Raw genomic sequence first — 57,671 nt, forward strand, 5'->3', positions numbered from 1 at the left:
TCTTGGCGACCTTGGTGTGCGTGCGGTTGTACAGCTTGTCCTTGACCGTGCCGGTGGCGGCGGCCTTCGCCTTGGCCGAGGAGCTGTCACCGAGGTAGTTGAGCTCGCCGACGCCGTCGATGAACCACAGGTCGCCGTTGACGTCCGAGGTGACCTTGTTGGTGTTCCCGGCCTGGGTCAGGTACTTGAAGTCGTCGTGCGAGGCGACGACGACGTACTGCGCGCCACCGTCGAAGGTCTCCCAGTACGAGCCCGACCAGATGTAGCCGCGGACCTCACCGGTCGGCAGGATCAGGTAGAAGATGCCGTACGGGCCCGCCACGACGGTGCCCGCGTTCCAGCCGGAGCCGATGTAGCGCTTGCTGCCCCAGCTGAAGCCGCCGTTCTCCGGCTCGTTGTGCGGGTAGACGAACAGGCGCCCGTCCTGCTCGACCCCGTACACCTCGGCGCTCGGTGCGCAGGTGGGCACCGGGGAGGCGGCGGCGGTCTGGGCCGCGACGACCGGCAGGGTCGCCGCGACCGCCACCGCGGCGATCAGGGTGGTGACGCGCTTTGCGAACTTCATCAGGTTGTTCCCCAAGGTTTGTCTTGCGTGTGTGAGGACGCCGCCGCCACCCCCGATGCGGTTGTGGTCAACCGCTGGGCGTTGCCGTCCCTGTGGTGCGCACCGGAGCAGACGCCGCCACAGAATCGCGATCACGAAGGCCCCAAGCCCCCGCCATCGCGTGCCATTCCCCAGAAGTACCGCCCCAGTGATCACGATTGTAGCGGGATCAGCCGGGCTGTCCAGTTCGATTCGCCCCATTCCCGGTGTGTCGTGGTGATCGCGGCGAGTGCGGGAAATCCTGTAACACCACCGGGTTCACCGGAGATGTACTTGTCCCGCATTCGCCGCGCCGGTCGCCGATTGTCGATCAAGCGCCCGGCTGGAACCGCACGAGCTTGCCGACGCCTGCCGCGTCGACCAGCAGCACCGCGTGGTCCGAGGTGCCGGAGGCCGCGACCGGGTCGAGCACCGAGGTGCCGAGCGGGGCGCTCCACGGGTTCCAGGTGGCCGAACCCGGTGCGGTCTCACCGGAGCGCACCACAGAACCGCCGGTGGTCCTGGCCACGACCTGCACGCCCTGGCCCCAGTCCAGCACCGCGTCGGGGGAGCCCGTGAAGGTGTTGCCGCCACTGATATCGGTCCACGCGGTAAAGCCGGTCGCGGTTTCCCGCGCCGTGCGCAGTGAACCGTCGACCCCGCGCGCGACTATCTGCACGGTGCCGTCCCCGCGCTTGACGACGATCGGCAGGCCCGCCGTGGCGAAGCCGGGGCGACCTTCGGCGCGCTGATTCGGTCGTTGTCGAATGTGCGGAACTCGACCTCACCGGCGGCGTTCCGGTAGGTGATCAGCGGGGTGCCGTAGTTCGGTCGGAGGAAAACGTCGGTGCCCACCACGACCCCGGTGTTGCGCCACGGCAGGAAACCGGTGTTCGACGACAGTTGTACAGCGTTGTAGAGCCTGCCGGAGGCGTCGACGGCAAACGCTTGCACGAGGTCCGATCCGGTTCCGACCACGAATGGCCCGGCGGCGAAGACACCCGCCGTCTGGTCGGGGTCGCGGAAGGTGTCCCAGGTCGATTGGGTGTAGATGCGGCCATTGGCGTCGTCGCCGGCGGCCGCGACGTAGGTGAAGGCCACCTGCCCCCGCTGCGCCAGCGTCGCCCGGCCGGTGGGGCCCTGGTAGTCGGCGGCCCGCGACCGCTCGACGAGGGTCCGGTCGTCCGCGCGCTGGCGGCCGAACAACAGCAGCAGCCGTCGCTCTGGCCGAACACCGACGGCAGCGCCGACCAGCCCGAGCCGACGACCCGGCCGATCCCGTTGTTGGCCCAGGAACCGGTGGTCTCGTCGTAGCGGTACCAGATCAGGTTCCCGCCGAGCGAGGCGTTGGCGGCGCCGCCGCAGCCGGACCGGCCATGATCGGCAACCCGGCGACGGCAACCACGCCTGCCGCGAAAACGACGGCGAGTTTCCTGCTGTTCATCTGGTGTTCCCCAGGCAGATCGGGGCGCGGCCCCAGACCGCGCGGCGTGGTCATCTTAGTCGCCGCGCGGTCCGGAGTGGAGGATCAGGACCGGTAGGGGATCCACGGCTGCTGGACCTACCAGTCGATGATCTGCCGCCGCACGACCGTGCCGTCACGTTGTGCCTGCCGAGCAGCAGCCGTGTGACCTCCGCCGGCGTGGCCCACCTGCGTTCCCCAGGAGCGGGCGGTTATCCGTTGAACGGGAAGGGGACCAGCGTGCCCTTGCCGGACGCATCGATGAGCAGGACCACCTTCCCCTTCTGATAGGTGCCCGAGGAGATCACGGGGTCCACCGTCGAGGTGCCGACCGGGATCCACGGCTGCTGGGCCGCCCAGTCGGTGACCACCCTGCGTACCACCGTGCCATCGGTGGTGCGGGCCACCAGGTCGATCCGGCTCGGGTTCCACGGCAGTGTGTCGACAGCACCGGTGAAGGTGAGGCCGCCGCTGATGTCGGTCCACGGGTCGAAGCCGGTGGCGTTCGACTGAGCGGTCCACAGCTTTCCGGCGCCGTCAACGGCTATCAGCCGCTCGTGCCCGCCCACCGCACCGTTGCCCGTGGTCCAGGTGGGCACGCCCATTCCAGGCAGCACCTCGGTGGTCTTCGGTGCCGAGAGTTGGCGGCCCCGCATGCCCTCGCGGTACTCCGCCTGCCCCACCGAGTTGCGGGTGATGGCGACGACCGCGGAGTACGGCTTGGTGAGTGTGGTGTCCGGTCCGAGCCTCTCCGCCATGGTGTACCAGCCCCCGAAGCTGTCGACCCCGCGGGTGGACTCGGAGAGGGTGCCGACGTTGTCGAGGCCGTAGGCGTACACGCCTTCGCTGCCGATCATGAACAGTGCTGGTCCGGTGCGGAACGACTTGCCCACGTTGGTCGCGGTGCTGAACCCGCCGTCCGGCTGTTGGACGTGGAACCGGCCGATGCCGTCCTGGCTGCTGGCCGACACGAACGCGCGGCCCTTGGCGCCGTACTCCCGTGCCACCGACGCGGTGCCGGTGTACCCCTGGTAGCCGGACATGGCGGTCCAGTTGACCTTGGTGGGGTCCTGCGGGTCTTCCGCGCCGAACAGCAGTTGGCCGTTGTTGTTCACCCACGCCGCTTCGTACGTGCGGGTGTTCTCGTTGAACCTCAGCGCGGGCCGCTCATCGTGTGCCGCGGGCAGCGGTGGTTCCGGTACCGGGGGCACCGGCGGCACGGGGGGCTCGGGCTGTGGTGGCACCGCCACCGGCGTCGTGCAGCCCGCCGCGGAAGTGCCCGCGAGGGTGTTCCACCCGGAGCCGACGACCTTGCCGATGCCGTTGTTCGCCCAGGTGCCCGCCGCGTCGTCGTACCGGTACCAGAGCAGGGTGCCCGCGGCGTCGTTGGCGACGCCGTAGAGCACGCCGCCCCCGCCCCCGAAGAGGCGCTTGAAGGAACTGAAGCCGCGCCCCACGACCTGGCCGGTCACCGCCCAGTGCAGGGAGTCGAACTCGAACCGGTACCGGAGCAGGAGATCGCCCGAGCGCAGGAAGAACCCGCCGTCGCCGGAGGCGATCATGTCCCCCGTCGCGCCCGGGAACCCCAATTGCAGCCCCTTGGACAGGAACCGCCCCTGGTCGTCCCAGCTCGACGCGGTGAAGCCGGTGGTGCCGTTGGTGAGCAGCCGCCCCCGCTCGTCCACGGTGATCTTCTCGGACGTGGCCGGGTCGAGGCGGCCGAGGTCCTGGTACTGGCGGCCGCCGAAGGTGGCCCAGGACGAGCCGGTCCACTGGTAGCGGCGGTGCTGCAGATCGCCCTTGGTGACGTAGTGGATCCACCCGCCGGGCCCGGCCATGACGGTGCCGCCGTTCCAGCCGGAGCCGATGTAGCGCTTGGCGCCCCAGCTCGCCGCACCCGTCTCGGGCTCGTTGTGCGGGTAGACGAAGAGGCGGCCGTCCGGCTCCACCCCGAACACGTCTACAGCGGGAGAGCACACCGGCGGACCGGCGGCGGGCGCCGCGCTCGCGCTGGTCGCGGACAGGCAGGTGGCGGCGAGGACAGCGGCCACGAGCACACCCGCACGTCTGATGTCGTGCATGTCAGTTCAACCCCAGGAACCGTGTGAATCGGAGGCCAGAGACTAAACGCTCCCGGTTCCTTTGTGGACTGCCCTTGCTCACCCCGAGTGGGCGGTCCGTGCTCAGAGCACTGTTGATCAAGGACTCTGTAAGCAGTCTCACAAGCTCTGCGGACGGTGCGTGTCGGCGCCGTCACACCCCCGCCACGGCGGGCTTGACCTCCAGCGACTCCAGGAACTTCACGCACCAGTCCAGCAGGTCGAGGTCGCGCAGCACCGGCGCCCCGATGCGCCCACCAGCCCCACCCTCCGTGGGTCGGGGCGTGGTGACCGTGTTCGTGACCGCCTTGTGCACGGCCTTCGGGTGCAGCCGCTTGAGCCGAACCAGCTGGGAATCGCGCAACGGCAGCGGCGCGAACCGGATGTTGTTGCCCTGCGCGATCACCTCGGTGACCCCGTGCTCCCGGCACTGCTGCCGGAACCGGGCCACCGCGAGCAGGTTGACCACCGGCGTCGGCGGCTCCCCGTACCGGTCGACCAGCTCCTCGCGCACCGCGTCCAGGGCGGCCGTGTCCGGCGCGGCGGCCAGCTTGCGGTACGCCTCCAGCCGTAGTCGTTCACCGGGGACGTAGTCGTGCGGGATGTGCGCGTCGACCGGCAGGTCGACCCGGACCTCGGCCAACTCCTCCTCGTCCTCGGCCCCGGGTGCCCCGGCGTGCTTGCGGAAGGCCTCCACCGCCTCGCCGACCAGGCGCACGTAGAGGTCGAAACCGACGCCCGCGATGTGGCCGGACTGCTCGGCGCCGAGGATGTTGCCAGCGCCGCGGATCTCCAGGTCCTTCATGGCCACGGCCATGCCCGCGCCGAGTTCGGTGTTCTGGGCGATGGTGGCCAGCCGGTCGTGCGCGGTCTCGGTGAGCGGGGACTCCGGCGGGTACAGGAAGTACGCGTAGCCGCGCTCGCGGCCACGGCCGACCCGGCCGCGCAGCTGGTGCAGCTGGGCCAGGCCCAGCATGTCGCCGCGCTCGACGATGAGGGTGTTGGCGTTGGAGATGTCCAGACCGGTCTCGACGATCGTGGTGCAGACCAGCACGTCGTGCTCGCGCTCCCAGAAGCCCTGGATGATCTTCTCCAGGCGCTCCTCGTTCATCTGGCCGTGCGCGGTGACCACCCTGGCCTCGGGGATCAGCTCGCGCAGCCTGCGGGCGGCCTTCTCGATCGACGACACCCGGTTGTGCACGTAGAAGACCTGGCCGTCGCGCAGGAGCTCGCGCCGGATCGCGGCGCCGACCTGCTTGTCGTCGTAGCCGCCGACGTAGGTGAGGATGGGGTGGCGGTCCTCCGGCGGGGTCAGGATGGTCGACATCTCCCGGATGCCCGCCAACGACATCTCCAGGGTGCGCGGGATCGGCGTCGCCGACATCGTCAGGACGTCGACGTGCGTGCGCAGCGCCTTGATGTGCTCCTTGTGCTCGACGCCGAAGCGCTGCTCCTCGTCGACGATCACCAGGCCGAGGTCCTTGTAGCGCAGCCCGGTCTGCAGCAGCCGGTGCGTGCCGATGACGATGTCGACCGACCCGTCGGCCAGGCCCTCGACGGTGCGCTCGGACTCCTGCGGGTCGGTGAACCGCGACAGCCCCCGCACGGTGACCGGGAACGAGTGCATGCGGCCGGAGAAGGTGTTCAGGTGCTGCTGCGCCAGCAGCGTGGTCGGCACCAGCACCGCCACCTGCTTGCCGTCCTGCACCGCCTTGAACGCCGCCCGCACCGCGATCTCGGTCTTGCCGTACCCGACGTCGCCGCAGATGACCCGGTCCATCGGGACGCCGCGCATCATGTCGGCCTTGACCTCGTCGATCGCGGCGAGCTGGTCGATGGTCTCGGTGAACGGGAAGGCGTCCTCGAGTTCGCGCTGCCACGGCGTGTCCGGCCCGAACGCGTGCCCAGGCGCGGCCTGGCGGGCCGCGTAGAGCTGCACCAGCTCCGCGGCGATCTGCTTGACCGCCTTCTTGGCCTTGGCCTTCGTGTTCTTCCAGTCGGACCCGCCGAGCTTGTTGAGCGTGGGCAGCTCACCGCCGACGTAGCGCGACACCTCGTCGAGCTGGTCGGTCGGCACGAACAGCCGGTCGCCCGGCTGGCCGCGCTTGGAGCTCGCGTACTCCAGCACCAGGTACTCGCGGGTGGCCCCCGCGACCGTGCGCTGCACCATCTCGATGTAGCGGCCGATGCCGTGCTGCTCGTGCACGACGTAGTCGCCCGCCTTGAGCGCCAACGGGTCCACCGCGTTGCGGCGCCGCGACGGCATCTTGGTCGACATGTCCTTTGTGGACGTGCCGTGCCTGCCGCCGGTCAGGTCGGCCTCGGTCACCAGGACCAGGTTCGAACCGGGGGCGATGAGACCGTCTTCGATGGCGCCGCAGACGACGGTGACCACGCCCGCGCGAGGGGGCTGCGAGAGGCCCTCCTCGGCGAAGACGGCAGACACCTCGGCCTCGGCCAACTGCTCCACCGCGCGCTTGGCGGTACCGGCCCCCGGCACGACCAAGACCGCGATGCCGTCGGTGGACGTGTGCGCGCGCAGGTCCGCGAACGCCCGCTCGATCTCACCGCGGTAGCCCTCGACCGGGCGCACGTCGAGGGTGATCGAGTCCTCGTCCGGCGTGGTCAGCTGCGACAGCGTCCACCAGGGGTGCTCGTGGTCGCGGGCGTGCGCGGCGACGTCACCGAGGTCGCGGTAGGCCGACGCGCCCAGGTCGATCGGGGCCTTGCCGCCGCCCGCGGCCGCCATCCAGGAGGCCTCCAGGAACTCCTGGCCGGTGCGCACCAGGTCGTGCGCCCGGGTGCGGATCTTCTCCGGGTCGTTGAGCAGCACGTGCGTGCCCGGCGGGACGACGTCGGTGAGCAGCTGCATCTGCCCGGGCACCAGCGCCGGGATCAGCGCCTCCATGCCCTCCGACGGGATCCCCTCGGCGAGCTTGGTCAGCATCTCGTGCAGGTGCGCGTCGGCCTGGTGCAGCTCGGCCAGCCCGGCCGCCCTGGTCCGCACGTCCTCGGTCAGCAGCAACTCCCGGCACGGCGGGGCGGTGACCTCGGCGACCTCCCCCGGCAGCGACCGCTGGTCGGCCACCGCGAACGGGCGGATCTCACTGACCTCGTCGCCCCAGAACTCCACCCGGACCGGGTGCTCCGCGGTCGGCGGGAACAGGTCGAGGATGCCGCCGCGCACGGCGAACTCGCCGCGCTTCTCCACCATGTCCACCCTGGCGTAGGCCAGGTCGGCGAGCCGAGCCACCACCGCGTCGAAGTCCTGCTCCACCCCGGTCCGCAGGTGCACCGGGGCGAGCTCGCCCAGGCCGGGGGCCATCGGCTGGATCAGGCTGCGGACCGTGGCCACGACCACCTTCAGGGCCCCGGCCGGGTGCTCCTCCGGGTGAGCCAGCCTGCGCAGGATCGCCAACCGGGCACCGACCGTGTCCGCCCGGGGGGAGAGGCGCTCATGCGGGAGCGTCTCCCAACTGGGGAAATCCGCCACGGCATCGCGCCCGAGCAGGTCGCGGAGCACAGCGACGAGGTCGTCGGACTCGCGACCGGTGGCCGTGATCGCCAGCACCGGGGTTTTGGCGGCCAGCGCGGCCACGACCAGCGGCCGGGCGGCAACCGGCCCGGAGAGCGTCTTGGTGGGAGAACCCGCCGCGTCGGTGATGGCGACGGCGGCGGGATCGGCGAGCAGGGTGGTCAGCAGGCCGTGCAGCTTCGACACGAGCGGGGTGTCCTTCATGCGGGGTGAGGTCCGCCGTCCAGCCTACGGGTCGAGACCGACAGCCGTCGCGTCGCGATCCGGACCGTGGTGGTGGGGTGGGCTCGGGACCCGGGTCTGTGGTGGTGGGGTGGGGTGGATGGGGCTGGGTCGGCTCGCCTGCGGCATTGCGCTGGATCGTGGTGGGGCGGTGGGCTCGGTGGGGCTCGCGCCCCGGACCCGTGGTGGTGCGGTGGGCTCGGTGGGGCGGGTTCGGCTCGCCTGCGGCATCGCGACCTGGATCCGTCGTGGTCGGGTGTGCTCGATGGGGCGAACTTGGTTTGCGCGGGGCCCCTGCGCTACCCGTGGCAGGACCGCAAAGCTGGGGCCGAAAAGCATGGCCCTGCAGCGCACAACGCTACGGATACCGCCACCCCACGCAAACCAAGTCCGCCCCATCGAGCAATTTGGGTGGGCGGCTTCCGGGGAGCGGTGATCGGGCTGGCGGGGTTGGCCCGGTGGGCTGGGTTGGCGGGGCCGGTTCGTGGTGACTGGGTTGAGTGGGCGGCTTCCGGGAGCGGTGGTCGGCTTGGGTGGGCTGGCTCGGGGGGTTGTTCTGGCACCACCGCTCCCGGAAGCAGCCCACCCAACCCAGCCCCCCGACCCAGCCCCGCCAGCCCAACCACCCGACTCCGACAGCATCACCGACCACTGGACACTCGGAGTCGCTGCTGCCAACCCAACCCACCGAGCCAACCCCGCCAGCCCAACCACTGGACACTCGGAGCTTCGGTGCCATCCCAGCCGCCCTACCCCGACGCCAGAAGCAACCACTGGACACTCGGAAGTCGCTGGTGCCAACTGCTCGATGGGGTGGACCTGTTTTGTGTGGGGTGGCGGCAGTCGTAGCGTTCCTGCGCGGACAGGGCCATGCTTTTCGGCCCCTGCTTTGCGGTCCTGCCACGGCTGTCGTAGGGGCCCCACGCAAAACAGGTCCACCACATCGAGCCTGCAGTTAAATCGCGGATCCCCGCCAAGGTCGCCGCCAGGCGACGAGGCGATCCATCAGACGGCCTCGCGCTACCGTGCGGCATGCTGCTGAGCAGATGGGCCAGCCTGGGACTAGACGAGGCCCTAGGGCAGGCCCTAGTAGCCAGGTGGTCGGAGCCGCACCGGAGGTACCACGACCTCGCGCACCTCGAAGCCGTCCTGTCCGGTGTGGATCTTCTAGCCGAGCACGCCACCGATCCCAACCTGGTCCGACTGGCCGCCTGGTACCACGATGCCGTCTACCAGGGCGCTCCCGACGACGAGGAGCAGAGCGCGCTCCTGGCCGAGGCGGAGCTGCCCGGGGTTGGCCTCGGTGCCAGGGAGGTGGCCGAGGTCGCCCGGTTGGTCCGCCTCACGGCCGGGCACCGAACAGCGTCGGGGGATCGGAACGGGGAGGTCTTGTGCGACGCCGATCTAGCGATTCTGGGGTCGGCGAGGTACTGGGCGTATGTCGACGCGGTGCGGGAGGAGTATCGGCATGTGCCGGACGACGCCTTCCGGGTTGGTCGGGCTGCTGTGTTGCGGAACCTGCTCGCATTGCCCAGCCTCTACAGGACCCCCTTGGCGCAAGAGCGCTGGGAAGTCTTGGCGCGTAAGAACTTGGTTGCTGAACTAGAAGCGCGGGTGACGCTTCTCTAGGAAGGCTGAGACGCCTTCTGCGTAGTCGGGGCTGTTTACTGAGGCGGAGTACATGAAGTGGACTTCTTCGTCCTCTTCGTAGCGGCCGTCGACGATGCGGCCGACGATGTCCTTGGCGCCACGGATGGTGACCTGGGAGCGGGAGGCCATGGTTGTGGCCAGTTCCACGGCCCTCTTGACCGGTTCCGCGTGCACCTCGTTGACCAGGCCGATCCGCAGGGCGGTGTCGGCGTCGATGATGTCGCCGGTGAAGAGGATCTGCTTGGCCCAGGCGGGCCCGACCGCGTCCACCAGCTGTTTGGTCGACGGCAGGTTGAACACGATGCCGAGCTTGGACGGGGTCACCCCGAAGCGGGCGTCCGTTGCCGCGATCCGCAGGTCGCAGGCGAGGGCTAGTTCGCAGCCGCCGCCGATGCAGAAGCCGGTGATGGCGGCGATGGTGGGCTTGGCCAGGCCGGTCAGCGCCTTGGTGGCTGCCTCGATGGCGTCGGCGTAGCGGCGGGCGCCCGCCGGGTCGCGGCGCAGGGTGGAGAACTCGCTGATGTCCGCGCCTGCCGAGAAGGTGCCCTCGGTGCCCTTGATGACCAGGACCCTGGCCTCGTCGTCGGCGCGGACGCGGGCGGCGATGCCGGGGATCGCCGCCCACATCTCGTAGCTGATCGCGTTCTTCTTCGCGGGCCGGTCCACCGTGAGGGTGGCGACCGGGCCGTCGCAGGTCAGGATGAGGTGCTCGCTCACGCGGGCCACGGTAGCCGTGGGGGAAGTTCCCAAGGTGGTGTTTGGCTAGTTAGGCCGGGGTGAGATGGGGCATTCTTCCTGTATGCGCCGTACCCCCGTGGTCGTGATGTCAGCCATGTTGGTGCTCAGCTCGTGCGGTTCGAGCGGAGCGGCGGTACCCCCGCCACCGGCTGGCGGGTTAACGGTCGAGACGGTCGCCGCGGGTCTGAGTCACGGCTGGGACATCGGGTTCCTGCCGGACGGCAAGATCCTGGTGACCCAGCGCAACGGCGAGTTCGCGTTGATCTCCGGTACCACCGTGACCCGGTTGAAGGCCGTGACCTACACGGTCCAGGTCCGCGGTGAGGGCGGCCTGATGGGCATGGTCGTGCACCCCGACTTCGCCACTTCCCGCGAGTTCACCACGTGCCAGACCCACATGGAGAACGGCCAGCCCGTCGACATCCGGCTCGTGACCTGGCGGCTCACCGAGGACGAACAGATGGCCACGCGGGTCCGCGAGCTGCTGACGGGCCTGCCGCTCGCCTCCAGCGGTAGGCACTCCGGCTGCCGCCCCACCATCGCGGCTGACGGTGCCCTCTTGGTCGGTACCGGTGACACTGCGCGCGGTGACGCTTCGCAGGACAAAAGGTCCCTGGGGGGCAAGGTTCTCCGCATAGACCTGAAGACGGGCGCCCCGCTGCCGGACAACCCCATCCCAGGATCTCCCGTCTACACCTACGGTCACCGCAACGTCCAAGGCGTGGCGCTTCGGCCTAACGGTCAGGTCTTCGTCGCGGAGCACGGTCCAGATAAGAACGACGAAGTCAACCTCTTGAAGGCAGGCGCCAACTACGGCTGGGATCCGTCCCAGGGCGGCACTGTGCCCGGGTATGACGAGAGCGTCCCCATGACGGACCTGACGCGGTTCCCAGATGCGATTCCGGCCAAGTGGCAATCCGGTGAGACGACCGAAGCCATCTGCGCGGCCGCGTTCCTCACCGGGTCCCGGTGGGGTTCCTTGGACGGCACCCTCGTCATCACCGCCCTCAAGGGAGCCAAGGCGCTCTTCCTGACCCTCAACGCCAACGGTGACGTCACTTCCACTGCCATTCCGGCTGAACTGCAGGGCTACGGCCGTCTTAGGGCCGCGCGAACGGCGCCTGACGGCTCGCTCTACATCAGTACCTCGAATGGGACTGACGACAAGCTCCTACGCATAACCCCTGCTGCATAAAGGCGATCAGGTAACACAGGTCGCGTACTTGGCGACTCCACTGGCGAGTGGCCTGAAAAGGCGGCTGACCAGGGGAGGAGCGGCCATGGCGGGGCAGTTCTCGATCAGTCCCGATGAGGCGCGCCGGGCTCACGAGCAGTGCATGGCCCAGATCAGCAGGTTGGACTCGCTGGTCGCGGCGGCCACCGTGCACGAGTACATCGACTACGGCGACCGCGTGCCCGCTGCCGTGATGGGTTTCGCCTTCGCCGACAAAGCCATCGCCTACCAGGGTTTCGACCACCGGGTGGCGCAGGTGCGGGCCGAGTTGTGGGACATGGCCGACCGGTTCCGCGCGATCGCCGACGGGGGCGCCGAGGCCGACCTGGAGAGCGTCCGGTGGATCGGCGGGGGTCGGTGACCGGATCCACCGCCGTCCGCTGTGGACAGCGGTGCGGAGTTCGATATGCGGACCGGTGCATGTGTTGCCATCAGGTCGGGTCGACCACTCCGTCCCATCGAGACACCCGGCCGAAAACCTCGCCGCGGGCCCGCCCGGGCCGGACCTGACGACCCCGGCGAGCGGACTGCGGTCCGCCTCGGTGCGACCAGGGCAGTTCGGCCCTACCGGAGCGCCGCCGTCGGCGACAGGGTCCGCTTGAGCACCCGCCCCGGCCCGGCGGGAGTGCCCGGCCGCAGGCCGCGCACGGCTCCTCGCGCGGGGGCGAGGACACCGGCCGCCGACCGGCGGAGACGGAGAGGACCAGGTGTTCGGCGCAGGCCGCCAGGCGGCGCCGCCCGTGATCGTGGAGCAGCAGTGACCTTGACGACCCAGCTCGGCTGGACGCTCACCCCCGACGAGTTCGGCAACGTGTGGGACCGGCTCGGCATGGACGAGTTCCCCTACCCCTTGCAGGTGGCCCGCGCGGGCATCACCCAGCGGGAGCAGGCCGAGGTCAACGAGCGGGTCCGGGCCAAGCTGCGCGCGGCCAACATCCTCGGCAGGGGCGACCGGGTGGACCCCGAGCTCGACGCCGCGCTGCGCATGCTGCACGCCCCCGAGGTCTCGGTCGACTCCGTGTGGATGGCCGAGGACGGCTCCGACTCGCCGCACCGGGTGCTGGCCGCCAGGGTCGGCGGGCGCGCGGTGATCGCCACCCAGGAACCCGGCCCCAGCGAGCACGCGGGCGGCGACGTGCTGGTCCGCGACGTCGGGATCACCGCGCTCGCCTCGGCCGTGGTCGCCGAGCTGCCCGCCGACCGGGCGGGCCGGGTCGCGGGCGGCAGCTGGCGGGCCGAGCACGCAGAGCAGGTCCCGGTGCTCACCGAGCTGCTCGCCGCGCGCCGGTTGCGCGCCGGTCAACTCGGCGTGACCGCGCACGCCGAACGCGGCCCCTCGCTGTTCTGGTTCGACGTCGCCGACGACGGCCGGTACGCGCTGGTGCGGACCGTGCGCGCCGATGGCCGCCAGTGGGTCGACCTCGCCCCCGCCGACTCGGCCGTGCTGCGCGACCAGCTCGCCCACCTGCTGCGCCTGGGCGGCGCCGCTCACGGCCCGTAACACGAGCGGGTACTCGTCGCCGCGCCAGGGCCGCTGTGAGAGGCTTGGGCACTGTGACCACCGTCATCCGCCGCCGCAGCCCCCTCATCGCGTCGTTGATCGCGCTCGGGCTGGTGCTCGGCGCCTGCGCCAGCGGGCCGAACCAGGTGAACACCGCCGCGATCGTGGGCGGCAAGACCATCGGGGTCAACGAGGTGCAAGACCTCGTCGACCGGGCGGTCAAGGTCGAACCCGCGGTCCGCGTGCTCGCCGACCAGCGCAAGCTGAACCTGGTCTCGCGCGCCGTGCTGCGCCAGCTGGTGCTGCACGAGCTGATCGCGGACTACTCGGCCAAGCAGAAGGTCACCGTCGAGCCCGCCCAGGTCACCGAGCTCGCCGAGCAGATCACCGCCTCGCTGCAGGAGTTCCCCGACGACGGCAGCGCCGCGCCGGACGCCATCGTGCAGCAGGCGGTCAACCGGGCCTTCGACGCCGAGTACCTCGCCCGCGACTACCTGCTGCTGGCCAAGTTCGGCACCGAGCAGCTCTCGAAGCTCTCGGTGACCTTCGACTTCACCCTGGTCGCCGCCGGTGAGCAGGACAAGGCCGGGTCGCTGCGCGGTCAGGCCGTCGACAAGGCCAAGCAGATCGCGCAGAGCCCCGAGGCGGCCGCGAAGGTCATCGACGACGACGTCGCCGCCGGGGCGCAGGCCGCCAAGGGCGAGACGCTCACCCCCGCGCTGGCCCCCGAGATCGCGGGCACGGTCATCTTCGGCGCCCCCGCGGGCTCGGTGATCGCCTTCCAGCCCAACCCCGAGCAGGGCAACTGGGTGGTCGCGGTGATCCACAAGCGCGCCTTCGACGGCAAGCCAGCCGCCCAGCAGGAGAACGACGCCAGGGTGGCCACCTCGCTGGGCCGCAGGCTGCTGCAGTCCACCGGCGACGAGCTGGGCATCAAGATCAGCCCGAGGTACGGCGTCTGGGACGCCTCCGACATGAACGTCGCCGCGGACGAGTCGGTCACCGTCGGCGTGGTCTTCCCGATCAAGAACGCCAAGCAGCAGTGACCCCGCACCCGGGTACCGCCGTGGTGGTCCTCACCGCGGACACGGTGCCCGCGGCCGCGCTCCCCCTGCTCCGCACCGCCACCCGCGTCTACGTGGGTGGCGGTGTCGATGTCGCCCTCGGTGACGGCCCGCTCCCGGTGGACCTGGCCGACGAGGTCGCTGATCACCCGGTCGTGATCCTCACCGACGACCCGGCGTACACGCTGCCGGGCGCGCCCGTGTACCGCACCGAGGGCGCCGGGTTGGTGCGCGCCGTGCGGGTCATGGACACCCTCCGCTCTCCGGGCGGCTGCCCGTGGGACGCCGACCAGACGCACGAGTCCCTCCGCCAGTACCTGGTCGAAGAGGCCTACGAACTCCTCGACGCCATCGACGACGGCGACCGCACCGCCCTCCGCGAGGAACTGGGCGACGTGCTCCTGCAGGTCCTCTTCCACGCCCGAGTCGCCGCCGACGCCGCGGACGACCCCTTCGACATCGACGACGTGGCCACCGCCCTGGTGGACAAACTGGTCTCCCGCCACCCCCACGTCTTCGCCAACGGCCCCGCGGTCTGGGACGCCCAGACCCAGCAGACCCGCTGGGACGAACTGAAGCAGCAAGAAAAACAACGCACCTCCAGCGTCGACGGGGTGGCCATGGGCCAACCCGCGGTCGCCCTGGCGGCCAAGCTGGTGCACCGCGCGGGCAAAGCCGGATTCCCAGCCGACCTGGTCCCGGAGGGCGACTCGATCGGCGAGCAGCTGTTCACCCTGGCGGCACGTGCCCGGCTCACCGGGCGTGATCCCGAGCATGACCTGCGCGAGGTAGCCCGGCGGTTCGCCGATCAGGTGCGCGCGGCGGAGAAGTCCGCCAAGGCGGCCGGGGTGGAGCTGACGGCTGAGGCCTGGCGGGCGCACTGGCCTTCAGCCTGAGCGGTTCGGGCTACGCGGCGCGGGTACGGCTTGCCGGGAGTGATCTGGGGTAGGACCTGCGCAAGGTGGCCGGGGTGGTTCGCCGATCGGGTGCGTGCGCCAAGAGCAGGCCGAGGCGGTCGGGCGGAGTTGACGGCGGTCGTGCGGCTGTTCGGCCAGGCGCCGGTGCGGGCGACGAGGTGTTTGCCGACGCGGTCGGGTGGGATTGACGGCTGTCGTGCCGCGGGTGCACTGGCCTTCGGCCTGAGCGGTTCGGGGCTACCTGGTTCGGCTTGTCCCGATCAACTCGTCCCGATCAACGGCGCGGGCATCCACTGTGGCCGATTCCGGCTCGTGCCCGGCGAAACCGGCGCTGCGGTTGGGAAGTGGCTGACCGGGGCGGGTGCCGCTGCTCGGCGGCGCGGCGCTACGGCAGTCGGTGGACGGTGCACGGCTACGCGGTGAAAGTGGCACCGCCGGATCGCCAGTGTGGCTAACTTGGCAGGGTGACCGACGCCTACCTGAGATTCCCCCACCTGCACGCGGACCTGATCACCTTCGTCGCCGAGGACGACGTGTGGTTGGCCCCGGTCGACGGCGGGCGGGCGTGGCGCCTGTCGGCTGACCAGGTGCCGGTGAGCAACCCGAGGTTCTCCCCGGACGGGACGAGGATCGCCTGGAGCAGCACCCGCGACGTCGAGCCCGAGGTGCACGTGGCGCCGGTCGCGGGTGGGCCCAGCGAGCGGCTGACCTTCTGGGGGGACGTCAACACGGCTGTCACCGGGTGGACCCGCGACGGCCTGGTCACCGCGAAGTCCTCCACCGGGCGCGCCTCGATCCGGGCGACCTGGGCCTACGCCGTCCCGCTCGACGGTTCGCCCGCCGAGCGGCTGCCCTACGGTCCGCTCGCCTCGCTGGACCTGGCCGCGGACGGCGGTGTCCTGCTCGGCACGACGATCTCCCGCGAGCCCGCGTGGTGGAAGCGCTACCGCGGCGGCACGATGGGCAAGGTCTGGGCCGACCCGGCTGGCAACGGCGACTTCCGCCGCATCCTGTCCGATGTGGACGGACACATCGTCTGCCCACTGTGGGTGGGTGAGCGCGTCGCGTTCCTGTCCGACCACGAGGGCGTCGGCAACCTCTACTCGTGCGCCCCCGACGGCGGCGACCTGCGCAAGCACAGCGACCACAGCGGCTTCTACGCCCGCAACGCCAGCACCGACGGCACCAGGGTGGTCTACCACCGCGCCGGTGAGGTCTGGGTGCTCGACGACCTCGACGCCGAGCCGAGGCGGGTCGAGGTGAAGCTGGGCGGCCCGCGCGGGTCGCGGCAGGTGTACCCGGTGCACGTCGGCCGCAACATCGGCTGGGTCGGGCCGGACCGCACCGGCAGGGCCAGCGCGGTCGAGGTGCGCGGCACCGTGCACTGGGTGACCCACCGGGACGGTCCGGTGCGCGCGCTGTCGGTGGAACCCGGTGCCCGCGCCCGGCTGCCCCAGGTGCTGGGCGGCACCGGCCAGGCCGTGTGGGTCACCGACGCCGACGGTGAGGACGCGCTGGAGTTCGGGCCGGTCGACGGCCGCGAACCCGGTGTCAGCCCCCGCCGCGTCGCCACCGGTGAGCTGGGCCGGGTGCTGGAGTTGGCCGCGTCGCCGGACGGCAGGCGGGTCGCGGTGGTCACCCACGACGGGCGGCTGCTGCTGGTCGACGCCGACGACGGCGAGGTCCGCGAGATCGCGAAGGCGACCGAGTCCGACCCGACCGGGCTCACCTTCTCCCCGGACTCGGCCTGGCTGGCCTGGTCGCACCCCGGCCCGGACCCGTTGCGGCACATCAAGATGGTCAACACGACCAGCCTCACCGTGGTCGAGGTGACCCCGCTGCGGTTCGTCGACTCCGACCCGGCGTTCACCCTCGACGGCAAGCACCTGGCGTTCCTGTCCTCGCGCAGCTTCGACCCGATCTACGACGTGCACGTGTTCGACGTGTCCTTCGCCAACGGCAGCAGGCCCTACCTGGCGCCGCTGGCCGCGCTCACCCCGTCGCCGTTCGCCCCGGTCCGCGAGGGCAGGGGGTTCTCCGGTGATTCGAGCGCCGAGGCCAAGGACACCGATGACGACGACAAGACCCCGCGCACCTCGGTCGACCTGGAGGGCATCGCCGACCGGGTGGTCTCCTTCCCGGTGCCCGCGGCCCGCTATTCGCGCCTGGTCGCGGTCAAGGGCGGCGTCGCCTGGCTGCGCGACCCGCTGACCGGCTCGCTCGGCGACGACCTCGACGACTCCGGGTCCGCCGCCCCCCGCTCGGTGCTCGAGCGCTACGACCTGGCCAAGCTCAAGGTCGACACCCTGGTCGACGGCCTCGACGAGGTGTGGCCCAGCGGCGACGGCAGCCGGATCGTGGTGCGCGACGGCCGGTCGCTGCGGGTGCTGCCCGCCGACCGCAAAGCCGACAACGACGACCACTCCGAGGACAACATCACCGTCGACCTCAGCCGGGTCCGGGTGCGCGTCGACCCGGCGGCGGAGTGGCGGCAGTCCTTCGACGAGACCGGTCGCCTGATGCGCGACCACTTCTGGCGCGCGGACATGAACGGCGTCGACTGGGCCGGGGTACTCGACACCTACCGCCCGCTGGTCGACGCGATCGGTTCGCACGACGAGCTGGTCGACCTGCTCTGGGAGGTGCACGGCGAGCTCGGCACCTCGCACGCCTACGTCCTGCCCACCGGCGGCGGCGGCGACCACCGGCGCAGGCAGGGGCTGCTCGGCGCCGACGTCGTGCGCGACGCCGACGGGGCGTGGCGGATCAGCGCGATCGTGCCGGGGGAGACCTCCGACCCGAAGGCGCGCTCGCCGCTGCGCGCCCCCGGGGTCGGCGTCCGCGAGGGCGACGCGATCATCGCCGTCGACGGGATCACCGTCGACCCGCTGCGCGGACCGGCCACGCTCCTGGTCGGCACCGCGGGCACCCCGGTGGAGCTGACGGTCGAACCCAAGGGCGGCGGGGCGACCAGGCGCGTGGTGGTGGTGCCGCTGCTCGACGACATGCCGTTGCGCTACCAGGCGTGGGTCAACGACCGCCGCGCGCACGTGCACGCGGCCACCGACGGCCGGATCGGCTACCTGCACGTGCCGGACATGGTCGCCAACGGGTGGGCCCAGTTCCACCGCGACCTGCGGTTGGAGATGCGCCGCGACGGTGTCGTGGTCGACCTGCGGGAGAACAGGGGCGGGCACCTGTCGCAGCTGATCGTGGAGAAGCTCAGCCGCCGCATCGTCGGCTGGGGCCGCGCCCGCGACGGCTACTACGAGGAGACCTACCCGCTCGACGCGCCGCGCGGCCCGGTGGTCGCCGTCGCCGACGAGTTCTCCGGCTCCGACGGCGACATCGTCAACGCCGCGATCAAGGCGCTCAAGATCGGCCCGGTGGTCGGCACCCGCACCTGGGGCGGTGTGGTCGGCATCGACATGCGCTACCGGCTCGTCGACGGCACCCTGGTCACCCAGCCGAGGTACGCGACGTGGATGGAGGGCACCGGCTGGGGCATGGAGAACCACGGCGTCGATCCGGACGTCGAGGTCGTCATGCGCCCGCAGGACCACGTCGCCGGGCGCGACCCGCAGCTCGACACCGCCATCGAGATCGCCCTGGAGCGGCTGGCCACCACCCCCTCGGCCAAACCGCCCGCCCTCCCGCCCCTGCACTAGCGGCCACTGGCGGCAGGATGGGGATCATGGGATTCGACAGCGAGACCAGCGCCAGGATCCAGGCCAACGAAGCCAACTGGGACGCCCGCACCCCGATCCACGTCGCGTCGCGGTTCTACGACGTGGCGGGGCGCGACCCCAGGGCGTGGTTCGCCGACTTCGAGTGGGCCGACCTCGGTGATCTGGCAGGCAAGGACCTCGTCCACCTGCAGTGCCACATCGGTGCCGAGACCATCGCGTTCCCGCCTCTCGGCGCGCGCGTGGTCGGCCTGGACATCTCAGCGGCGTCGGTGCGCGCCGCGGCGGAACTGGCCGCTGCCAAGGGAGTCGCGGTCGAGTACGTCAAAGCCGACGTGCACTCGGCCGTGGAAGCCCTTGGCGGGTCCCGCTTCGACGTCGTTTACACGGGCAAGGGCGCCCTGTGCTACGTCCCCGACCTGGACGTCTGGGCCGGACAGGTCGCGGGGCTGCTGCGCCCCGGCGGCCAGGTGTACGTGGTGGAGTTCCACCCGCTGCTCAACGCCCTGAGCCCGGTACCGCCACCGGACGGCAGCGAGGACCTGCTGCTGCGCCACGACTACCTCTCCGGCCGCGGTTCCGTCGAACGGGACGGAACCCGCACGTACACCGACGGTCCGGAGTTGGCTGAGGCCCAGGTCCACTACGAGTGGCAACACGGCATCGGCGACGTCGTCAACGCCCTCGTCGGTGCCGGTCTGCGGATCTCCCTGCTGCGTGAGACCGAGCAGCTCCCCTGGCCCCGATGGTCCACCATGACCACCACCGGCGGCTGGTTCTCCTTGCCGGACGAGGCACCCCGGATCCCGCTGATCTACGCGCTGCGGGCGGTGCGGCCGTAGCGATTCCTTGACGTATCGCCGCCAATTCGGCGGGCATCACCGCTGGTCACGGCTTTGCTCCCGGCTCGGGGGAGCGAGGCAGCGGCCGAGCACCGGTGGGGAACACGTAGCCTGGTTTTCGTGGCCGCCACTCCGACTCCCCAGCCGACCACGTTGTCCATCCCGTTGGAACCGACTCCGGGGCCCCGGCGTGGACGTGGTGTCCGGGTGCTCGGCAGGCTCGCCCTGGTCGTCTTCCTGGTGGCGTTGGCCGCGGGGACCGTCCTGCTGCTCGACGACGGGGATCCGCCGCCGCAGCCGAAGCGGTTCGCGGTGGTGGAGGTGCCGGTGCGGCGGGGGGAGGAGCCGCCGAAGGCGGGACCGGTGCCGGAGCAGGACCTCGACGGCTGGGTCACCCGGTTGTCCGAGGCGACCGACATCCCGCGGCGGACGCTGCTGGCCTACGCCAAGGCCGAGATCGCCACCCGCCAGCGCGTCCCCCGCTGCAACATCACCTGGACCGTGCTCGCTGGCGTCGGCCGCGTCGAGTCCCACCACGGCCGCTACGGCGGCGCCCAGATCAACGACGACGGCACCCTCACCAAGCCCATCATCGGCGTCCCCCTCGACGGTTCCCCCGGCGTCCAGGCCATCCCCGACACCGACGGCGGCACCCTCGACGGCGACCCCCGGTGGGACCGCGCCGTGGGCTCCATGCAGTTCCTGCCCACCACCTGGTCCCGCTGGTCCCTGCGCGCCACCGCCGACGGCACACCCCCCAACCCCCAGAACGTCGACGACTCCGCCCTCACCGCCGCCAACTACCTCTGCGCCAGCGGCGGCGACCTCAGCACCGGCAAGGGTTGGTGGAAAGCGGTCCTCACCTACAACGAGTCCACCCGCTACGCCCAATCCGTCTACAGCGGAGCGGCGGCCTACGCCCGCGAGGCAGGCACGCTGTAGGCGCCGCCGCCTACGCCTTCGGGAACCGGCTGGAGTTGGCGGTTCGCACCCGCGCTGGGTGCATCCGCTGCGCCCAATCGGTCTGCAGCGGAGCGGCGGCTTATGCCCGCGAGGCTGGCGCGCTATAGGCGCCGCCTACGCTCTTTGAGCGGCGCCCGTCGGGGCGAGTAGCGCTTGCGCTTTGCCACCGAAGGCGTAGCCCGGCCACTTGCGCCCCCGGGAACCGGCTGGAGTTGGCGGTTCCCATCCGCGCTGGGTGCATCCGCTGCGCCCAATCGGTCTGCAGCGGAGCGGCGGCTTATGCGCGGGGCTGGCGCGCTCTGAGCGGCGCCGCCCACGCCCTTTGAGCGGCGCCCGTCGGGGCGAGTAGCGCTTGCGCCTTGTCACCGAGGTGCAGCCCGGGCCACTTGCGCCCCGGGAACCGGCTGGAGATGGCGGTTCGCACCCGCGCTGCATGCACCCGCTACACCCAGTCCGTCCACAGCGGAGCGGCGGCTTGCGCCCGCGAGGCGGGCGCGCTTAGAGCGGCGCCGCCTACGCCTGCGGAGCGGCGCAGTTCCCGGCGGGTCACGTCGGGGCGAGTAGCGCTTGCGCCTCGTCACGGAAGGTGCAGCCCGGGCCACTTCCGCCCCGGGAACCGGCTGGAGGCGGCGGTTCGCACCTGCACTGCATCCACCCGCTGCGCCCGGTCGGTCTGTAGCGGAGCGGCGGCCTATGCCCGCGAGGCGGGGCGCCATAGGCGCCGCCGCCTCCTACGCCTGCGGAGCGGCGCAATCGCCACTCGTGCCCCGGGTTGGTGACCGCGGTTCGCACCCGCACTGCGTGCATCCGCTATGCCCTGTCTACAGCGGAGCGGCAGCCTATGCGGGCGGACTCGGCTGAGGAGCGGCGCAGTCGCCGGTGGGCCAGTTGGGGGCCAGCAGCACCAAAGCCTCGTCCCCGAAGGGGTTCACGCCGGGGCCCTTGGCCAGGGAGTGGGCCACCAGGGCGTGCAGGCACTTCACGCGGCCGGGCATTCCGCCTGCTGTCACCTGGGTTCCCAGCGAATCCAGGGCATCCCGCTCGTCCAAATAGGACTGGTGGGCCGCCTGGTACGCCGCCGCCAACGCCGCGTTCTCCGCTAGGCGCTCGGTCATCTCGCGCATGATCCCGGTGGTCTCCAGGGTGGAGATCGCGGCGGCGAGGCGGGAGCACGTCAGGTAGTACAGCGTGGGGAACGGTGTGCCGTCTTCCAGGCGCGGGTTGGTCTGGATGACCGCCGGGTGCCCGGAGGGGCAGCGCGCGGCCACGGACCTGATCGCGCGCGGCGTGCGGCCCAGCTGCTCGGCGATGGTCGCCACGTCTGCGGGGTCGATGGTCACCGGCCGGTCACCGAGTCCCAGAGGTTCTCGTACCAGGACTGCTGCGGCACCGGTTTTCCCTGTTCCCCTGCGGACTGCGCGCCCGCGGGGTCGCTGGGGAGCTCGACCATGTAGGGGGTTTCTCCTGGCATCACGTAGCGCAGTCTCTCGCGGGCCTGGGCGCGGATCTGCTCCGGGTCCGACAGCCGCTCCTTGCGCCGGGTGAGTTCGTCCACTTCGGCGCGCAGCTCCTGCTGCCGCTGTTCGGTGACCTCGATCTCCGAGCGCTGTGACAGGTAGTTGCGCAGCGGCACCGCCACGCTCAGGGCCAGGGCGCAGACGACGGTCGCGACGACGGCTGCCCGGCGGGTGGTGGACAGGCCGAGGATGCCCTTGCGTTTGCGCCGGGCCGGGGACTGCTGTTCCCCGGCAGGCGCCGCGGTGGTCGGGCGCGTGCGCCGCACGCGTGCGGGCCTGCGGGCGACGGGGTCCCGCCGCCCTCGGCCTCGTTCGGTGCCGCGCCCGACCATCGGTGTCAGGACTCCGGGGTGAAGCGCGGGAAGGCGAGGTCACCGGCGTAGCGGGCGGCGTCGCCGAGGGTCTCCTCGATGCGCAGGAGCTGGTTGTACTTGGCGGTGCGCTCGCCGCGGGCGGGGGCACCGGTCTTGATCTGGCCGACGCCGGTGGCCACGGCCAGGTCGGCGATGGTGGTGTCCTCGGTCTCGCCGGAGCGGTGGCTCATCATGCTGCGGTACCCGTAGGAGGTGGCCAGCGTGATGGCGTCCAGGGTCTCCGACAGGGTGCCGATCTGGTTGACCTTCACCAGCAGCGCGTTGGCCGCGCGGCGGGCGATGCCCTCCTCGAGCCGGTCGGGGTTGGTGACGAACAGGTCGTCGCCGACCAGCTGCACGCGCTCGCCGATCTCGGCGGTGAGCCGCACCCAGCCGTCCCAGTCGTCCTCGGACAGCGGGTCCTCGATCGACACCAGCGGGTAGTCGTTGACCAGCTCGGTGTAGTACGCGGTCAGCTGCTCGGCGCTCTTCTTCGCGCCCTCGAAGGTGTAGGCGCCGTCGCTGTGGAACTCGGTGGCCGCCACGTCCAGGGCCAGCGCGATGTCGCGGCCCGCGGTGAAGCCCGCCTTCTCGATGGCGACCAGGATCAGGTCGAGCGCCTCGCGGTTGTTCGTCAGGCTCGGCGCGAACCCGCCCTCGTCGCCCAGGCCGGTGGCCAGGCCCTTGGACTTCAGCACGGACTTGAGCGAGTGGTAGACCTCGGTGCCCCAGCGCAGCGCCTCGCGGAAGCTCTCCGCGCCGATCGGGGCGACCATGAACTCCTGGATGTCCACATCGGTGTCGGCGTGCGCGCCGCCGTTGAGGATGTTGAGCATCGGCACCGGCAGCACGTGCGCGTTGGGCCCGCCGAGGTAGCGGAACAGCTCGAGCCCGCTGGAGTCGGCGGCGGCCTTGGCGACGGCGAGGGACACGCCGAGGATGGCGTTGGCGCCGAGGCGGGACTTGTCCGGGGTGCCGTCGAGGTCGACCAGCTTCTGGTCCACGATCCGCTGGTCGACGGCGTCGATGCCCTGCAGCTCGGGGCCGATCTCGTCGAGCACGGCGGTGACGGCCTTCTCCACGCCCTTGCCGAAGTAGCGGTTGACGTCACCGTCGCGCAGCTCAACGGCCTCGTGCTCGCCGGTGGAGGCGCCCGAGGGCACCGCGGCGCGGGCCAGCGTCCCGTCGTCGAGCGCGACCTCCACCTCGACGGTGGGGTTGCCCCGCGAATCCAGGATCTCGCGCGCGCCGACCTGCTCGATGACAGCCACGTCGTACTCCTCACAGCGTGTCCGACTACTCGGGTCGAGCCTAGCGGTGCCATCCCCCGGTCGGAGTCGAACACGACCGGGGGATGGCTCACATCGTGGGGCGAGATGTTCTGGGGTCGAACAACCGACACCGCCCGCGTAGTGTTGATCTGACTATGACCCAGGAGCCTGCCGAGGTGTTCGCGGCGTTCCGCCACGCGGAGTCACTGGTGGCGCGGCGCAGGCCGTTGGACGCCCTGGTCGCGTTGGCCCCGGTCCTGGCGGCGGAACCGGACGCGCCGAGCGTGCACCTGCTCGCGGGCCGGGCGTACCTGAACTCGGCGCAGTTGCTGCGCGCCGAGGACGCGTTCCGGCGGGTGCTCGAGCTCGACCCGTCCGACCACTACGCGCGCTTCGCCCTCGGCAAGACGCTGCAGCGGCAGAGCAGGCTGACCGAGGCGCAGACCCAGTTGCGGATGGCGGTGGCGATGAACCCGCTGCCGGAGTACCAGGAGGCGCTCGGCGAGGTCAGCGCCCGGATAGCGGTCGAGGGCGGCCGCTAGGCGAGCGGTTTCCGGTCATCACCGGCTGTGCCCGCCCGGTGTCGGCGAAGATGTCCCGGTCCCTGTCCCGATACCGGCCGACGGGAGAATCCGGAGGATGAGCATCCAAGAAGAAGCGCAGCGGTTGAACGGCGTCGCCGACCGCGTCCCGGTCAACGCCACCCAGCAGTTCCTCAGCGAGTTGAGCAACATCGGTGCCGAGGTGTCGTCGATCCTGGGCAGCACCTCCACCGCTGGCAACATCAGCAACCTGCTGCACCAGGCGGAATCGCACGCCGACGCGCTCAACCAGGCGCTGCAACAGGCCCGCCAGGCCATCCAAGAGGCGGCCCAGCACCACCTGACCGGCTGATCCCGCCGCGCCGCCGACCGGCTCGGCTGGTCGGCGGCCAGCTAGGGCGAGGGCGTCACCCTGTCGACCAGTTCGCGCGCGGGGACACCCCGGGGGAGCACCCCCAGCACGCCGGACCGGTCCGCGAGCCGCGCGGCGGTGAAGGCCTCCCCGACCCAGGGCGACAGCCGCAGCAGCAAGCTCGCCTGCAGGCACAACGCGATCAGTTCGGCCACCCGCCTGGCCCGCTGCTGGTCGATCTCGGCGAGTTCGCCCCGCAGCTGGACCACCGCGGCGTCCAGGTGGCGATCCGCCCCCGCGGTGGTGGCGAGTTCGGCCCACAACGCTTCCACGGCCGCCGGTTCCCGCTGTACCGCGCGGAGCACGTCCAGCGCGGTCACGTTCCCGGAGCCTTCCCAGATCGACATCAACGGTGCTTCCCGGTACAGCCGGGGCAGCCCCGACTCTTCGACGTAACCGTTGCCGCCCAAGCACTCCAGCGCTTCGCCCACGACGAGCGGGGCTCGTTTGCAGACGTAGAACTTGGCGGCGGGCAACGCCAGCCGCAGCACCGGGGACGGTGTGTCCACAAGGGACGCGAGCCACATCGACAGCACCGTCGCGCCTTCGGACTCCAGTGCCAGGTCTGCCAGGACGGCGGTCATCGCGGGCTGGTCCCGCAGGAGGGCACCGAAGGCGGACCGGTGGGCGGCGTGGTGGGCGGCCTCGGTCAGCGCGGCGCGGATGTTCGAAGTGGACCCGAGCACGCAGTCGAGCCGGGTCATGGTGACCATCTCGATGATGGTGCGCACCCCGCGGCCCTCGTCGCCGACCCGCCAGCCGGTGGCGCCGGTGTACTCCAGCTCCGCGGACGCGTTGGACTTGTTGCCCAGCTTGTCCTTCAGCCGTTGCAGGCGCAGTGCGTTGCGGGTGCCGTCGGGGAGCACCCGCGGCAGCACGAAGCACGTGAGCCCGCCCGGCGCCTGCGCCAGGGTCAGGAAGAGGTCGTTCATCGGCGCGGAGGTGAACCACTTGTGGCCGACGAGCCGGTAGGTCCCGTCACCGGAAGGTGTTGCTGTGGTTGAGTTCACACGGACGTCGGAGCCGCCCTGCTTCTCGGTCATGGACATGCCCGCGAGCAGTCCGGACTTGATCTCCGGGGCGCGCAGTCCGAAGTCGTAGGTCGGCGCGAGCAGACCCGGTTCGTAGCGCGCGGCGATCTCCGGTTCGTGGCGCAGCGCGGGGATGGCCGCGTACGTCATGGAGATCGGGCAGCCGTGGCCCGCTTCGGCCTGCGACCACAGCGTGAACGCCGCCGCGCGGCGCAGGTGCGCGTGCTCGCCCGCGTCCGCCGCCCACGGCGCGGCGTGTAGTCCATGTGCGACAGCCCGTGACATCAACCAGTGCCAGGACGGGTGGAACTCGACCTCGTCCACCCGGTTGCCGTACCTGTCGTGCGTGTGCAGCACCGGAGGGTGCGCGTTCGCCAACCGTCCGTGTTCGCGGGTTTCCTCAGCTCCGGCTTCCGCCGCGACGGCCGCGAGCGAGTCGAGCACCTCGGGTGATCCGTACGCGCGCACCGCGCTGACCAGTGCCGGGTCACATCCGAGGGGGTTGTGGCGATGCAGTGGGGGCGTCTGGTTGACCACCTCGTGGGTGCGGTCCGGTCGGCGCGCCGGGGGCTCGGTAGCGGTCACTACCCGAGGGTAACTCGATCACCCGGGCAACCGGCGGGCACGCGCGCTACGTCCCCGTCATGGTCAAGAAGGCACACCCGCGTACCCGGGGGTGAACAACGGACGGACGGAAGGGCGGCAGCCGACGACATCTGGACCCTTTTGCCGGGGTTCTGCCTGCCGACGATGACTCTGAGGCTGAGATGAGGCAGGGTAGATGACCGAAGACGCGAGCAGGGGTCTGCGCCAGCAGGCGGGCACACAACCGAGGGGCGGGTTTTCACGGTGAGTTCGAAGACCGGGGGCAGGAAGGTAGGCAAGCACCGGCAGCGGGTCAAGCGCAGACGCGGTGCGGTCGCCGCGGCGGGCGCGCTGCTGTTCGTACCGGTCGTCGCCGCTGGTGAGCCGGTGGACCTGGTCGGTGCGGGCGGCCCGAACGAGGTCGCGATGGCCAAGGGCATCGGCGGCGGGCTGTTCGGCCTGACCGACCCGAGCGAGGTCGGCGCGGACGGGTCGGCACCGGAGAACGCCGAGCTGGGCAAGCAGATCCTCGCGCTCGCTGGCACCCCGGAGCTGCTCAAGTACACGGCCGGTCCCGCGGTGACCTTGCCCGGTGGCCCCAACGGCATCCCGGGCACCATGTTGCAGGCCTACATGCGCGCCGCGCAGACCATGGCCACCACGACCCCCGGCTGCCACCTGGACTGGCCGCTGCTGGCCAGCATCGGCCGCATCGAGTCCAACCACGCGCGCGGCGGTCAGGTCGACGCGAACGGCAAGACCGCGCACCCGATCCTCGGTCCGGTGCTCAACGGCGGCGGCTTCGCGGCGATCAGCGACACCGACGGCGGCCGCTACGACGGCGACGCCAGGTGGGACCGCGCGGTCGGCCCGATGCAGTTCATCCCGTCGACCTGGAAGGGCTACGCCTCCGACGGCAACGGCGACGGCCAGACCGACCCGAACAACATCTACGACGCGACCCTCGGCGCGGGCAAGTACCTGTGCTCCGGCGGGCTGGACATGGCCAACGCGCAGCAGCGCGCCACCGCCGTGTTCCGCTACAACCACTCCGACAGCTACGTCCGCACGGTCCTGATCTGGGCCGACGCGTACGCCAAGGGCGTCACCCCGCTGCCGAGCACGCCGGTCGACCGCGCCGAGCAGATGGCCCTGCCGCCCGCGGTCGAGCCCACCCCCCAGGGCGGGACCCCGCCGGTCGAGGGCGTCACCCCGACGCAGAACCCGAGCACCCCGCCCGCGGGCACGACCACGCCGACCGGGTCCAGCGTCCCCAGCACCACGACGACGACCACGGTCCCCAGCACCACGACGACGGACCCCACGACCACCACCACGACCCCGGTCCCGACCACGACGACCACCACCCCGACGTGCGTCGAGCCCACCACCACGACGACCAGCCCGACCACCACGACCACGACGCCCGCCCCGGACCCCTGCGCGCCGGTCTCCCCGGCCGCGGTCCCCACGGGCGCGGTCGGCTCCTCCATCGAGCCGACGCCGTAGGTCACCCCGGTTGTCCGAACCGCCCCGCTCACCTCCGAGCGGGGCGGTTCTCGTTGAATGGCAAATGGCAAAGTGCGCCACCCCGCGTCAAGTCATTGACAGCCCGTGTCGCGCACTTCCCCGAACCGGTGAATCCAGCCACCCCCGAGCGAATCCGCGTCCCCCGAAAACGCCCGACGAAAGTCTGATCACCCGGGCCCACCACAACGCTTTAAAAATCCGAAGCATAGGCTCGTGGGCATGAGCAGAGTCGCTGCCATCGACTGCGGGACGAACTCGATCCGCCTGCTGGTCGCCGAGGCGAGCACCGGGCACGACGGGGCGACCGCGTTGCGCGACCTGCACCGGGAGATGCGCGTCGTCCGGCTCGGCCAGGGGGTCGACGCCACCGGTCTGCTCGCCGCGGCGGCCATCGCGCGGACCAGGGACGCCCTGGTCGACTACGCGGGGGTGCTGCGGCGCAAGGGGGTCGAGCGGGTGCGGATGGTGGCCACCTCGGCCACCAGGGACGCCGCCAACCGCGACGAGTTCTTCGCCATGACCGCCGACGTGCTCGGTGTCGAGGCCGAGGTCATCAGCGGGGCCGAGGAGGCGGAGCTGTCCTTCCTGGGCGCTGTGGGGGATCTGGAGCCCGAGGACGGCCCCTTCCTGGTGGCCGACGTCGGCGGCGGGTCGACCGAGCTCGTGCTGGGCACCTGGGACGGTCTTGAAGCGCGCTTCGACGGCGCCAAGTCCGTGGACGTCGGCTGCGTGCGGTTGACCGAGCGCGCGCTGACCTCGGACCCGCCGACGGCGGCTGAGGTCGCCGAGGCCGAGGCCATCGCCGATCGGGTGCTCGACGAGGCGTTCGCCCAGGTCCCGGTGGCCAAGGCGCGGACGTGGGTCGGCGTCGCGGGCACCGTGACCACCCTGTCGGCGATCAACCTGGGGCTGGCCGCCTACGACCCCGACCAGATCCACCTGAGCCGGATCCCGTTCGCCGGGATCGAGTCCATCACCACCCGCCTGCTCACCACGGGTCACCGCGAACGCGCCGCCATCGGGGCCATGCACCCCGGCCGGGTGGACGTGATCGGGGGCGGCGCCGTGGTGGTCAGGGCACTGGCCAGGCGCATCGCGCTGGAGACGGAGATCACAAGCCTTCTGGTGAGCGAGCACGACATTCTGGACGGCATCGCGCTCTCCGTCGCCGGGGTCGATGACCAGCGGTGACAAGCGCCAATACATCGCATAGCCGTCGCGACAATGACCTGACACCTAACCGCCAACGACAAACTGTTCGGTTACCGGTCACTCTCCGATGAGACCATCCCCCAAACGGATGAACTACGTCTGATTGTGACTCGTTTGTGACGCTCTCGATCGCCTGCTGACTCACCCCTCCGGTTAACTTCCACTCACTTTCGGAGCGGGCGGTTCCGCTCCGCGATCGACGACTGCCGTTGGCGCACCAAGCCTGAGCACGTCGAACTAGCCTGGGAGGAGACCCATGCGCAAACCACGCTGGATAGCGGCAACGGTGATGCCGCTTGCACTCGCGCTCACAATCGCGGGTTGCGGCGGTGGCAGCGAGGACAACGGCAGCAGCGGCAACACCGGTGGCAGCACTGGCACCAGTGACCCCGATGGCGCCCTGTCGGCCTTCGGGACCGAGCCGGAGAACCCGCTCATCCCCGGCAACACCACCGAGAGCGGCGGCAGCAAGGTCATCCGCGCCCTGTTCACCGGTCTGACCAGGTACGACCCGGTGACCGGCGAGTCGAAGAACGCGGTGGCCGAGAAGATCGACACGACCGACTCCAAGGTCTACACGGTCAAGCTGAAGGCCGGTTGGAAGTTCCACGACGGCACCCCGGTGAAGGCGAAGAACTTCGTCGACGCCTGGAACTTCACCGCCGCCAGCCCCAACGGGCAGCAGGGCGCGAGCTTCTTCGAGCAGGTCCAGGGCTACAAGGACGTGCACACCGAGGACCCCGACGGCACCGCTGGCCCGCAGAAGGCCCCGGAGCCCACCTCCAAGGAGATGTCCGGCCTCAAGGTCGTCGACGACACCACCTTCGAGGTCACCCTCAACGCCCCGTTCGCGGTCTTCCCGCTCAAGCTGGGCTACAACCCGTTCTTCCCGCTGCCGGACTCCTTCTTCACCGACCAGAAGGCGTTCGAGGCCAAGCCGATCGGCAACGGGCCGTTCAAGTTCGTCTCGCGCAAGCCCAACGCCGAGATCGCGCTGACCCGCAACGACGACTACGCCGGTGACGACAAGGCGAAGTTCAAGGACCTCACCTTCAAGATCTTCGAGTCCAACGAGGCGGCCTACACCGCCATCGTCGGCGGTGACCTGGACTTCCTCGACACCATCCCGCCGACCGGCATCGCCGGTGGCAAGTACAAGCAGGACCTGGAAGGCCGCAACGGGTCGACCCCGTACATGGGCAACCAGACCCTGACCTTCCCGTACTACGACCCGACCTACACCAACGCCGACCTGCGCAAGGCGCTGTCGCTGGCGATCAACCGCCAGGAGATCGTCGACAAGATCTTCGACGGCACCCGCATCCCGGCCGACGGTTGGGTCAACCCGGCTGTCCCCGGCTACGCCAAGGGCCAGTGCGGCGACCTGTGCACCTACAACCCGGACAAGGCCAAGGAGTACCTGGCCAAGTCGGGCTTCAAGGGCGCGGTCAAGCTCTCGACCAACGCCGACGGCGGCCACAAGGACTGGATGACCGCCACCTGCAACAGCATCAAGAACGCGCTGGGCATCGAGTGCACCTACGAGCCGATCCCGACCTTCGCCGAGACTCGGCAGAAGATCAACGCTCGGCAGATGAACGCGATCTTCCGCACCGGCTGGATCGCCGACTACCCGTCGATCGAGAACTTCCTCAACCAGCTCTACCGCACCGGCGCTTCCTCGAACGACGGTGAGTACAGCAACCCCAAGCTCGACGAGATCCTGGGTCGCGCGGACTCGGCGCCCAGCGTCGACGAGGCGAACAAGCTGTACCAGGAGGGTGAGCGCATCCTGGCCGAGGACTTCCCGGTCATCCCGCTGTGGAACCAGACCGCCCAGTACGGCTGGTCCGAGCGGATCGACAACGCCCGCCTCAGCTCGCTGCGTGAACTGGACCTGACCAACGTGACGGTCAAGAAGAAGTAGTTCACACCAGTTCCACTCCGGGCCGGGGGTGCGGCGATCCCGCGCCCCCGGCCCGGAGTCAGGTTGGGAGAGACAATGGGACGCTACGTCCTCCGACGACTACTACAGCTGATCCCGGTGTTCATCGGGACCACCTTCCTGATCTACTGGCTGGTCTGGAGCCTTCCCGGCGACCCGTTCTCCGGCAAGTGCGGCGACCGCCCGTGCCCGGACTCCTACGTCCAGGCGATGGTCGACAAGTTCAACCTCGACGACCCGCTGGTCGTGCAGTACGGCAAGTACATGCTCAACGTCCTGCAGGGCAACTTCGGCGAGACCTTCCGGGGCCTCGACGTCGGCGAGCTCATCGGTGAGGCCTACCCGAACACGATCCGCCTCGCGCTCGTCGCGCTGGCGATCGAGGCCGTCATCGGTTTGGCCGCTGGCATCCTGACCGGTCTGCGCGGCCGTGGGTTCCTGGACAACCTGGTCCTGGTCTCCACCCTGTTCCTGATCTCGCTGCCGGTGTTCGTCACCGGTTTCGTCCTGCAGATCACTCTCGGGTTCGAGCTCAAGTGGATCAAGACCACGGTCTCGGCGTCACCGGCGCCGTGGGAGCACCTCATCGTGCCCGGATTCGTCCTCGGCAGCCTGTCCATGGCCTACGTGACCAGGTTGACCAGGACCTCCATCGCGGAGAACAAGCGCGCGGACTACGTCAGGACCGCGACCGCCAAGGGCCTGCGCCAGCGGCGCGTGGTCGGCGTGCACCTGCTGCGCAACTCCGCCATCCCCGTGGTGACGTTCCTCGGTACCGACCTGGGCGCCCTCATGGGCGGCGCCATCGTCACCGAGGGCATCTTCGACATCAAGGGCATCGGCAGCCTGGTCTACGACGGCATCCTCGGCAAGGAAGGGGTAACGGTCACCGGCGTCGTCACGCTGCTGGTGATGGTCTACCTGTTGTCGAACCTGCTGGTGGACCTGCTGTATGCCGTCCTCGACCCAAGGATCCGCTATGACTGACCCGAGCACCGCAAGCACGGTGACGACCTCACCGGAGGAGTTCGTCACCGCCGCGGAGCACGCCGAGGTCAAGGGCAGCAAGCCCCGCAGCCTCGCCTCCGACGCCTGGCACGACCTGCGCAGGCGCCCGCTGTTCATCGTCTCGGCGGCGATGATCCTGCTCGTGCTGCTCATGGCGTTCTGGCCGAGCCTGTTCACCTCGGTGGACCCGAACTACGCCGAACTGGGCAAGAGCCGCGAGGGACCCTCCGCCGCCGCCTGGTTCGGCTACGACAACCAGGGCTACGACCTGTTCTCCCGCACGATCTACGGGAGCCGGGCCTCGATCATCGTTGGTGTGGCGGCGACCCTGCTCACCGTGCTGATCGGATCGACCTTCGGCCTGCTCGCCGGTTACTACGGCGGCTGGCTCGACGGCCTCATGTCGCGCATCGCCGACGTGTTCTTCGGCCTGCCGTTCGTCCTCGGCGCCATCGTCATCCTGTCCAGCTTCCGCTCCAGCGGCGAGACCAGCCCGACCCAGATCATCTTCCTGGTCGTGCTGTCCATCTCGATCCTGTCCTGGCCGGTGTGCATGCGGATCATGCGGTCGGCGGCCATCGCGGCCAAGCAGCAGGACTACGTCAAGGCCGCCCGCGCCCTGGGCGCGAGCACCTCGCGGATCATCCTGCGGCACATGCTGCCCAACGCGGTCGCGCCCGTGCTGGTCTACGCGACCATCGCGCTCGGCGCGTTCATCGGGGCCGAGGCCACGCTGTCGTTCCTGGGCATCGGCCTGCGCGCGCCGGTCGTGTCGTGGGGCGTGATGATCTCGGACTCGCGCGACGTGATCCGGGTCGCCCCGCACAGCCTGCTGTTCCCAGCCGCGTTCCTGACCGCGACCGTGCTCGCCTTCGTGATGCTCGGCGACGCCGTGCGCGAAGCGCTGGACCCCAAGGCGAGGTAGCGCAATGACCACCACAAGGTCCGAAGTGGACTTCGAAGAGACCGGGCAGGTTCCCGGGGCCCCGCTGCTGGAAGTCGACAACCTGTTCGTCGAGTTCCGCACCCGCGACGGGGTGGCCAAGGTGCTCAACGGCGTCAGCTACCGGGTCGAGCCCGGCGAGACGCTCGCCGTGCTCGGGGAATCCGGGTCCGGCAAGTCGGTGACCGCGCAGACGGTCATGGGCATCCTGGACATGCCGCCGGGGTACATCACCGGCGGCGAGATCCGGTTCCACGGCGAGAACCTGCTCAAGGCGTCACCGAGGCGGCGGCGGGAGGTGCGCGGCTCTGGCATCGCCATGATCTTCCAGGACGCGCTCTCGGCGCTCAACCCGGTTTTCACCGTGGGCTTCCAGATCGAGGAGCAGCTGCGGCTGCGCAAGGGCATGTCCCGGCGCGACTCCCGCAAGCGGGCGATCGAGCTGCTCGACCTGGTGAAGATCCCCAACGCCAAGGGCCGGGTGCGCCAGTACCCGCACGAGTTCTCCGGCGGCATGCGCCAGCGCGCGATGATCGCGATGTCGCTGGCGCTCGACCCGGAGATGCTCATCGCCGACGAGCCGACCACCGCGCTCGACGTCACCGTGCAGGCCCAGATCATGGACCTGCTCAAGGACATCCAGGTCGAGCGGAACATGGGCCTGATCCTGATCACCCACGACCTCGGCGTGGTCGCCGAGGTCGCCGACCGGATCGCGGTCATGTACGCCGGGCGGATTGTGGAGCAGTCGCACGCCCGCGACCTCTACCGCCGCCCCGGCCACCCCTACACCCAGGGCCTGCTCGACTCGCTGCCCCGGCTCGACCTCAAGGGCACCGAGCTGACCACCATCAAGGGGTTGCCGCCGAGCCTGCTCAACATCCCGAAGGGCTGTCCGTTCAACCCCAGGTGCCCGCGCGTGCAGGACATCTGCAAGACCGAGGTCCCGCCGCAGCACCGGCTGGCCCCCGGTCGGCTCAGCGCCTGCCACTTCGCCGAGGAGCTGATCAGCGGTGACTGACAACATCATCGAGGTCCGCGACCTGGTCAAGCACTTCCCGGTGCGGGTGGGCGTGCTGTTCAAGCGCACCGTCGGGCACGTCCGCGCGGTCGACGGGGTCTCCTTCGACCTCAAGCGCGGCGAGACCCTCGGCGTGGTCGGCGAGTCCGGCTGCGGCAAGTCGACCCTGGCCCAGGTGCTGATGCGCCTGGAGCCCGCGACCAGCGGCACCGCCACCTTCGAGGGCCGCGACATCCTCAAGATGCGCGGTGGTGAGCTGCGCAAGCTGCGCCGCGACATCCAGATCGTGCTGCAGGACCCGTACACCTCGCTCAACCCCCGGATGACCGTCGGCGACATCATCGGCGAGCCGTTCGAGATCCACCCCGAGGTGGCGCCCAAGGCGTCGCGGGCCAAGAAGGTGCAGGAGCTGCTGGACGTGGTCGGGCTCAACCCCGAGCACATCAACCGCTACCCGCACCAGTTCTCCGGCGGCCAGCGCCAGCGCATCGGCATCGCCCGCGCGCTCGCGCTGCGGCCCAAGGTGATCGTCTGCGACGAGCCGGTGTCCGCGCTCGACGTCTCCATCCAGGCGCAGGTGATGAACCTGCTCGGGGACCTGCAGACCGAGTTCGGGCTGTCGTACGTGTTCATCGCCCACGACCTGTCGGTGGTGCGCCACCTGTCCGACCGGGTCGCGGTCATGTACCTGGGGAAGGTGGTGGAGATCGGGACGGAGGAAGAGATCTACGAGCACCCGACCCACCCCTACACCCAGGCGTTGCTCTCGGCGGTGCCGGTGCCGGACCCGGAACTGCGCGACCAGCGGCAGGTGATCCGGCTGGAGGGCGACGTCCCCAGCCCGGTCGACCCGCCGTCCGGCTGCCGGTTCCGCACCCGCTGCTGGAAGGCGCAGGACCTGTGCGCGCAGGAGGAGCCGAAGCTGGCCGTCCGCGTCGCCAACCACCCCAGCGCCTGTCACTTCGCCGAGGAGAAGTCGGTCGTTCCCTGAGTCGGGGGCAGATCTCAGGGATGTTCACGAGGAGGAGTTTCGCGTGAATCGTCGCAAACTGGTCGGTGCCGCGCTCGCGGTACCGCTGGTGGTGTCGCTAGCCGGGCTGGTCGCGCCGACCGTGGCCAACGCCCAGCCCGCGTTGTCCGGCAAGACCGTCGAGTTCAACGTCCTGGCCGCTGACGGCGCGTCCGTCGAGTCGGTCGAGGCCGCTGTCCGCGCGGCGGGTGGCACCGTCGTGACCAGCAACAAGGCGGCGGGTCTGATCACCGCCACCGCGCCCGAGAACGGCTTCACGGCCCGGCTCGCGGGCAACAGGGCGGTCGACACGGCCGCCCGCTCGAAGTCCATCGGCCAGTCCCCGCGCGGCTCGAAGGCGGCCAAGTCCAAGGCCGTCGAGCAGGAGGCCCGCGCGGCCAAGGCGGGCAAGAAGAAGTCCCCGAAGGCGACGACGGCGGGCATGGACCCGTTGGACTCGCTGGCGTGGGGTCTGACCGCGGTCCGCTCGGACCTGGCCCGCACCAAGCAGGCCGGGGACAAGCGGGTCAAGGTCGGCATCCTGGACACGGGTGTGGACGCCTCGCACCCGGACATCGCGCCCAACTTCGACCGGGCCCTGTCGCGCAACTTCACCCGCGACATCCCGTTCGACGAGAACGGCGAGGTCGTCGACGGCCCCTGTGAGTACCGGGGCTGCGTCGACCCCGCGGACGTCGACAACGGCGGCCACGGCACGCACGTCGCGGGCACCATCGCCGCGGCGGCCGACGGCTTCGGCATCTCCGGTGTCGCGCCTGGCGTGTCCATCGTCAACATCCGCGGTGGCCAGGACTCCGGCTTCTTCTTCCTGCAGCCGGTCGTCGACGCCATGACCTACTCCGGTGACGCGGGCCTCGACGTGGTCAACATGTCGTTCTACGTGGACCCGTGGCTGTTCAACTGTGCCAACAACGCGGCGGACACCCCGGAGCAGCGCGCCGAGCAGCGCTTGGTCGTCCGCTCGATCAACCGGGCGATGGAGTACGCCCACCGCAAGGGCGTCAGCCAGATCGTGTCGCTGGGCAACGGGCACATGGACCTGGGCAACCCGTTGCCCGACTCCAGCAGCCCCGACTACCCGGCAGGCACGTCGTACCCGCGCACGATCGACAACGCGACCTGCTTCTCGCTGCCGATCGAGGGCCCGCACGCGATCGGCGTCAGCTCCTACGGCCCGTCGCAGGCCAAGGCCGACTACTCCAACTACGGCACCGAGCGCATCTCGGTGTCGGCCCCCGGCGGGTACTTCCGGGACGGTTTCGGCACGGACTGGTACCGCACCAACGAGAACCTCATCCTCTCGACCTACCCCCGCAACGTGGCGCTGACCGAAGGCGCGATCGACGAGGCGGGCAACGTCACCCCGGACGGTGAGGCGCTCGGTGTGCAGAAGGCCTGCAAGGCCAACGGCACCTGCGGCTACTACCAGTACCTCCAGGGCACCTCGATGGCCTCCCCCCACGCCTCCGGCGTGGCGGCCCTCATCGTGTCCCAGTACGGCGACTACACCCGCAACGGTGTGACCCTCGCGCCGGACAAGGTCAAGAAGGTCCTCGAGGGCACCGCCGCGGAGATCGCCTGCCCCACCCCGCGCACGGTGGACTACACCCCCATCGGCCGCCCGGCCGAGTTCAACGCCACCTGCACGGGCTCCCCGTCGTTCAACAACTTCTACGGCCACGGCTCTGTGGACGCGTGGAACGCGGTGACCAACGGTCGCAAGTACCTGAAGTAGTTCCCGCTTGACGGACAAGGCCCCCCGGCTCCTGCCGGGGGGCCTTTCTGCAGTTCCACTTAGGACGCTCGTCGATAGGCGGTCAGTACGCTCCGTGCGCCGTAGAGGTTGGTGTGGAAGGGACTGTGGCCCAGGGGAGTCCAGCGCTCGGTGAGTTCGGTGAAGAACTCGCGGTCTCCGCAGACCTCCGGGTTCTGCTCACCCGCGTAGATCACCGTGTCACCCGGGTAGGCCGCGAGGGCGGCGGTGGTCAGGCCGCCCGGTGGTGGCCAGGACAGGAACAGGGCGCGGTCGCCGTGGGCGGCTGCGGTGGTCGCGGTGCCGGGGTGGACCGGGTGGAAGGGGGCGACTCCGTCCAACCAAGCAGTGCTGGCCTGGCCGCCCGCGTCGACGGCGAGGACGTCCACGTCGAGTTGTGCCAGTTGCCAGGCCCAGTAGCCGAGGCCTGCCCCGAGGTCGAGGACCGGGCGGCCTGCCAGGTGTTCCAGCAGCCAGGTGAGGTCCCCCGGGCTGGGCAGCGACCACGCCAGCCGCCGTTGGGGGACCCACCAGCCGAAGGGGCCGTGCGGGGGCGGGAGGACTTCCACCAGCACCCCGGATCCGGGGACCGGCAGCGGTCGCTCGTGCACCGGTGCGGCCAGTGCCAGGTCCCAGTACGGGTTCACCGTCACCTGGGGCGCGTCCAGCGGCCCGCCGACCAGTGTCCGCACCGGTGCGCCGGACAGCGACACCGCGCCGGTCGCGGTCCAGTGGCGGGTGCCGATCTCCAGCAGTGCCTTGGCGTGCGCGGGGATCACAGCCATGGTCGTCGGGTCGCGAACTCGACCAGGTCGGTGGTCTTCACCCGGTGCTCGGGTAGCCGGGCCAGCGCGGCGGCCGCCGCCTGCGGGGGCAGGTGGGCCTCCAGGGCCACCCGGAGCGCGTGGTGGGTGCGCTCGGCGTACCAGCGGTTCTTCAGCTCGGCGAGCACGGCCCGGGCCGCGGGTTCGGTCAGCGTGCCGTCCGCGACGAGCGCGGCCACCAGCGACCGGATGTGCACCATCGGCTCGGACATCGGCCGGTGCGGCGCTTCCGCGGCGTGCAGGAGGGTCACCTCGTCGTCGCTGAAGCCGGGGTCGTCGGCGTAGCGCTGGTACACCGCGCCGAAGCCGCGCATGCCGAGGTGGCGCATCTCGGCCGCGCGGATCGCGCCCATCGAGGACAGGCCCCACACCCGCCACCCGCGGTCGAGCGCCGCGCGCAGCTCCGCGTGCCCCACCGAGGGGTAGCTGTGGAAGGTCCCGTCGACGACGACCAGCACGCCCGGGTCCGCCGAGTCGACCACCGCGGCCACGTCCCCCCGTCGCACCGGCGGCAATATCCGCGCGCTGGCGGGGAACAGCGGCGGGAGCCCGTGCGCGGTCGGTCCCAGGAACACGACGACCCCGGTCACCGCGCACCTGCCAGTCGTGGGCCGACCCTGGGGAGCCCGGGGTCGAACGACTCCATTCCCGGCACGATCACCCTGACCACGGCCAACGGCGAGTCCGGTTCGGACAGAACCACGCGGTAGACGTGCGGGAAGCCTTTTCGCCGCAGCATATCCAACAGATCATCCAAAGTAGACTCAACGCTCGGTGCTCGGCCCGGCGCGATGTCGGAGAACAGCACCGCGCCTGCGTCGTCGGTCAGCTTCGCCCGCAGGGCGGCCACCGCGGCCAGTTCTTCCGTTCCCTCGGCGGCGAAGTAGCGGATCCGGTTCACCAGGTCGTCGCGGCCGCCGTGGATGCTGGTCAACCGGGACTGCGCTGCCTCGCACACCGCGCGCACGGCCGCGATGTCGCGCAGCGGGTGCAGACCCACGCCGTAGGCGATCGCGATCGGTGCCGCGTCGTCGGGTTCGAGCACCGCCGCGGTGAAGTAGGGCAGGTCGAACTCGTTGGGCGTGTGCCGCAGCGCCAAGCGCAGGCCTGCCGCGTCGATCTTGTCGACCAGTTCCCGCAGTTGCGGCGGTGGCGTGTCCACCTCGACCAGCCGGGACCCGCCGCGCACCTGCTCGAACGAGCCGATGTCGCGCTCCACCACCTCGGCCAACCCGTGCAGCGTCGCCTCGGTGACCGTGTTGCCCGAGGCCAGGCCGGTCGTGTTTGAGCCGAACAGCCGCTGACCGTCGTTGTGCCGGTAGGGCGAGAACACCAGTTCGGCGGGCAGTGCCAGTTCGGTGCCGTCGGTGATCTCGTGCGCGGTAACGCAGTCGAGCGGTCCGTGCGGGTCGACCGGCCTGCCCACAACCGGGCACAGGTCGACGAAGTCGAAAGCCGCGCCCGGCTGGTTGGCCACCGCGTGCGGGGTCGAGGCGAACGCACGGACCCGGCTGGCGCCGTACTCGGCGTGCGCGTACTCGATGGCCTCCATGACCGCGCCCACCTCGGCCTCGGCCGCCCGCACCCCCTTGCCCGCGGTGACGCACAGCGAACCGGCGACCGCGGTGGGCCGGATGCCCGCGAACACCGGGATGCCGATCCGGTCCAGCCAGGTCGTGTCGGTGACCCGGGTGATCCCCCACCGCGGCGCGACCTCCCGCGCCGCGGCGAGGGTCTCGGCCAGCGGTGCCACCCGCAGGCTCGACGTCATGCGGTGCACGTGCTGGTCCGCGCCCGGCTCAGGCGGTGGCCGCGGCTGGCTCGTCGACCCCGCTGTCGTGCAGGCGCATGTGCATCGCGAAGCCTGCGCGGGTGGCGCCGTCCTCGGCGAGCGCGCCCCACAGCCGCTCGGTCGTGGGCCGCTCGACGCCGTCGTCGGTCGCGCAGAGGTGCATGTGCATGGCGAACCCGGCCCGGGTGGCGCCGTCCTCGCCCAGCGCGCCCCACAGTTGGGCCGTGGTCGGTGCGTTGTCGTCCGTGTTGTGCATCGCCATGTGCATGACGAAGCCTGCGCGGGTGGCGCCGTCCTCGGTCAGCACGTCCCACAGCCGCGCGGTGGTCGCCTCGTCGAGGGTGTAGTGCGGCTCGTGCTTCTGTGCGGTCATCGTCGATCATCCCCAGTCCGGGGAGCGCGCGCCCCCCTGTGCACCCGAGGCTACGCACGGCGGAAACCGGGCCGCAACGAAACCGGCAGCTTGAGCCCGTTGATGGTCCACAATGGACAGCGGACCCCGCCGGGGGTGACCCGGCGAGGCCCGCTGTGTGTGGTGGAGCGGTGTCACTCCATGGTCAGCACGAACCTCGGACGGTTGAGGCGGATCTGTCGTGCTGTTTCCTCGAGGGCGTCGGCCAGGGCATCGGCTTGTTCGGGAGAGGCCCAGCCGATGATCAGACCGGAGGCGTAGTCGCGCAGGCGCGCAGGCAGCGTGTCCAGTTTGGCGGCGAGCAGGACGATCGCCCGTGCTGTGTCGACCTGCTCCGGGGTCGCCGTCACACCGTGCCGCCCCGTGCCGCGGACCCGATCTCCCCGACCACGTCCATCACCTCCTCCACCGCGGCCAACGCTAAGGTTCGTGGCGACAACGGGGATTGCCTGTGTGGCAAGGTCGCCCATTCGGCGCAGGGTGGTCCTCAGGACAGCAAACCCGCGCGGTAGGCCAAACCCCGCAGTTCTCGGCCGATGGCGTCGTCGCGCGCTCGCGCCAACAGCTCAGATAGTACGGAGTGCATGAATGGGTGGCGGTGCACCCGCGCGGGTGAGATCCGTTCGGCGCGGCGCAGCATGAGCACCGCTTCGTCGCGGCGGTTGGGCATCCGGGCCAGGGCTCGGCCGAACTCGCGCCAGTAGGCGGACTTCCTGGTGGCCGACGGCAGCGCGTTCGGGTCGACGGTGCCCGCGATCCGCGCCGCCTCGGCGTGTTCGCCCGCCTCCAGCGCCACCGACATCCGCCACACGCCCACGTTCGAAGGGCCGAAGCCGAACCACAGCGCGTTGCCCTCGCCTGCGTGCCTGGCCAGGTCCTCGGCGTGGTCGAGCGCGGCCACCCGCTCGACCTGGTCGCCCTTGGCCGCCGCGACCAGCGACCGGGTGAGGGTCAGCATGCCCGACATCTGCAGCTCGGTGTTGCCGCTGGTCCCCGGGTCGGTATCGGTGACGACCTGATCGGCCAGGTCGAACCCGCCCGCGCCGATCAACCCGAACGCGGTGCCGAACCCGCTGACCGCCAGCGACACCGGCTCGTCGAGGCGCTGCGCGGCGTCGGCGGCCAGGGTCGCGGCTTGCCAGCCGAGGTCCTGGCTGGCCCCGATGTCGCCGAGCCACGCCTGGGTGCCCTGCACGTGGGTGATGACCAGCAGCCGCAGCACGTCGCGTTCGGCGTGGCCCGCGGCCAACGTGGTGTGCAGGTCGGAGATCAGGTCGGGTAAGAGCGCGCCGACGGTCGCGTAGTCGCACTCGCGCTGGCGGTCGAGCAGGTCTTCCGAGCGGGTGCTCAGCTCCTCGACCGTGCAGATCCGCCCGCGCCAGGCGTGCATGGCCGCGGCGAACAGGGCGAGCCGGACGGCGCCGAGCGCCCTGTCCTCCTCCGCCTCGCCGGGGGCGGCGAGCGCGACGTTGGTGATCTCCGTCGGCGCCACGTCCAGCGCCCTGGCCAGCGCCATGATCAGCGACCGCCGGTCGAGCGCCCGGTGCCCGGACTCCAGCCTGCTCAGGTAGGACGGGGAGATGCCAGCCAACCCGGCCACGACCGCCAGCGACTTGCCCCGCGCGTTGCGGATCTGCCGCAGGCGTCGCCCGATATCGCTCACGCTTGACCCCTTCGCCGAAGGGAAGCCCAGCTGGGACCGCCCCCGGCCGATCCGGCCGGGGGCACCGCCCAGGGTACGGCGTCCGGGTCCGCGTGGTAACCGCTTATCCGCTAACGGTTTTGCCGATGAAGGCGGCGATGTCCTTCGACTGGCGCAATCGGGACGGTTCGTGCACGTACATCATGTGCCCGGCCTCGTAGTAGGAAACCTCGATGTTGGCCCGCAGCTCGTCGGGGATATTCAACTGCGCCAACGAGTGCTCGGTGGCGAAGTAGGGCGTGGCCCCGTCGTGGTACCCGGATGCGACATGCACCCGCAGGTGCGGGTTGGTCCGCATCGCGGCGGCGAGCCGGTCGGCCACCGTGACGTGCGCGTTCTCGAACTCCTTGAACGACCAGGATCGATTCACCTCGAGGCTGAGCACCTCGTAGGGCAAGTCGTTGGGGTAGGCCAGTTCCGTGTGCAGGTAGTGGTTTATACCAGCCGTGTAGGCGCCCATGATGGCCGCGGCGGCCGGGTCTTCACTGAACCGTTCACGACCGTAGTCGGCCTCCCAACCGGTGAACCGCCCGTCGAGGCGCCCGGTGGTTTGTTTGCGGTGGCGCAAAAGCTCGGTGAAGAAGCGGACGTGCTCGACCCGCAGGTTGACCCGCTCGACGTAGTCAGCCGAGAGCCCGGTCAGCCTGGCCAGGGTGGCCGCGGTCGTCTCCCGCTCCTGTGTGGACAGACGAGAACCCATGGCCAGCGCGTACGGGTAGTCCCTGGTGGCGAAGGCCTCCGCCTCGTCGAGCACCTCGCGCAGCGGCCGGTCGCCGTGCAGGCCGTGGTAGTGCGCGATCGCGGCGTAGCTGGGCAGGAACAGCGCGTACGGGGCGTCGTTGCCGGTGGTGAAGTCCATAGTGGCGAAGTCGAGCACCGAGGAGATCAGCACCAGCCCGTTGAGGTACATGCCGTGCCTGGACTGCAGGTGGTGCGCCAGCCCGGCGGCGCGGGTGGTGCCGTAGGACTCCCCGGCCAGGAACTTCGGCGAGATCCACCGCCCGTTGCGGCTGGTCCACAACCGGATCACCTCGCCGACGGACTCCAGGTCGGCCTGGAACCCGTGGAACTCGCCCGCCTTCTCGCCCTTGACCGCCCGGGAGTAGCCGGTGGACACCGGATCGATGAAGACGAGGTCGCTGTGGGCCAACAGGGTCTCGGTGTTGTCCACCAGGGTGAACGGCGGCGCCGCTGGCTCGCCCGCGTCGCCGGTGACCACCCGTCGTGGGCCGAACAGGCCCAGGTGCAGCCACACGCTGGCCGAACCGGGCCCGCCGTTGAACGCGAAGGTGACCGGCCTGCGCGCCGGGTCGGCGCCGTCGAGGGTGTAGGCGGTGAGGAAGACCTCGGCCTTGGGCAGGTGCCCGTCGAACGCGCCCTCGGTGCTGACCTCCTTGCGCAGGACCACCCGGCCGGTGGTCGCGGTGTAGTTGAGCTTGCGGCGGCGCACGGTCAGCGAGTGGGCGGTGCTCACCAGGTCGTCGGTGGGCTCTACCTCGGGCTTGGCCCCGCTGTCGGAGTCGGTGGATGCCATGGGCCGACCCTAGTGGCGCTGCCCGCACCCGGGGTGACGTGGTGTGATTGCCGACCGTGAGCACCCTCGCCGAGCTCGACCGCCGCGTCGCCGACTGCCGCGCCTGCCCCCGCCTGGTCGCCTGGCGCGAGGAGGTGGCCAGGACCAAGCGCGCTTCCTTCCGGGACCAGGAGTACTGGGGTCGCCCGGTGCCCGGCTTCGGCCCGGCGGACGCCGCGGTCGGCATCGTCGGCCTGGCCCCGGCCGCGCACGGCGCCAACCGCACCGGCCGGATGTTCACCGGTGACCGCTCCGGTGACGTCCTGTACGCCGCCCTGCACGCCGTCAGGCTGGCGTCGCAGCCGACCGCCACCCACGTCGGTGACGGCCTCGAATTGTTCGGGGTCCGCATCACCGCCCCGGTGAAGTGCGCACCGCCCGCCAACAAGCCGACACCGCAGGAGCGCGACACCTGCCGGTCGTGGCTGGAGCAGGAGTTGGCGCTGCTGCGGCCGACGCTGCGCTCGGTCGTCGTGCTGGGCGCTTTCGGCTGGCAGGCGCTGCTGCCGGTCCTGGACCCGGTGTGGTCGGTCCCGGTCCCGCGCCCCCGCTTCGGCCACGGCGTCTCGGTCACCCTCGCCGCGGTCGACGGCGGAGCCCCGCTGACCGTGTTCGGGTGCTACCACGTGAGCCAGCAGAACACCTTCACCGGCAGGCTCACCCCGGCCATGGTGCGCGACGTCCTGCGCGCGGCGGCGGAATCCGCCGGGATCGCGCCCCGCTGGGCCGAACAGCCGCGTTGACACCCGTGGTTATGATCGGGGCAGGCGCTACCGCCGCGCTCGTGGGGGAAAGTGATCCAGGCGGGTTTGGGTGAGGTAACCACAGTGACCGCGCTTGTCGTTCTGCTCGTCGTGTGCGCGTCGTGGGGGTTTGTTTTCCTGTTGCTCCGGTGGCTGCTGGCGAAACCGGTGCGCGAGATCAGGATCAGCGTCCGGGCGTTGCCGCTACCGGCGCTCGAGGTCGTGGTGGTATCGGATGGCAATTCCGGGAAAACGGGAACGGCTATTCGGCGGCGGTGACGCTCGGTGTCGGTGGCGGTCCGATGTGGGCCGCCACCGGCGTCGCGTTGGGACTGTCAGCTTTCGACAAGCGCCCGCAGCAGGGCGGTCGTGTCGGACTCGGACAGGGCGAGCTGCTCGATCGCGAGGAACCTCTCCCAGGCCGCGGTGACCACGTCGTTGTCGCCGGTGGCCAGGTAGTCCTTGCCAGCGGCCTCTTCGAACAGGACGGTGTCGCCGATCTCGTCGTCGAGTTCGAGCAACATGAAAGCGCCGCCGATTCCCGGGTGCGCGCCCGCGTCGAACGGCACGACCCGGACGGTGGTGCAGTCCTGCGCCGAGCGCGACAGCAGCGCCCGCAGCTGCCCGCGCATCACCTCGGGGCCGCCGATGCCCCGGCGCACGGCAGCCTCGTCGATCAGCGCGACCAGCTTGGGGCGGTCGCTCTCGAACCGGTACTGCCGCTGCAGCCTGCACTCCACGGCCAGGTCGAGCTCCACACCGGAGTAGTAGGTGCCCAGCACGGCCCTGGCGTAGTCGGCGGTCTGCAGGTGCCCGGGGACCAGCACCGGGTGGTACTGGTGGATCGCGGCGGTGGACCCCTCGTAGGCCAGCAGGCGGCGGAACGGCTCGCTGGTGACCGCGTCGTAGCGGGCGTACCAGGGCTGCTCGCGGCTCTCCTTGGCCACCTCGACCAGGTCCGCGATCACCTCTTGGTCGTTCATGCCGTACTCGGCCAGCAGCGCGCGCAGATCGGTGGTGGACACCCCGACCGCCGCCTTCTCTATGCGAATCAGTTTCGACACCGACCAGTCCATGGTGGCGGCGACCTCGGGCTGGGTCTTGCCCGCCTGCTCGCGGAATGTCCGCAGGAGTCGACCGAGCTGGCGCTTGGAGAAGCGGGGGTCTCGTTGTCTTGGCATCGTGCGACTCCGAGGGGACGTTCGGCTACTGGGTGTCATACTATAGAGCGAGTGCCACCCGGCAGAGTGCCACTTGGCTGACCGCCACCGCGCTGCGCGTCTGGGGGCGTTTGGCAAGGTAGCACGGCTGGGACCGGTTTCGCTGCCCCTTCGTTCACCTCGCAATGACAAGTTTGGCCACTCCGCCGGTATCACCTCTACGCGAGTTGTGACTACTCTCAGTAGAAGATTCGGTCAGTGGTGATCCGACCCGCGTGCCCTGCGTTCGGTGCAAGGGTGCTACCCGGCCAGCGGATTCACGGGTCGCCGACAATCGCGGAATAATGCCCGGGTATTGCGCCCCCGCATGGGGGAGCCGAACTCGGAGGGGCTTTGATGACCGTCGTGCTGCTGGAGTGGCGAAAGAGTACTTACAGCGAAAGCAACAATTGTGTTGAACTCGCCAGGTGGTCCGGTGGGAATTCCGTCCGAGATTCGAAGAACCCGGGCCGGAAATTGGACATCTCGCGGCGGACGGTGCGCAGGCTGCTGGCCTTCGTGCGGGGGTGAGCGCGGTGCGCGGGTAATCACTGGTAGCCGGGTCGGTCGTCGGGCAAGCTGGCGGCCATGTCCCCGCGCCTGGGTCCGCCGCTGGTCGCGACCGCGTTGCTGCTGCTCGCGGTCGTCGCAGCCCGCGGCGGCTCGGCCATCCCGTCGGGTCAGGTCGGTGCCGCCCCGGCGGACCCCGACCCGCCACCCCCGCCACCGACCGACTCGGGTGCCGAGTCGCCCAACGGGGTGCTCGACTTCATCAGCGGCATCTCCACCGGCCTGCTGCTGCTCGTCGTCGCGGTCATGCTGCTCATCGGCGCCGTCGGCCTCCTGGCGGGCCTGACCCGCCGCCGCACCCGCGCCGCCCTCCCCGAACTCGACTGGCCGAGCACCCCAACCGACCCCGACGGCGCCACCGCCGTGCCGCACCTGCTCGCCGCCACCCGCACCGCCCGGCTCGCCCTCACCGCGAACCCCCAAGGCACCCCCACCGACGCCATCGTCGCCGCCTGGCTAACCCTCGAATCCGCCGCGGCCACCCTCGGCACCCCTCGAGCCGCCCACGAAACCCCCACCGAGTTCACCCATCACCTCCTCACCACCCACGCCGCCGACCCCACCGCCCTCCACTCCCTCCGCGGCGCCTACCACCGAGCCCGCTTCAGCCCAACCGCGGTGATCACCCCCGCAGACATCGCCGCGGCCGCCCAAGCCCTCACCCGCCTAGAACACTCCCTGGCCACGAGATGACTCCCAGGAGCTCGCCCCGGCCCCATCTCTCCCCGGTGGCGGCATGACCACCAAGAGCGTTGCCCTCGGCATCGTTGCGGCGGTCGTCGTCGCTGTCGTAGCTGTGTGGTTGGGTGGGGTTCCGGTGTTCTGGGCGGTTGCCATCGCTGTGCCCGCTGGGTTGGTGACCGGTCTCGGAGTCCTGCTGGCGGGTCCGCTCGAGCCCGTCTGGTCCGCGTTGCCCGATGAGATCGGGTCCGGTACCCAGCCCCAGGCCGCCACCCTCGCCGCCCGCCTGGCCGAGGCCGAGCACGACCAGCACCGCTTCCGCTCCCGCATCCAGCCCCGCCTGCGCACCGCCGTCGCGCTCGCCCTCAACGTGTCCGATGTGGACATGGCCCGCGAGCGCATCGGCCAGGAGCTGTACCGCCTGATCGCCTCCCCGACCGCCACCATGCCCACCCCGCAGCGGCTGGTCGAGCTCCTCGAACCCGTTCTCGGCGACCACAAGTCCGCCGAAAGTCCACTGTGGAGGAACGTTGATCGTCCGTGATTCGGCCAAGGCGGTCACCGACGCGGTCGGGGCGGTCGTCGTCGGTCGTGATCGAGCGTTGCGGTTGACGCTGGCGGCGGTGCTCGCCGGGGGGCACGTTCTCCTCGAGGACGTGCCGGGGCTCGGCAAGACGTTGCTCGCGCGGAGTTTGGCGGGCGCTATCGGGCTGGAGTTCGCACGACTGCAGTGCACCCCGGACCTGCAGCCCGCGGACGTGACCGGGTCCTTCGTGTTCGACCCGACCGAGCGCGAGTTCACCTTCCGGCCCGGCCCGGTCTTCACCGGGCTGCTGCTCGCCGACGAGATCAACCGCACGCCGCCCAAGACGCAGTCGGCGTTGTTGGAGGCAATGCAGGAGCGGCAGGTCACCGTCGAGGGGCGCACCTTCGCCCTGCCGCGCCCGTTCCACGTGCTGGCCACCGCCAACCCGGTCGAGTACGAGGGCACCTACCCGCTGCCCGAGGCCCAGCTCGACCGGTTCCTGCTGCGCGTCGAGATCGGCTACCCGCCCGCCGAGGATGAGGTGGAGGTCTTGCGCCGCAGGCTGGAGCGGCGAAAGGAAGAAACCACCGTCGAACCCGTTGTCGACGACCTGGCCGCGCTTCAGGCCGCCGTGGAGCAGGTGGACGTCGACCCCGACATCCTGCGGTACTGCGTCGACCTCGCCCGCGCTACCCGCGACCACCCCAGCGTCGAGGTCGGTGCGTCCCCGCGCGGCTCCCAAGCCCTCCTCCTCGTCGCGAGGGCCCTGGCCGTCCTCGACGGGCGGGACTTCGTGTTGCCCGAGGACGTCAAGGAGTGCGCTGTTCCCGCTCTGGCGCACCGACTGACGCTCAGGCCAGAAACCTGGAGTTCCGGCGCCACGGGGATCGAGGTCGTCACCGAGCTGCTCGGGTCGGTGCCCGGTCCGGCGGGCGCCCGCGCGTGAACCGGATCCAGCGGTGGGCGACCGCGCGGCGGACGGCGGGGCGGTCGGGGTGGCGTGGCACCGACGCCCTGTTCCGCGGTGCCGTCGGTGGGCTCGGACTGGTCGGTGTCGGCGTAGTGACCCACCACGTCGACCTCGTGCTCATCGGTGCACCGCTGCTGCTCGGCACGATCGCCGCGCTCGCGGTCCCCACCGGCCCGGCCCCCACGCCGAAGCTCGACCGGTTGCCCGCCACCGTCGAGTCGGGCGACCGGACCAAAGCCGCGATCACCGTCACCGCGGGCCCCGGCGTCGAGTTCCTCGCCATCCGCCTGCCCTCGCCGGACCGCTCCGCCATCGGACCCGTCCACCTCCTGCCCGGCAGCGCCACCACCATCCGCGCCGCGCTCCGCTGGAACGCCTGGGGCGAGGGCGTTGACCTGCGCCCGGACCACCTCGCGGCGAGCAGGGACGCGCTGCTGATCAACGGACCGGTCGTCGGCACCGAGAGCCGCCGGACCGTCCTGCCGCCGGTCACCCCGCTCATCCCCGGTCCGCTGCCGCCCCGCGCGTCCGGCTTGGTCGGCGCCCACCGCGCCCGGCGCCCGGGTGACGGCGTCGAACTGCGCGCCGTGCGGCCGTTCCAGGCTGGCGACCGGCTGCGCCGCATCGACTGGCGGGTGACCCTGCGCGCGGGCGCGGCCACCGGCGAGCCCCTCGCGCTCCCGCACGTGCGGGAGCGGCACGCCGAGGTCGACGCGGACCTCGTGCTGGTGCTCGACTCCCTGGTCGACGTCGGTGCCGAGCTGGGCGACTGGTCCACCGCCGCGCCCGGGGTCGCGGTCCGCCCCGGCGGCAGCCTCGACACCGCCGTCCGGTACGCGGCCTCGCTGGCGGCGGGCTACCTGCGCCAGGGCGACCGGGTCGGGTTGATCGACCTGGGCCGCCCGCAGCTGTCCGTGCCGCCCGGGGTTGGGCACCGGCAGCTCGTCCGCCTCCGCCACCAGCTCGTCGCCTGCTGCCGCACCGCGGGCTGGTCGTCGCGCCCGGTGCTGCTGCCGAGGCAGGTCCCGCGCGGCGCAGTGGTCGTGTTCCTCTCCCCGTTCCTCGACGACGCCACGGTGACCGCCGCGACCACCACCGCCCGCCGCCACCTGGTGATCGCCGTCGACACCCTGCCCGCGCCGCTGGTCGCCGACCCCGACGCGCCGTGGGGCGACGCCGTCCGGCTGATCATCGCGGGTGAGCACCGGGCGCGGCGCGATGCGTTGCGCGCCAACGGGGTCGCGGTCGTCGACACCGCCGACGCGGTCGCCTCGGTGCTGCGGCGGGTGCGCTCGTGAGCACCCTCGACGTCGGTCGCGGCCGGTCCGCGTGGTGGTTGCGCGGTGCGGCCGGGGGCGCCTGCGCGGGCATCCTGCTCGACCTCGCGCTCAGCGGTGTGTCCACCATCATGCTCGCCGTCGCGGCCCTGCTGTCCCTCGCCGCCGTCCTGCTGCCCGCCTCACCCGCCCCGCTGGTGCTCATCTGCACCGCCGCGCTGCTGCTCACCCTCGACGGCGGCGACCCGCTGCGCCCGGCCGTCCTGGTGCTGATCCCGCTGGTCCACGCCCTGCACCTGGCCTGCGCGCTGGCGGGCCTGCTGCCCAAGGGGGCCCGCTTCGACCCGGCCGCGCTGCGCCCGACCCTGCGCCGCGCCGCCGCCGTGCAGGCCGCCGCGCTCGGGTTCGCCGCGGTGGCCGCCGTGGTGCCGATCACGCGTACACCCGAACCGGTGGAGTTGATCGCGTTACTGTCGATCGCCGGTCTCGCACTGCTCGTGATCGTTGCTCGCCAGCGCCGCCGCTGACCCCGCGATGGGCGTCACACCTGCGGAAATCCCCCAGCGACCGGGGTCACACCAACACAGGGGCGGCGCGCGGGCACCCCGCACCAGTGCCACCATGAACGCATGGCGCATGGAAAGTCGGAGCCCACCCGGATCCTGATCCTCGGTGGCGGCTACGTCGGGCTCTACACCGCGCTCGGCCTGCAGCGGAAGCTGCGCTCCGGCGAGGCGTCGGTGACCGTCGTCGACCCGCAGCCGCACATGACCTACCAGCCGTTCCTGCCCGAGGCCGCCGCTGGCGCGATCGAGCCGAGGCACGTGGTCGTGCCGCTGCGCCGCGCCCTCAAGCGCTGCCACGTGATCACCGCGCGGACCACCGCCATCGAGCACGCCCGCAAGGTCGTCACCATCGAGGCGCCCGACGGCCACACCGAGGAGTTGGGCTACGACGTGCTCGTCGTGGCGCTCGGCTCGGTGGCCCGGCTGCTGCCCATCCCCGGCCTGATCGACCACGGCATCGCCTTCAAGACCATCGGCGAGGCGATCTACCTGCGCAACCACGTGATGAGCAAGCTCGACGAGGCCGACAGCACGCTCGACCCCGAGCTGCGCAAGCGGTTGCTCACCTTCACCTTCGTCGGCGGCGGCTTCGCGGGCATCGAGGCGCTCGGCGAGCTGGAGGACATGGCCCGCTTCGCCACCCAGTACTACAAGAACGTCCAGCCCGACGACCTGCGCTTCGTGCTCGTGGAGGCCGCGGGCCGGGTGCTGCCCGAGGTCCGCGAGAGCCTCGGCGTGTACACGGTGATGCAGCTGGAGAAGCGCGGCATCGAGGTCTACCTGTCCACCCTGGCCAAGTCGTTCGAGGGCGGCCACGTCGTGCTCTCCGACGGCACCGAGTTCGACAGCGACACCATCGTGTGGACCGCCGGGGTCAAGTCCAACCCGGTGCTGGCCGCCTCCGACCTGCCGCTGACCAAGCAGGGCCGCCTGCGCGCCACCGCCGCGATGCGGGTCGAGGGCCTGTCGGACGCCTGGACCGCTGGCGACTGCGCCGCGGTGCCCGACCTGTCGCGCACCGAGCAGGACCCGACCGCGATCTGCGCGCCCAACGCCCAGAACGCGGTCCGCCAGGCCAGGTTGCTGGCCCGCAACATCGTCACCGCCCTGCGCGACGGCGAGCCCAAGGACTACTTCCACAAGAACATCGGCTCCGTGGCCAGCCTCGGCCTGCACAAGGGCGTCGGCGACGTCTTCAACATCAAGGCCAAGGGCTTCCTGGCCTGGGCCATGCACCGCGCCTACCACGTCAAGGCCATGCCGACCTTCAACCGCAAGGTCCGCATCACGCTGGACTGGTTAACTGGCGGCCTGTTCCGGCGCGAAGTGATCTCGATGGGCCAGATCAACGACCCCAAGGCGGAGTTCGCCAGGGTGTCCAAGGGCTGACCGGCAAACGGCCCAGCCCCGGTTGGGCCACCCGGCCGGAGTTGTCACAAACCCGTCCCGAGGCCGCTCGTCGCGCCTTAGGCTGCCGCTGCCCCCGTAGCCCAACAGGCAGAGGCAGCCCCCTTAAAAGGGGTCGAGTGCCGGTTCGAATCCGGTCGGGGGCACAAAAGCAGGACAGCAGTCCGCTAGGGACGTCTCTTGGCGATCGTCCACTGGCCCACAGTCGCGGCGGTGATTCACCACCGCCCCCCGAGGTGTGACGTCCGTCCACTCGGGTGGTCCGGACGCTGTCCGAGTTCCGAGCGCCCGTGTCCGGGCGCCGGTCGTGTCGAGTTGTCGGCAGGCCGCGCGCCCGGGCTCGTGGCGTCCACTGTGGAGAGACCGTCGTCGCTGGGGGTGGCGGCTAAGCTCGGCCGGGTGGCCGAGTACCGGATCGATGACCTGGCGCGGGCGGCGGGGACGTCGGTGCGCAATGTGCGGGTCTACCAGGATCGGGAGTTGTTGCCGCCGCCGACCAGGCGGGGGCGGGGGGCGGTGTACTCCGACGCGCACCTGGCCCGGTTGCGGTTGATCCTCAACATGCTCGAGCGCGGGTACGCGTTCGCCCAGATCAAGGAGATGCTCGACGCCTGGCGGGCCGGGCACAGCTTGGCCGATGTGCTGGGGTTGGAGGAGGCGACCGGGGCGGCTGGGGCGCACGAGCAGCCCGCGGTGGTGTCGATGGCCGACCTGGCCCGCATGTTCGGCACCCAGTTGACCCCCGCGAACCTGCGCACCGCGCTCAAGCTGGGCATCCTGCAGCGCCGCGGCACCCAGTTGGTCGCGCCGAGCATGAAGCTGCTCGAAGCGGGCCACGAGCTGGTCAAGCTGGACGTCCCGCTGGCCGAGGCGCTGGTGCTGGCCGCGCAGCTGCAGGCCGAGTCGGACCGGATCACGGCGTTGCTGGTCGGGTTGGTCCGCCAGTACGTGCTGGACCCGAAGGGGCCGGACTGGCTGCCCAGCGGCGACGAGCTGCCGCGGTTCGCCGATGTGGTGTCGCGGCTGCACCCGCTGGTCATGTCCGCGGTCGGCGCGGCGGTGGACCGCTCGGCGCGCCGGGTCATCCCGGAGGTGATGGGGGACCGGTTGATCGCCCTGGCGGAGCGGGCCAGGGACCTTGCAGAGTGACAATGGCGATTGTAACGTTCGTCATTGTCGCGTAAGCAGAGGGAGTCACCGTGGCCAGTGCACCAGCCCCGCGCCGCAGCGCGGTGACCAGCGGAGACGTCGAGCTCGCGGTGTTCAGCGAAGGTGACCCCGGCGAGCCAACGATCCTGCTCGTGCACGGCTTCCCGGACACCCACCGGCTCTGGGACGGCGTGGCCGCGCGACTGGCGGGCGACTACCACGTGGTCCGCTACGACGTGCGCGGCGCGGGGGAGTCCAGCGCCCCGCGCAAGACCGCCGCCTACCGCACGGACCTCCTCGCCGAAGACCTGTTCGCCGTCGCCGACGCGGTCAGCCCGAACCGGCCAGTGCACGTCGTCGCGCACGACTGGGGGTCCATCCAGTCCTGGGCCGCGGTGACCGCCCCGCGCGCCAAGAGCCGGATCGCCTCGTTCACCTCGATCTCCGGTCCCAGCCTCGACCACGTCGGCCAGTGGCTGCGGCGCAGGCTCGCCCACCCGAGCCCGGCGAACCTGCGCAAGGTCATCACCCAGCTCAACCACTCCTGGTACATCGCGGTGTTCCACATCCCGGTGCTGCCCGCCCTGGCTTGGCGAACCGTCATCGGTCCCCGCTGGCACCACCTCCTGCGCCTCGTCGAGGGCATAGAAACCGCCCCCGCCCCCACCACCGGGGTGGACGCGGCGCGCGGCGTGCGGTTGTACCGGGCGAACATGCTGACCAAGCACCCGAAACCGCGTGAGACCGAGGTTCCGGTCCAGGTCGTCATCCCGACTAGGGACCGGTTCGTCACGCCAGGTCTCGCTGAAGATCTAGAGCGTTGGATCCCGAGGCTGTGGCGGCGTCGCGTCGCTGCCGGGCACTGGGTTCCTCTGTCGCACCCGGATGCGTTGGCGCGCATGGTGGACGAGTTCGTCGGCCACGTCCGCGGCGCTCCGATGACCCGGGGACTGCAACGCGCTCGAGCGGGCGTGCGGTTCACCAACCACCTCGTGGTCATCACCGGCGCGGGCAAGGGAATCGGTAGGGCCACGGCTCTCGCCTTCGCCGCGTCCGGTGCGGAAGTGGTCGTCGCTGACATCGACGTCGAAGCGGCCAAGCGCACCGCAGAAGAGATCGGACCAGCGGGCTACGCCTACCAGGTCGACGTGTCCGACGCCGAGGCCGTGCTCCGCTTCGCGCAGGACGTCGCCGGCGAGCACGGCGTGCCGGACGTGGTGGTCAACAACGCCGGGATCGGGATGGCTGGGCCGTTCCTGGCCACCACGGACCGGGATTGGCGCCGGGTCACCGACGTCAACCTGCTCGGCGTGGTCAACGGGTGCCGCGAGTTCGGCGCGCTCATGGCCGAAGCGGGCGAGGGCGGGTACATCGTCAACGTCGCCTCGGCCGCCGCGTACACGCCGAGCCGCTCGCTGTCCGCCTACGCCGCGAGCAAGGCGGCTGTCCTGGCGTTGTCGGATTGCGTGCGCGCGGAGTTCGCCGCGCACGACATCGGGATCAGCGCCATCTGCCCCGGGGTGGTGGCCACCGACATCACCAACACGACCACCTTCGCGGGCGCGGATGCCGTTGAGCAGCAACGGTTGCGGCAACGGGCGAGCAAGGCGTACGCCAGGCGCGGGTTCACCCCGGAGCGGGTCGCCGAGGAGATCGTCCGGGCCGTGCGCGAGCGGATCCCGGTCCTGCCGGTCACCCCCGAGGCCAAGCTCGCCCGCATCGGCGCGCGGTTCGCCCCCGGACTGATGCGCCGCTTGGCCCGCCTGATCTAAAGCCTGCCCGGCCGCAGGATCCCCGCGGCGAGCACGAGCAGGCTGCCGAACAACGTGTTCCACGCCCCCACCTGCAGGTCACCCAGGTCGACGACCTCGCGAGCCTGGACGACCCACACGATCATCGTCGCCGCGAGGATGACGCCGCCGAGCTGCAGGATCCCCTTGGCGCGGACCATGCCCACGACCGCGAGCAGCACCCCGATCGCCAGCGGCAGCGTCAACGACCCGAGGGCGGACGCGCTCTCCCTGGTGACCCCGCTGAACAGGTCCGAAAGCGGCAGCGTGGTGCCCGTGCGGTCCTCGTACCACGGCCGGAACGCGCCGAAGCCGACCACGGCAACCCCGACCAGGCACAGCAGCCACGAGATCAGTGCGCGCACGAGATCGACTCTAGGGGCAAACAAGAGGGGCGCCCAACCGTCCGGTCGGGCGCCCCACTTGTGGTGACTGGGTGATCAGTCGCTGCTCTGCAGCATGTACAGCAGGCGCAGGATCTCCAGGTACAGCCAGACCAGGGTGGTCATCAGGCCGAAGGCCACGTACCAGGCGAACTTCGACGGCGTGCCGGAGCGGATCATCTGGTCGGCCATGTCGAAGTCGAGCAGGAAGTTGAACGCCGCGATGCCGATGAACAGCAGGCTGATGCCGATGCCCAGCGGGCCGGCGTCGCGGATGCCCATGTTCACGCCGAACATCGACAGCACCAGGTTGACCAGCATCAGACCGGCGGCGCCCACGGTGGCGCCGATGATCCACTTGGTCAGCTTCGGGGTGACCTTGACCGCGCCGGTCTTGTAGACGACCAGCATCGTGATGAACACCAGCGCCGTGCCCAGGATCGCCTGGAACGCGATGCCGGGGACGAACATCTCGAAGACGCCGGTGATGGCACCGAGGAACAGGCCCTCGGCCGCCGAGTAGGTCAGCACGAGCGCGGGGCTCGGGGTCTTCTTGAAGATGATGACCAGCGAGATGACCAGGCCGACCAGCGCACCGATGATCATCGGCGGGTAGGGGCTGCTGATCGTCCTGCTGAGCACCAGCACCGCGGTGATGATGCCCACGACGAGGGCGACACCGAGGGTGGCCGCGGTCTTGGTGACCACGTCGTCGACGGTCATCGGGCGGTCGCCGGTGCCCGCTGGCGCGCTGGGGGCCCCGTACCCGGGCGGGTAGCCCTGGTCCTGGTAGCCCTGGGCCTGGGGCTGGAAGCCCGCGTACCCGCCGCCGTACCCGCCTTGGGGTAGGTTGCGGAAGGCGGGGTTGCTGGTAGAACGCACCTGATCCTCCTGGGCCTGGATGGCGCCTGCTGACGGTCAACGATCGACCCGGCCGACCGGTTCCCGCTGGGTAAAACCCACTTTACCCACATCTGGCCCAACGCCGGGCGCACACCACCGATTCCCGCACGTCGCACCGAGGGTGACCGACCGGGCCGAACCCTACGCCGTTCGGTACCCCGCTCCCCGGTTGGCCCCAGTGCCCACCTGCGGGAACGCCGCTGGGTAACCATGATCATCTCCACCCGTTGGCGGATTGCCCGGCCCCGTTCCCACCTAGCAGGCTCGCACGAGGTGCGCGCCCCGGTCCCCACCCGTTGCCCATGGCGGGCCGCACCGCCAGGAGTTCCACGCACTTCAAGCGCCGTCGGCCGTGCGCTGCCGCGGCGCGGCAAGGAGCCGACCGAACAATGCGGCGATCCACACTCGGTGCCCGGTTGACCTCGGCGCTGGCCACGGTGGCCACCCTCTCGGCCGCCTTACTCGTCACCGGGGCCACGCCCGCCTCGGCCGACTACCAGAAGGGCATCGGCGTCGGGGTGGCCCCCCAGCCCTACCAGGGCGCCCCCTCGAACGCGACGGAGGACTGGCTCGGGTCCTACGTGGTCAACGGCAAGCAGGTGTGGTGCGTCAAGTTCGCCTTCAAGGAGCCCGACACCAACGAGGTCTACAAGCCCGGTGACGTCCTCAAGACCAAGTACGGCGCCGACCTAGACCCGGTGCAGGCCGCCGACATCTCCTACCTGCTGCTGCGCTACGCCGACACCAAGGACGCCACCGAGGCGGCCGCGCTCGCGCACCTGCTGCACCAGTGGACCGCGGCGCCGCGCACCCCGGCCGACCTGAACGCCGCCACCAACGGCTACCGCACCATCGCCTACGACATCGCCTTCCACGAGAACGAGCTGCGGGCGAAGGCCCCGGACGTGCTCACCGCGGCGGGCAGGCTCAAGGCAGACGCGACCGCCAACCACGGTCCGTGGAGCACCGCGCTGACCAAGCCGACCAAGCCGCAGGTCATCGGCACCCCCGACACCTGGACCATCGAGGTGCTCGGCAAGGGCGGCAGCGGCGTCGGCAAGGTCCCGGTCAAGGTCACGCTGGTCGACGCCACCTCGGGCGGCAAGACCGAGCTGACCGCGACGACCAAGGACGGCGGTGGCGGCATCGCGCTGGAGGTCGTGCCGACCGGGCCGAAGCCGTCGGTGTCGATCTCCCTGCTCGGGCCAGCCGACCAGCCGGTCGTGCAGCACGCGGTCAAGGACGGCACGCAGAGCGTGGTGTCCACCGGCGGCGAGAAGGAGCTCAAGGCCGCCGCCGACACCACCGCGGTCACCGCGCCCGGGTCGGTCGCGGTCGCCAAGGTCGACGAGAAGACCGGCCAGGGCATCGCCTCGGTGTCGCTGCGGGTCACCGGCGCCGACAAGACCACCCCCGCCGTCGACCAGGACGGCAAGCCGCTCGTGGGGACCGACGGCAAGGCGCTGGTCGTGGTGACCGGTGCCGACGGCAGGGCCGCCGTGCCCAACCTGCGCACCCCGCAGGAGATCTGCGTCACCGAGGTCGCCGCGCCGCCGGGCTACGAGCAGTCGTTCGACGCCGCCAACCCGCCGTCGGCCTGCGGGAAGATCGAGCCGGGCAAGACCGTCGAGCTCAAGCTGGTCAACAAACCGAACGTGCCCACGGTGCCCAAGACGATCCCCGCCGGTGACACCCCGGCCGCCGCGGCCGCCATGGTCGACGGCGGCGGTCCGTCGGTCGGGCTGCTCGTCGCCCTCAGCGCGCTGCTGCTGTTCGCCGCCGGTGCGGGCACGGTGCTGGTGCGCCGCGGCCGCGGGCCCGTGGTGGTCAGCCGCCGGATGCGCAAGGACTGGGGACACTGACCGGGCATGGCTCGTCGTAGCTCACCGTTCGCCCCGCCCGCCGCCGCGGGCGGGGTGGGCGTGCTCGTGGTCCTCGTCTGCGGGCTGACCTTCACCACACCCACCTACGTCGGCGGCCTGCCGTTGCCCAGCGACGGCGGCCTGCAGCGGGTCGCCGTGGAGCGGGCCGCCGCCGACAGCGACGCGGCGCTCGCGGGCATGCGCACGCAGATCAAGCCCAAGGTCGCCGAGCCGACGCCGACCAGCGCGCCGCCTGCCCCGCAGCCGCCTCCCACCTCGACCACCAAGGCCGCGCCCGAGCCGCCGCGCCCGGCAGAAGCCGGGCAGCGGCCGGGCACGCTCCGGCTGGCCCAGGGTGGAACGGCGACCCTGGTCCGCAAGGAGTTGGGCCCGGACGCGACGCTGCCGGTGCCCAGCGGGGTCCGGGAGGCCACGTGGTGGGGCGCTGGCCTGGACGCCAGGGCGGGCGCGTCGGTGTTCGCCGGGCACGTGAACTGGAAGGGCAAGACCGGGCCGTTCGCCGAGCTGTGGAGCTCGCGGGCCGGGGACCTGGTCTCGGTGGTCGACGACCGCGGCACCCAGTGGCGGTACCGGGTGACCCAGGTGGAGACGGTCAGCAAGCACGACCTGCCAGCCAGGGCCGAGGAGTTCTTCGGCCAGACCGGCCCGCACCGCGTGGTCCTGGTGACCTGC

General features: G+C 70.8%; 52 protein-coding genes and 1 tRNA gene (2 of these 53 only partly in view). 33 read left to right on the plus strand and 20 right to left on the minus strand.

What is annotated here, in order from left to right:
- The 5 genes from JOD54_RS10335 to mfd all read right to left on the minus strand — a co-directional run.
- Window positions 1-565, minus strand: the 5' portion of a protein-coding gene (locus JOD54_RS10335; protein WP_204450316.1) for a tachylectin-related carbohydrate-binding protein. Its footprint begins 374 nt before the window's first position; the window shows 565 of its 939 coding nt (coding positions 1-565); its start codon is at window positions 563-565; its stop codon lies off the left edge, out of view.
- Between the two features lie 349 nt (window positions 566-914).
- The gene (locus JOD54_RS10340; RefSeq protein ID WP_204450317.1) at window positions 915-1,262 is read right to left on the minus strand and encodes a PLL family lectin; all 348 of its coding nucleotides are present in this window, start codon (window positions 1,260-1,262) and stop codon (window positions 915-917) included.
- On the minus strand, window positions 1,253-1,789 hold the full coding sequence (locus JOD54_RS10345; RefSeq protein ID WP_204450318.1) for a hypothetical protein: 537 nt from the start codon (window positions 1,787-1,789) through the stop codon (window positions 1,253-1,255). Before JOD54_RS10345 ends, JOD54_RS10340 begins: the two co-directional genes overlap by 10 nt.
- A 468-nt stretch (window positions 1,790-2,257) precedes the next feature.
- The gene (locus tag JOD54_RS10350) at window positions 2,258-4,126 is read right to left on the minus strand and encodes a tachylectin-related carbohydrate-binding protein (protein ID WP_204450319.1); all 1,869 of its coding nucleotides are present in this window, start codon (window positions 4,124-4,126) and stop codon (window positions 2,258-2,260) included.
- Window positions 4,127-4,298: 172 nt separating this feature from the next.
- The gene (gene mfd / locus JOD54_RS10355; protein WP_204450320.1) at window positions 4,299-7,883 is read right to left on the minus strand and encodes a transcription-repair coupling factor; all 3,585 of its coding nucleotides are present in this window, start codon (window positions 7,881-7,883) and stop codon (window positions 4,299-4,301) included.
- A 1,050-nt stretch (window positions 7,884-8,933) separates the two neighbouring features.
- Here mfd and JOD54_RS10360 point away from each other — a divergent pair.
- On the plus strand, window positions 8,934-9,530 hold the full coding sequence (locus JOD54_RS10360; RefSeq protein WP_204450321.1) for an HD domain-containing protein: 597 nt from the start codon (window positions 8,934-8,936) through the stop codon (window positions 9,528-9,530).
- On the opposite strand, the gene JOD54_RS10365 is transcribed toward JOD54_RS10360, so the two are convergent.
- Window positions 9,504-10,268, minus strand: a complete 765-nt coding sequence (locus tag JOD54_RS10365; RefSeq protein ID WP_204450322.1) for an enoyl-CoA hydratase/isomerase family protein — start codon at window positions 10,266-10,268, stop codon at window positions 9,504-9,506. The genes JOD54_RS10360 and JOD54_RS10365 overlap by 27 nt on opposite strands.
- Window positions 10,269-10,350: 82 nt before the next feature.
- On the opposite strand from JOD54_RS10365, the gene JOD54_RS10370 reads away from it, so the two are divergent.
- The 8 genes from JOD54_RS10370 (at window position 10,351) to JOD54_RS10405 (ending at window position 20,475) form a co-directional block, all read left to right on the plus strand.
- Complete coding sequence (locus JOD54_RS10370) at window positions 10,351-11,484, plus strand: PQQ-dependent sugar dehydrogenase (RefSeq protein WP_204450323.1); 1,134 nt, start codon at window positions 10,351-10,353, stop codon at window positions 11,482-11,484.
- 85 nt (window positions 11,485-11,569) lie between these two features.
- On the plus strand, window positions 11,570-11,884 hold the full coding sequence (locus JOD54_RS10375) for a hypothetical protein (protein ID WP_204450324.1): 315 nt from the start codon (window positions 11,570-11,572) through the stop codon (window positions 11,882-11,884).
- A 396-nt stretch (window positions 11,885-12,280) separates the two neighbouring features.
- A complete protein-coding gene (locus JOD54_RS10380; protein WP_204450325.1) occupies window positions 12,281-13,024 on the plus strand; it encodes an ESX secretion-associated protein EspG in 744 nt (247 codons plus the stop codon).
- 53 nt (window positions 13,025-13,077) lie between these two features.
- Window positions 13,078-14,070, plus strand: a complete 993-nt coding sequence (locus JOD54_RS10385) for a SurA N-terminal domain-containing protein (RefSeq protein ID WP_204450326.1) — start codon at window positions 13,078-13,080, stop codon at window positions 14,068-14,070.
- Complete coding sequence (locus JOD54_RS10390; RefSeq protein WP_204450327.1) at window positions 14,067-14,984, plus strand: nucleoside triphosphate pyrophosphohydrolase; 918 nt, start codon at window positions 14,067-14,069, stop codon at window positions 14,982-14,984. Before JOD54_RS10385 ends, JOD54_RS10390 begins: the two co-directional genes overlap by 4 nt.
- Before the next feature lie 485 nt (window positions 14,985-15,469).
- Window positions 15,470-18,673 carry a S41 family peptidase gene (locus tag JOD54_RS10395; protein WP_204450328.1) on the plus strand — a complete coding sequence of 1,068 codons (3,204 nt, stop codon included), beginning with the start codon at window positions 15,470-15,472 and terminating at the stop codon, window positions 18,671-18,673.
- A gap of 26 nt (window positions 18,674-18,699) precedes the next feature.
- Window positions 18,700-19,533: a class I SAM-dependent methyltransferase gene (locus JOD54_RS10400; RefSeq protein ID WP_204450329.1), complete on the plus strand. Its 834-nt coding sequence runs from the start codon at window positions 18,700-18,702 to the stop codon at window positions 19,531-19,533.
- Window positions 19,534-19,653: 120 nt separating this feature from the next.
- Window positions 19,654-20,475, plus strand: a complete 822-nt coding sequence (locus tag JOD54_RS10405; protein WP_307859926.1) for a lytic transglycosylase domain-containing protein — start codon at window positions 19,654-19,656, stop codon at window positions 20,473-20,475.
- Between the two features lie 860 nt (window positions 20,476-21,335).
- Here the strand turns inward: JOD54_RS10405 and JOD54_RS10410 are convergent.
- From JOD54_RS10410 to eno, 3 genes are all read right to left on the minus strand, one after another.
- Window positions 21,336-21,836, minus strand: coding sequence for a DUF501 domain-containing protein (locus tag JOD54_RS10410; RefSeq protein ID WP_204450330.1), 501 nt, complete (start codon window positions 21,834-21,836; stop codon window positions 21,336-21,338).
- Entirely contained in the window at window positions 21,833-22,279 is a 447-nt protein-coding gene (locus JOD54_RS10415; protein ID WP_307859927.1) for an FtsB family cell division protein, read from the minus strand. Before JOD54_RS10415 ends, JOD54_RS10410 begins: the two co-directional genes overlap by 4 nt.
- Before the next feature lie 71 nt (window positions 22,280-22,350).
- Window positions 22,351-23,637 carry a phosphopyruvate hydratase gene (gene eno / locus JOD54_RS10420; protein WP_204450332.1) on the minus strand — a complete coding sequence of 429 codons (1,287 nt, stop codon included), beginning with the start codon at window positions 23,635-23,637 and terminating at the stop codon, window positions 22,351-22,353.
- Between the two features lie 155 nt (window positions 23,638-23,792).
- Between eno and JOD54_RS10425 the strand changes: the two genes are divergently transcribed.
- Window positions 23,793-24,179 (plus strand): tetratricopeptide repeat protein, encoded by a 387-nt coding sequence (locus tag JOD54_RS10425; RefSeq protein WP_204450333.1) that lies wholly within the window; start codon window positions 23,793-23,795, stop codon window positions 24,177-24,179.
- Window positions 24,180-24,276: 97 nt separating this feature from the next.
- Window positions 24,277-24,531, plus strand: coding sequence for a hypothetical protein (locus JOD54_RS10430; protein ID WP_204450334.1), 255 nt, complete (start codon window positions 24,277-24,279; stop codon window positions 24,529-24,531).
- A gap of 41 nt (window positions 24,532-24,572) precedes the next feature.
- On the opposite strand, the gene JOD54_RS10435 is transcribed toward JOD54_RS10430, so the two are convergent.
- A complete protein-coding gene (locus JOD54_RS10435) occupies window positions 24,573-26,207 on the minus strand; it encodes an acyl-CoA dehydrogenase family protein (RefSeq protein ID WP_204450335.1) in 1,635 nt (544 codons plus the stop codon).
- A gap of 264 nt (window positions 26,208-26,471) precedes the next feature.
- Between JOD54_RS10435 and JOD54_RS10440 the strand changes: the two genes are divergently transcribed.
- The 8 genes from JOD54_RS10440 to JOD54_RS10475 all read left to right on the plus strand — a co-directional run bounded on the left by JOD54_RS10440 (window position 26,472) and on the right by JOD54_RS10475 (window position 36,631).
- Window positions 26,472-27,716, plus strand: coding sequence for a lytic transglycosylase domain-containing protein (locus JOD54_RS10440; protein WP_307859928.1), 1,245 nt, complete (start codon window positions 26,472-26,474; stop codon window positions 27,714-27,716).
- 240 nt (window positions 27,717-27,956) lie between these two features.
- Window positions 27,957-28,928, plus strand: a complete 972-nt coding sequence (locus tag JOD54_RS10445) for a Ppx/GppA phosphatase family protein (RefSeq protein WP_204450336.1) — start codon at window positions 27,957-27,959, stop codon at window positions 28,926-28,928.
- Window positions 28,929-29,205: 277 nt separating this feature from the next.
- Window positions 29,206-30,876 (plus strand): peptide ABC transporter substrate-binding protein, encoded by a 1,671-nt coding sequence (locus JOD54_RS10450; protein WP_204450337.1) that lies wholly within the window; start codon window positions 29,206-29,208, stop codon window positions 30,874-30,876.
- 75 nt (window positions 30,877-30,951) lie between these two features.
- A complete protein-coding gene (locus JOD54_RS10455) occupies window positions 30,952-31,881 on the plus strand; it encodes an ABC transporter permease (protein WP_204450338.1) in 930 nt (309 codons plus the stop codon).
- Entirely contained in the window at window positions 31,874-32,827 is a 954-nt protein-coding gene (locus JOD54_RS10460; RefSeq protein WP_204450339.1) for an ABC transporter permease, read from the plus strand. Before JOD54_RS10455 ends, JOD54_RS10460 begins: the two co-directional genes overlap by 8 nt.
- A gap of 4 nt (window positions 32,828-32,831) precedes the next feature.
- Window positions 32,832-33,866 (plus strand): ABC transporter ATP-binding protein, encoded by a 1,035-nt coding sequence (locus JOD54_RS10465; protein WP_204450340.1) that lies wholly within the window; start codon window positions 32,832-32,834, stop codon window positions 33,864-33,866.
- Window positions 33,859-34,857: an ABC transporter ATP-binding protein gene (locus JOD54_RS10470; RefSeq protein WP_204450341.1), complete on the plus strand. Its 999-nt coding sequence runs from the start codon at window positions 33,859-33,861 to the stop codon at window positions 34,855-34,857. The genes JOD54_RS10465 and JOD54_RS10470 overlap by 8 nt, the downstream gene beginning before the upstream one ends.
- Window positions 34,858-34,900: 43 nt before the next feature.
- On the plus strand, window positions 34,901-36,631 hold the full coding sequence (locus JOD54_RS10475) for a S8 family serine peptidase (RefSeq protein ID WP_307859929.1): 1,731 nt from the start codon (window positions 34,901-34,903) through the stop codon (window positions 36,629-36,631).
- A 59-nt stretch (window positions 36,632-36,690) separates the two neighbouring features.
- Here the strand turns inward: JOD54_RS10475 and JOD54_RS10480 are convergent, their stop codons facing one another.
- The 7 genes from JOD54_RS10480 to JOD54_RS10510 form a co-directional block, all read right to left on the minus strand.
- On the minus strand, window positions 36,691-37,434 hold the full coding sequence (locus JOD54_RS10480) for a class I SAM-dependent methyltransferase (RefSeq protein WP_204450342.1): 744 nt from the start codon (window positions 37,432-37,434) through the stop codon (window positions 36,691-36,693).
- The gene (locus JOD54_RS10485) at window positions 37,425-38,063 is read right to left on the minus strand and encodes a TfuA-like protein (RefSeq protein ID WP_204450343.1); all 639 of its coding nucleotides are present in this window, start codon (window positions 38,061-38,063) and stop codon (window positions 37,425-37,427) included. The genes JOD54_RS10480 and JOD54_RS10485 overlap by 10 nt, the downstream gene beginning before the upstream one ends.
- Entirely contained in the window at window positions 38,060-39,244 is a 1,185-nt protein-coding gene (locus tag JOD54_RS10490; protein WP_204450344.1) for a YcaO-like family protein, read from the minus strand. The genes JOD54_RS10485 and JOD54_RS10490 overlap by 4 nt, the downstream gene beginning before the upstream one ends.
- 28 nt (window positions 39,245-39,272) lie before the next feature.
- The gene (locus JOD54_RS10495; RefSeq protein WP_204450345.1) at window positions 39,273-39,638 is read right to left on the minus strand and encodes a hypothetical protein; all 366 of its coding nucleotides are present in this window, start codon (window positions 39,636-39,638) and stop codon (window positions 39,273-39,275) included.
- A gap of 173 nt (window positions 39,639-39,811) precedes the next feature.
- Window positions 39,812-40,027, minus strand: a complete 216-nt coding sequence (locus JOD54_RS10500; RefSeq protein WP_204450346.1) for a hypothetical protein — start codon at window positions 40,025-40,027, stop codon at window positions 39,812-39,814.
- A 137-nt stretch (window positions 40,028-40,164) separates the two neighbouring features.
- Entirely contained in the window at window positions 40,165-41,340 is a 1,176-nt protein-coding gene (locus JOD54_RS10505; protein ID WP_204450347.1) for a helix-turn-helix domain-containing protein, read from the minus strand.
- A 103-nt stretch (window positions 41,341-41,443) separates the two neighbouring features.
- Complete coding sequence (locus JOD54_RS10510) at window positions 41,444-42,913, minus strand: S10 family peptidase (RefSeq protein WP_204450348.1); 1,470 nt, start codon at window positions 42,911-42,913, stop codon at window positions 41,444-41,446.
- A gap of 56 nt (window positions 42,914-42,969) precedes the next feature.
- Between JOD54_RS10510 and JOD54_RS10515 the strand changes: the two genes are divergently transcribed.
- Both JOD54_RS10515 and JOD54_RS10520 read left to right on the plus strand, forming a co-directional pair.
- On the plus strand, window positions 42,970-43,695 hold the full coding sequence (locus tag JOD54_RS10515) for a uracil-DNA glycosylase (protein ID WP_204450349.1): 726 nt from the start codon (window positions 42,970-42,972) through the stop codon (window positions 43,693-43,695).
- A gap of 84 nt (window positions 43,696-43,779) precedes the next feature.
- The gene (locus tag JOD54_RS10520; RefSeq protein ID WP_204450350.1) at window positions 43,780-43,974 is read left to right on the plus strand and encodes a hypothetical protein; all 195 of its coding nucleotides are present in this window, start codon (window positions 43,780-43,782) and stop codon (window positions 43,972-43,974) included.
- Between the two features lie 56 nt (window positions 43,975-44,030).
- On the opposite strand, the gene JOD54_RS10525 is transcribed toward JOD54_RS10520, so the two are convergent.
- Entirely contained in the window at window positions 44,031-44,876 is an 846-nt protein-coding gene (locus tag JOD54_RS10525; protein WP_204450351.1) for a helix-turn-helix domain-containing protein, read from the minus strand.
- A 375-nt stretch (window positions 44,877-45,251) separates the two neighbouring features.
- Between JOD54_RS10525 and JOD54_RS10530 the strand changes: the two genes are divergently transcribed.
- The 10 genes from JOD54_RS10530 to JOD54_RS10575 all read left to right on the plus strand — a co-directional run bounded on the left by JOD54_RS10530 (window position 45,252) and on the right by JOD54_RS10575 (window position 53,812).
- The gene (locus JOD54_RS10530) at window positions 45,252-45,425 is read left to right on the plus strand and encodes a DUF397 domain-containing protein (protein ID WP_204450352.1); all 174 of its coding nucleotides are present in this window, start codon (window positions 45,252-45,254) and stop codon (window positions 45,423-45,425) included.
- Window positions 45,426-45,482: 57 nt separating this feature from the next.
- Complete coding sequence (locus JOD54_RS10535) at window positions 45,483-46,157, plus strand: DUF4129 domain-containing protein (protein WP_204450353.1); 675 nt, start codon at window positions 45,483-45,485, stop codon at window positions 46,155-46,157.
- Window positions 46,158-46,200: 43 nt separating this feature from the next.
- Window positions 46,201-46,689, plus strand: a complete 489-nt coding sequence (locus JOD54_RS10540) for a hypothetical protein (RefSeq protein WP_204450354.1) — start codon at window positions 46,201-46,203, stop codon at window positions 46,687-46,689.
- The gene (locus JOD54_RS10545) at window positions 46,676-47,617 is read left to right on the plus strand and encodes an AAA family ATPase (protein WP_204450355.1); all 942 of its coding nucleotides are present in this window, start codon (window positions 46,676-46,678) and stop codon (window positions 47,615-47,617) included. The genes JOD54_RS10540 and JOD54_RS10545 overlap by 14 nt, the downstream gene beginning before the upstream one ends.
- Window positions 47,614-48,939, plus strand: a complete 1,326-nt coding sequence (locus tag JOD54_RS35490; protein WP_204450356.1) for a DUF58 domain-containing protein — start codon at window positions 47,614-47,616, stop codon at window positions 48,937-48,939. Before JOD54_RS10545 ends, JOD54_RS35490 begins: the two co-directional genes overlap by 4 nt.
- Entirely contained in the window at window positions 48,936-49,445 is a 510-nt protein-coding gene (locus JOD54_RS10555; protein WP_204450357.1) for a hypothetical protein, read from the plus strand. The genes JOD54_RS35490 and JOD54_RS10555 overlap by 4 nt, the downstream gene beginning before the upstream one ends.
- A gap of 102 nt (window positions 49,446-49,547) precedes the next feature.
- Entirely contained in the window at window positions 49,548-50,873 is a 1,326-nt protein-coding gene (locus JOD54_RS10560; protein WP_204450358.1) for an NAD(P)/FAD-dependent oxidoreductase, read from the plus strand.
- A 90-nt stretch (window positions 50,874-50,963) separates the two neighbouring features.
- Window positions 50,964-51,037 (plus strand) — tRNA-Leu (locus tag JOD54_RS10565).
- 253 nt (window positions 51,038-51,290) lie between these two features.
- On the plus strand, window positions 51,291-52,040 hold the full coding sequence (locus JOD54_RS10570) for a MerR family transcriptional regulator (RefSeq protein ID WP_204450359.1): 750 nt from the start codon (window positions 51,291-51,293) through the stop codon (window positions 52,038-52,040).
- A 50-nt stretch (window positions 52,041-52,090) separates the two neighbouring features.
- Window positions 52,091-53,812, plus strand: a complete 1,722-nt coding sequence (locus tag JOD54_RS10575; RefSeq protein WP_307859930.1) for an SDR family oxidoreductase — start codon at window positions 52,091-52,093, stop codon at window positions 53,810-53,812.
- On the opposite strand, the gene JOD54_RS10580 is transcribed toward JOD54_RS10575, so the two are convergent.
- On the minus strand, window positions 53,809-54,195 hold the full coding sequence (locus JOD54_RS10580) for a hypothetical protein (protein ID WP_204450360.1): 387 nt from the start codon (window positions 54,193-54,195) through the stop codon (window positions 53,809-53,811). The genes JOD54_RS10575 and JOD54_RS10580 overlap by 4 nt on opposite strands.
- Before the next feature lie 75 nt (window positions 54,196-54,270).
- Complete coding sequence (locus tag JOD54_RS10585; RefSeq protein ID WP_204450361.1) at window positions 54,271-55,095, minus strand: Bax inhibitor-1/YccA family protein; 825 nt, start codon at window positions 55,093-55,095, stop codon at window positions 54,271-54,273.
- A 410-nt stretch (window positions 55,096-55,505) separates the two neighbouring features.
- Here JOD54_RS10585 and JOD54_RS10590 point away from each other — a divergent pair, with 410 nt between their 5' ends.
- Together JOD54_RS10590 and JOD54_RS10595 are read left to right on the plus strand one after the other, a co-directional pair.
- Window positions 55,506-56,978 (plus strand): SpaA isopeptide-forming pilin-related protein, encoded by a 1,473-nt coding sequence (locus JOD54_RS10590; RefSeq protein WP_239573333.1) that lies wholly within the window; start codon window positions 55,506-55,508, stop codon window positions 56,976-56,978.
- A 6-nt stretch (window positions 56,979-56,984) separates the two neighbouring features.
- A protein-coding gene (locus JOD54_RS10595; protein WP_204450362.1) for a class F sortase crosses the window boundary here: on the plus strand, window positions 56,985-57,671 show its 5' portion. The gene runs 69 nt beyond the window's last position; only the first 687 of its 756 coding nucleotides appear in the window; its start codon is at window positions 56,985-56,987; its stop codon lies beyond the right edge, outside the window.

Source organism: Actinokineospora baliensis (assembly GCF_016907695.1).
Taxonomy (GTDB): domain Bacteria; phylum Actinomycetota; class Actinomycetes; order Mycobacteriales; family Pseudonocardiaceae; genus Actinokineospora; species Actinokineospora baliensis.

Excerpts from the sequence above, each read along its gene's own strand:
- JOD54_RS10370 (WP_204450323.1), top strand. The coding sequence starts at position 10,351 with ATGCGCCGTACCCCCGTGGTCGTGATGTCAGCCATGTTGGTGCTCAGC.
- JOD54_RS10425 (WP_204450333.1), top strand. The coding sequence starts at position 23,793 with ATGACCCAGGAGCCTGCCGAGGTGTTCGCGGCGTTCCGCCACGCGGAG.
- JOD54_RS10465 (WP_204450340.1), top strand. The coding sequence starts at position 32,832 with ATGACCACCACAAGGTCCGAAGTGGACTTCGAAGAGACCGGGCAGGTT.
- JOD54_RS10350 (WP_204450319.1), bottom strand. The coding sequence starts at position 4,126 with ATGCACGACATCAGACGTGCGGGTGTGCTCGTGGCCGCTGTCCTCGCC.
- JOD54_RS10525 (WP_204450351.1), bottom strand. The coding sequence starts at position 44,876 with ATGCCAAGACAACGAGACCCCCGCTTCTCCAAGCGCCAGCTCGGTCGA.
- JOD54_RS10495 (WP_204450345.1), bottom strand. The coding sequence starts at position 39,638 with ATGACCGCACAGAAGCACGAGCCGCACTACACCCTCGACGAGGCGACC.
- JOD54_RS10400 (WP_204450329.1), top strand. The coding sequence starts at position 18,700 with ATGGGATTCGACAGCGAGACCAGCGCCAGGATCCAGGCCAACGAAGCC.
- JOD54_RS10430 (WP_204450334.1), top strand. The coding sequence starts at position 24,277 with ATGAGCATCCAAGAAGAAGCGCAGCGGTTGAACGGCGTCGCCGACCGC.
- mfd (WP_204450320.1), bottom strand. The coding sequence starts at position 7,883 with ATGAAGGACACCCCGCTCGTGTCGAAGCTGCACGGCCTGCTGACCACC.
- JOD54_RS10530 (WP_204450352.1), top strand. The coding sequence starts at position 45,252 with ATGACCGTCGTGCTGCTGGAGTGGCGAAAGAGTACTTACAGCGAAAGC.
- JOD54_RS10510 (WP_204450348.1), bottom strand. The coding sequence starts at position 42,913 with ATGGCATCCACCGACTCCGACAGCGGGGCCAAGCCCGAGGTAGAGCCC.
- JOD54_RS10480 (WP_204450342.1), bottom strand. The coding sequence starts at position 37,434 with ATGGCTGTGATCCCCGCGCACGCCAAGGCACTGCTGGAGATCGGCACC.
- JOD54_RS10560 (WP_204450358.1), top strand. The coding sequence starts at position 49,548 with ATGGCGCATGGAAAGTCGGAGCCCACCCGGATCCTGATCCTCGGTGGC.
- JOD54_RS10590 (WP_239573333.1), top strand. The coding sequence starts at position 55,506 with ATGCGGCGATCCACACTCGGTGCCCGGTTGACCTCGGCGCTGGCCACG.
- JOD54_RS10450 (WP_204450337.1), top strand. The coding sequence starts at position 29,206 with ATGCGCAAACCACGCTGGATAGCGGCAACGGTGATGCCGCTTGCACTC.
- JOD54_RS10540 (WP_204450354.1), top strand. The coding sequence starts at position 46,201 with ATGACCACCAAGAGCGTTGCCCTCGGCATCGTTGCGGCGGTCGTCGTC.
- JOD54_RS10360 (WP_204450321.1), top strand. The coding sequence starts at position 8,934 with ATGCTGCTGAGCAGATGGGCCAGCCTGGGACTAGACGAGGCCCTAGGG.
- JOD54_RS10445 (WP_204450336.1), top strand. The coding sequence starts at position 27,957 with ATGAGCAGAGTCGCTGCCATCGACTGCGGGACGAACTCGATCCGCCTG.
- JOD54_RS10535 (WP_204450353.1), top strand. The coding sequence starts at position 45,483 with ATGTCCCCGCGCCTGGGTCCGCCGCTGGTCGCGACCGCGTTGCTGCTG.
- JOD54_RS10460 (WP_204450339.1), top strand. The coding sequence starts at position 31,874 with ATGACTGACCCGAGCACCGCAAGCACGGTGACGACCTCACCGGAGGAG.
- JOD54_RS10375 (WP_204450324.1), top strand. The coding sequence starts at position 11,570 with ATGGCGGGGCAGTTCTCGATCAGTCCCGATGAGGCGCGCCGGGCTCAC.
- JOD54_RS10490 (WP_204450344.1), bottom strand. The coding sequence starts at position 39,244 with ATGACGTCGAGCCTGCGGGTGGCACCGCTGGCCGAGACCCTCGCCGCG.
- JOD54_RS10455 (WP_204450338.1), top strand. The coding sequence starts at position 30,952 with ATGGGACGCTACGTCCTCCGACGACTACTACAGCTGATCCCGGTGTTC.